At 66.7% G+C, this 56,077-nt stretch carries 52 protein-coding genes and 1 pseudogene (1 of these 53 cut by a window edge); 24 read left to right on the top strand and 29 right to left on the bottom strand.

Annotated elements, in window-relative coordinates:
- The 3 genes in view from NX780_RS08900 to rsmB are tightly spaced (at most 42 nt apart) and all read right to left on the bottom strand, a layout consistent with a single transcriptional unit that may run on beyond the window.
- On the bottom strand, positions 1–493 hold the beginning of the coding sequence (locus NX780_RS08900) for a sensor histidine kinase (RefSeq protein WP_258827511.1). Its footprint begins 1,808 nt before the window's first position; 493 of the gene's 2,301 nt are visible here — the first part of the coding sequence; it begins with the start codon at positions 491–493; its stop codon lies off the left edge, out of view.
- Entirely contained in the window at positions 483–1,058 is a 576-nt protein-coding gene (locus NX780_RS08895; protein ID WP_258827510.1) for a DUF4390 domain-containing protein, read from the bottom strand. The genes NX780_RS08900 and NX780_RS08895 overlap by 11 nt, the downstream gene beginning before the upstream one ends.
- Before the next feature lie 42 nt (positions 1,059–1,100).
- Entirely contained in the window at positions 1,101–2,672 is a 1,572-nt protein-coding gene (gene rsmB, locus NX780_RS08890; RefSeq protein ID WP_258827509.1) for a 16S rRNA (cytosine(967)-C(5))-methyltransferase RsmB, read from the bottom strand.
- Between the two features lie 176 nt (positions 2,673–2,848).
- On the opposite strand from rsmB, the gene argS reads away from it, so the two are divergent.
- From argS to NX780_RS08855, 7 genes are read left to right on the top strand one after another with little or no spacing between them, the layout of a single operon-like run.
- Entirely contained in the window at positions 2,849–4,588 is a 1,740-nt protein-coding gene (gene argS / locus NX780_RS08885) for an arginine--tRNA ligase (RefSeq protein WP_258827508.1), read from the top strand.
- Between the two features lie 7 nt (positions 4,589–4,595).
- Positions 4,596–5,270: an SPOR domain-containing protein gene (locus NX780_RS08880; protein WP_258827507.1), complete on the top strand. Its 675-nt coding sequence runs from the start codon at positions 4,596–4,598 to the stop codon at positions 5,268–5,270.
- A gap of 7 nt (positions 5,271–5,277) precedes the next feature.
- Positions 5,278–5,943, top strand: a complete 666-nt coding sequence (locus NX780_RS08875; RefSeq protein ID WP_258827506.1) for a thiol:disulfide interchange protein DsbA/DsbL — start codon at positions 5,278–5,280, stop codon at positions 5,941–5,943.
- The gene (locus NX780_RS08870) at positions 5,940–6,743 is read left to right on the top strand and encodes an SDR family oxidoreductase (RefSeq protein ID WP_258827505.1); all 804 of its coding nucleotides are present in this window, start codon (positions 5,940–5,942) and stop codon (positions 6,741–6,743) included. Before NX780_RS08875 ends, NX780_RS08870 begins: the two co-directional genes overlap by 4 nt.
- Positions 6,740–7,504, top strand: coding sequence for a biotin--[acetyl-CoA-carboxylase] ligase (locus NX780_RS08865; protein WP_258827504.1), 765 nt, complete (start codon positions 6,740–6,742; stop codon positions 7,502–7,504). Before NX780_RS08870 ends, NX780_RS08865 begins: the two co-directional genes overlap by 4 nt.
- A complete protein-coding gene (locus NX780_RS08860; RefSeq protein ID WP_258827503.1) occupies positions 7,501–8,229 on the top strand; it encodes a type III pantothenate kinase in 729 nt (242 codons plus the stop codon). Before NX780_RS08865 ends, NX780_RS08860 begins: the two co-directional genes overlap by 4 nt.
- Before the next feature lie 16 nt (positions 8,230–8,245).
- A complete protein-coding gene (locus NX780_RS08855) occupies positions 8,246–8,956 on the top strand; it encodes an SPOR domain-containing protein (protein WP_258827502.1) in 711 nt (236 codons plus the stop codon).
- 24 nt (positions 8,957–8,980) lie between these two features.
- On the opposite strand, the gene NX780_RS08850 is transcribed toward NX780_RS08855, so the two are convergent.
- The 6 genes from NX780_RS08850 to NX780_RS08825 all read right to left on the bottom strand — a co-directional run bounded on the left by NX780_RS08850 (position 8,981) and on the right by NX780_RS08825 (position 15,989).
- Entirely contained in the window at positions 8,981–9,991 is a 1,011-nt protein-coding gene (locus NX780_RS08850) for a septal ring lytic transglycosylase RlpA family protein (RefSeq protein ID WP_258827501.1), read from the bottom strand.
- An 18-nt stretch (positions 9,992–10,009) separates the two neighbouring features.
- Complete coding sequence (gene rodA, locus NX780_RS08845; RefSeq protein WP_258827500.1) at positions 10,010–11,125, bottom strand: rod shape-determining protein RodA; 1,116 nt, start codon at positions 11,123–11,125, stop codon at positions 10,010–10,012.
- A gap of 4 nt (positions 11,126–11,129) precedes the next feature.
- Positions 11,130–13,115 (bottom strand): penicillin-binding protein 2, encoded by a 1,986-nt coding sequence (gene mrdA, locus NX780_RS08840; RefSeq protein ID WP_258827499.1) that lies wholly within the window; start codon positions 13,113–13,115, stop codon positions 11,130–11,132.
- Between the two features lie 37 nt (positions 13,116–13,152).
- Complete coding sequence (gene mreD, locus NX780_RS08835; RefSeq protein ID WP_258827498.1) at positions 13,153–13,671, bottom strand: rod shape-determining protein MreD; 519 nt, start codon at positions 13,669–13,671, stop codon at positions 13,153–13,155.
- Positions 13,661–14,827: a rod shape-determining protein MreC gene (mreC, locus tag NX780_RS08830; RefSeq protein ID WP_258827497.1), complete on the bottom strand. Its 1,167-nt coding sequence runs from the start codon at positions 14,825–14,827 to the stop codon at positions 13,661–13,663. Before mreC ends, mreD begins: the two co-directional genes overlap by 11 nt.
- A gap of 118 nt (positions 14,828–14,945) precedes the next feature.
- Positions 14,946–15,989, bottom strand: a complete 1,044-nt coding sequence (locus NX780_RS08825; RefSeq protein ID WP_036247668.1) for a rod shape-determining protein — start codon at positions 15,987–15,989, stop codon at positions 14,946–14,948.
- Between the two features lie 321 nt (positions 15,990–16,310).
- On the opposite strand from NX780_RS08825, the gene gatC reads away from it, so the two are divergent.
- The 3 genes from gatC to gatB are packed head-to-tail and all read left to right on the top strand — an operon-like array spanning position 16,311 to position 19,610.
- Positions 16,311–16,610 carry an Asp-tRNA(Asn)/Glu-tRNA(Gln) amidotransferase subunit GatC gene (gatC, locus tag NX780_RS08820; protein ID WP_258827496.1) on the top strand — a complete coding sequence of 100 codons (300 nt, stop codon included), beginning with the start codon at positions 16,311–16,313 and terminating at the stop codon, positions 16,608–16,610.
- 34 nt (positions 16,611–16,644) lie between these two features.
- Positions 16,645–18,120, top strand: coding sequence for an Asp-tRNA(Asn)/Glu-tRNA(Gln) amidotransferase subunit GatA (gatA, locus tag NX780_RS08815; protein ID WP_258827495.1), 1,476 nt, complete (start codon positions 16,645–16,647; stop codon positions 18,118–18,120).
- A gap of 29 nt (positions 18,121–18,149) precedes the next feature.
- Positions 18,150–19,610 (top strand): Asp-tRNA(Asn)/Glu-tRNA(Gln) amidotransferase subunit GatB, encoded by a 1,461-nt coding sequence (gatB, locus tag NX780_RS08810; RefSeq protein WP_258827494.1) that lies wholly within the window; start codon positions 18,150–18,152, stop codon positions 19,608–19,610.
- A gap of 65 nt (positions 19,611–19,675) precedes the next feature.
- On the opposite strand, the gene NX780_RS08805 is transcribed toward gatB, so the two are convergent.
- Positions 19,676–19,954: a hypothetical protein gene (locus NX780_RS08805; protein WP_258827493.1), complete on the bottom strand. Its 279-nt coding sequence runs from the start codon at positions 19,952–19,954 to the stop codon at positions 19,676–19,678.
- A gap of 53 nt (positions 19,955–20,007) precedes the next feature.
- On the opposite strand from NX780_RS08805, the gene NX780_RS08800 reads away from it, so the two are divergent.
- Both NX780_RS08800 and NX780_RS08795 read left to right on the top strand, forming a co-directional pair.
- Positions 20,008–20,658 carry a glutathione S-transferase family protein gene (locus tag NX780_RS08800; RefSeq protein WP_258827492.1) on the top strand — a complete coding sequence of 217 codons (651 nt, stop codon included), beginning with the start codon at positions 20,008–20,010 and terminating at the stop codon, positions 20,656–20,658.
- Positions 20,659–20,733: 75 nt separating this feature from the next.
- Positions 20,734–21,453, top strand: coding sequence for a hypothetical protein (locus NX780_RS08795; protein ID WP_258827491.1), 720 nt, complete (start codon positions 20,734–20,736; stop codon positions 21,451–21,453).
- On the opposite strand, the gene pyrE is transcribed toward NX780_RS08795, so the two are convergent.
- Together pyrE and NX780_RS08785 are read right to left on the bottom strand one after the other, a co-directional pair.
- Positions 21,454–22,116: an orotate phosphoribosyltransferase gene (gene pyrE, locus NX780_RS08790; RefSeq protein ID WP_258827490.1), complete on the bottom strand. Its 663-nt coding sequence runs from the start codon at positions 22,114–22,116 to the stop codon at positions 21,454–21,456. It lies immediately after the preceding gene.
- A gap of 164 nt (positions 22,117–22,280) precedes the next feature.
- The gene (locus NX780_RS08785; RefSeq protein WP_258827489.1) at positions 22,281–23,672 is read right to left on the bottom strand and encodes a PAS domain-containing protein; all 1,392 of its coding nucleotides are present in this window, start codon (positions 23,670–23,672) and stop codon (positions 22,281–22,283) included.
- A gap of 214 nt (positions 23,673–23,886) precedes the next feature.
- Between NX780_RS08785 and NX780_RS08780 the strand changes: the two genes are divergently transcribed.
- Together NX780_RS08780 and NX780_RS08775 are read left to right on the top strand one after the other, a co-directional pair.
- Positions 23,887–24,657 carry an exodeoxyribonuclease III gene (locus NX780_RS08780; RefSeq protein ID WP_258827488.1) on the top strand — a complete coding sequence of 257 codons (771 nt, stop codon included), beginning with the start codon at positions 23,887–23,889 and terminating at the stop codon, positions 24,655–24,657.
- Positions 24,658–24,865: 208 nt separating this feature from the next.
- Positions 24,866–27,802, top strand: coding sequence for an Ig-like domain-containing protein (locus NX780_RS08775; RefSeq protein WP_258827487.1), 2,937 nt, complete (start codon positions 24,866–24,868; stop codon positions 27,800–27,802).
- On the opposite strand, the gene NX780_RS08770 is transcribed toward NX780_RS08775, so the two are convergent.
- The 8 genes from NX780_RS08770 to gshB all read right to left on the bottom strand — a co-directional run bounded on the left by NX780_RS08770 (position 27,799) and on the right by gshB (position 35,089).
- On the bottom strand, positions 27,799–28,749 hold the full coding sequence (locus NX780_RS08770) for a pseudouridine synthase (protein WP_258827486.1): 951 nt from the start codon (positions 28,747–28,749) through the stop codon (positions 27,799–27,801). The two genes, NX780_RS08775 and NX780_RS08770, sit on opposite strands and share 4 nt — an antisense overlap.
- Positions 28,749–29,645 carry a M48 family metallopeptidase gene (locus NX780_RS08765; RefSeq protein WP_307732729.1) on the bottom strand — a complete coding sequence of 299 codons (897 nt, stop codon included), beginning with the start codon at positions 29,643–29,645 and terminating at the stop codon, positions 28,749–28,751. Before NX780_RS08765 ends, NX780_RS08770 begins: the two co-directional genes overlap by 1 nt.
- 136 nt (positions 29,646–29,781) lie before the next feature.
- Complete coding sequence (gene metW / locus NX780_RS08760; RefSeq protein ID WP_258827484.1) at positions 29,782–30,399, bottom strand: methionine biosynthesis protein MetW; 618 nt, start codon at positions 30,397–30,399, stop codon at positions 29,782–29,784.
- On the bottom strand, positions 30,396–31,559 hold the full coding sequence (metX, locus tag NX780_RS08755; RefSeq protein ID WP_258827483.1) for a homoserine O-succinyltransferase MetX: 1,164 nt from the start codon (positions 31,557–31,559) through the stop codon (positions 30,396–30,398). Before metX ends, metW begins: the two co-directional genes overlap by 4 nt.
- 53 nt (positions 31,560–31,612) lie before the next feature.
- Positions 31,613–33,367 (bottom strand): phosphoenolpyruvate--protein phosphotransferase, encoded by a 1,755-nt coding sequence (ptsP, locus tag NX780_RS08750; RefSeq protein ID WP_258827482.1) that lies wholly within the window; start codon positions 33,365–33,367, stop codon positions 31,613–31,615.
- Between the two features lie 41 nt (positions 33,368–33,408).
- Positions 33,409–33,678 (bottom strand): HPr family phosphocarrier protein, encoded by a 270-nt coding sequence (locus NX780_RS08745; protein ID WP_258827481.1) that lies wholly within the window; start codon positions 33,676–33,678, stop codon positions 33,409–33,411.
- A 51-nt stretch (positions 33,679–33,729) separates the two neighbouring features.
- Positions 33,730–34,137, bottom strand: a complete 408-nt coding sequence (locus tag NX780_RS08740) for a PTS sugar transporter subunit IIA (protein WP_258827480.1) — start codon at positions 34,135–34,137, stop codon at positions 33,730–33,732.
- Positions 34,138–34,141: 4 nt separating this feature from the next.
- Positions 34,142–35,089: a glutathione synthase gene (gene gshB, locus NX780_RS08735; RefSeq protein WP_258827479.1), complete on the bottom strand. Its 948-nt coding sequence runs from the start codon at positions 35,087–35,089 to the stop codon at positions 34,142–34,144.
- Between the two features lie 115 nt (positions 35,090–35,204).
- On the opposite strand from gshB, the gene NX780_RS08730 reads away from it, so the two are divergent.
- Positions 35,205–35,852 carry a DUF4272 domain-containing protein gene (locus NX780_RS08730; RefSeq protein WP_258827478.1) on the top strand — a complete coding sequence of 216 codons (648 nt, stop codon included), beginning with the start codon at positions 35,205–35,207 and terminating at the stop codon, positions 35,850–35,852.
- Here NX780_RS08730 and gshA read toward each other — a convergent pair whose 3' ends face one another.
- The 5 genes from gshA to NX780_RS08705 form a co-directional block, all read right to left on the bottom strand.
- Positions 35,853–37,154, bottom strand: coding sequence for a glutamate--cysteine ligase (gene gshA, locus NX780_RS08725; RefSeq protein WP_258827477.1), 1,302 nt, complete (start codon positions 37,152–37,154; stop codon positions 35,853–35,855). It abuts the gene before it with no gap.
- Between the two features lie 138 nt (positions 37,155–37,292).
- The gene (locus NX780_RS08720) at positions 37,293–40,487 is read right to left on the bottom strand and encodes a di-heme oxidoredictase family protein (RefSeq protein WP_258827476.1); all 3,195 of its coding nucleotides are present in this window, start codon (positions 40,485–40,487) and stop codon (positions 37,293–37,295) included.
- Between the two features lie 278 nt (positions 40,488–40,765).
- Positions 40,766–42,169: an ammonium transporter gene (locus tag NX780_RS08715; RefSeq protein ID WP_258827475.1), complete on the bottom strand. Its 1,404-nt coding sequence runs from the start codon at positions 42,167–42,169 to the stop codon at positions 40,766–40,768.
- A 10-nt stretch (positions 42,170–42,179) separates the two neighbouring features.
- Complete coding sequence (gene glnK, locus NX780_RS08710; RefSeq protein ID WP_231059620.1) at positions 42,180–42,518, bottom strand: P-II family nitrogen regulator; 339 nt, start codon at positions 42,516–42,518, stop codon at positions 42,180–42,182.
- Positions 42,519–42,537: 19 nt separating this feature from the next.
- Positions 42,538–43,272 carry a TorF family putative porin gene (locus NX780_RS08705; RefSeq protein ID WP_258827474.1) on the bottom strand — a complete coding sequence of 245 codons (735 nt, stop codon included), beginning with the start codon at positions 43,270–43,272 and terminating at the stop codon, positions 42,538–42,540.
- Positions 43,273–43,542: 270 nt separating this feature from the next.
- Between NX780_RS08705 and NX780_RS08700 the strand changes: the two are divergent.
- Together NX780_RS08700 and NX780_RS08695 are read left to right on the top strand one after the other, a co-directional pair.
- Positions 43,543–43,773, top strand: a pseudogene (locus tag NX780_RS08700) (accessory factor UbiK family protein); the annotation flags it as partial.
- Between the two features lie 150 nt (positions 43,774–43,923).
- Positions 43,924–46,386 (top strand): adenosylcobalamin-dependent ribonucleoside-diphosphate reductase, encoded by a 2,463-nt coding sequence (locus tag NX780_RS08695; protein ID WP_258827473.1) that lies wholly within the window; start codon positions 43,924–43,926, stop codon positions 46,384–46,386.
- A gap of 14 nt (positions 46,387–46,400) precedes the next feature.
- Here NX780_RS08695 and NX780_RS08690 read toward each other — a convergent pair whose 3' ends face one another.
- Positions 46,401–46,952 carry a hypothetical protein gene (locus tag NX780_RS08690; protein ID WP_258827472.1) on the bottom strand — a complete coding sequence of 184 codons (552 nt, stop codon included), beginning with the start codon at positions 46,950–46,952 and terminating at the stop codon, positions 46,401–46,403.
- A gap of 108 nt (positions 46,953–47,060) precedes the next feature.
- Entirely contained in the window at positions 47,061–48,032 is a 972-nt protein-coding gene (locus NX780_RS08685; RefSeq protein ID WP_258827471.1) for a GlxA family transcriptional regulator, read from the bottom strand.
- Between the two features lie 149 nt (positions 48,033–48,181).
- Between NX780_RS08685 and NX780_RS08680 the strand changes: the two genes are divergently transcribed.
- Entirely contained in the window at positions 48,182–48,943 is a 762-nt protein-coding gene (locus tag NX780_RS08680) for an SDR family oxidoreductase (protein WP_258827470.1), read from the top strand.
- A gap of 33 nt (positions 48,944–48,976) precedes the next feature.
- Here NX780_RS08680 and NX780_RS08675 read toward each other — a convergent pair whose 3' ends face one another.
- Positions 48,977–49,384 carry a GNAT family N-acetyltransferase gene (locus NX780_RS08675; RefSeq protein WP_258827469.1) on the bottom strand — a complete coding sequence of 136 codons (408 nt, stop codon included), beginning with the start codon at positions 49,382–49,384 and terminating at the stop codon, positions 48,977–48,979.
- Between the two features lie 227 nt (positions 49,385–49,611).
- On the opposite strand from NX780_RS08675, the gene NX780_RS08670 reads away from it, so the two are divergent.
- Positions 49,612–50,124, top strand: a complete 513-nt coding sequence (locus NX780_RS08670) for an adenine phosphoribosyltransferase (RefSeq protein WP_258827468.1) — start codon at positions 49,612–49,614, stop codon at positions 50,122–50,124.
- Positions 50,125–50,200: 76 nt separating this feature from the next.
- Here the strand turns inward: NX780_RS08670 and NX780_RS08665 are convergent, their stop codons facing one another.
- Complete coding sequence (locus NX780_RS08665; protein ID WP_258827467.1) at positions 50,201–50,941, bottom strand: YoaK family protein; 741 nt, start codon at positions 50,939–50,941, stop codon at positions 50,201–50,203.
- Between the two features lie 245 nt (positions 50,942–51,186).
- Between NX780_RS08665 and NX780_RS08660 the strand changes: the two genes are divergently transcribed.
- From NX780_RS08660 to NX780_RS08640, 5 genes are all read left to right on the top strand, one after another.
- A complete protein-coding gene (locus NX780_RS08660) occupies positions 51,187–52,707 on the top strand; it encodes a YifB family Mg chelatase-like AAA ATPase (RefSeq protein ID WP_258827466.1) in 1,521 nt (506 codons plus the stop codon).
- A 46-nt stretch (positions 52,708–52,753) separates the two neighbouring features.
- Complete coding sequence (locus NX780_RS08655) at positions 52,754–53,257, top strand: hypothetical protein (RefSeq protein ID WP_258827465.1); 504 nt, start codon at positions 52,754–52,756, stop codon at positions 53,255–53,257.
- Positions 53,254–53,994 (top strand): ABC transporter ATP-binding protein, encoded by a 741-nt coding sequence (locus NX780_RS08650; RefSeq protein ID WP_258827464.1) that lies wholly within the window; start codon positions 53,254–53,256, stop codon positions 53,992–53,994. Before NX780_RS08655 ends, NX780_RS08650 begins: the two co-directional genes overlap by 4 nt.
- Positions 53,991–55,541: a hypothetical protein gene (locus tag NX780_RS08645; RefSeq protein ID WP_258827463.1), complete on the top strand. Its 1,551-nt coding sequence runs from the start codon at positions 53,991–53,993 to the stop codon at positions 55,539–55,541. Before NX780_RS08650 ends, NX780_RS08645 begins: the two co-directional genes overlap by 4 nt.
- Before the next feature lie 71 nt (positions 55,542–55,612).
- The gene (locus NX780_RS08640; RefSeq protein ID WP_258827462.1) at positions 55,613–55,954 is read left to right on the top strand and encodes a DUF1840 domain-containing protein; all 342 of its coding nucleotides are present in this window, start codon (positions 55,613–55,615) and stop codon (positions 55,952–55,954) included.
- The last annotated feature ends 123 nt before the right edge of the window (positions 55,955–56,077 follow it).

Here is a 56,077-nt window from a genome sequence, read left to right as displayed (position 1 = left end):
TCAGCACCCCCTGCACCATCACCGCATCCTGGCCGGCCAGGGTGGCGGCCGCGGTCTGTCCGGTGGCGCTCAGCTCGGCGACGGCTTCGTCGAGCGCGGCGCGCCCGAGGTTCAGGCCGGATTCGATCGCGGCCTCGATCTTGACGTCGAACCAGCTTTCAATGGAATGCGAGACGAAGCGCACCGAGACCATGAAGATCAGGAGGCCCGGCAGAATGCCGATGGCGGCGAACAGCAGCACCAGCCTCGCCACCAGGCGCGAGCCGAACTTGCCGGCCTTGTAGCGCACGTACAGGCGGCCCAGCGCGACGATGACGAGCACCAGCAGCAGCACCGCCATGCCGGCGTTCACGCCCAGCAGCCAGGTGTAGTAACGGTCGAAGAAGCCCGAATTGTCCGAGGCGGACGCGAGCAGGAACAGCAGGATCGAAACGATGGCGCCGCCCACCACCAGGGCGTAGCGCAGCGCCCGGTTGATCGACCTAACCCGCACTTGGACCCGCTTTATAGGTGAAGGTCTTGCGGTTGGAGGCGAGGCGCCAGCTGGAATCGTTGATGGCGTTCACCTGCAGCGGCTTGGACAGGAAATCGCGGTCCATGAACATGCGGATCGACACCTCGTAGGTCTCGCCCGTCTTGAGGGCGCTCCTGGGTGCGATCAGCCAGCGCGCCGGGCGCCGGATCAGGGACAAGGCTTCGTCCAGCGTCGGGAAACTCTGGGGCACGGTGCCGCCGCTCGACACATTGTACTGGCGCGTCAATACGTCGTAGGAGATGCTGATGGTGCGCTTCGAGAACACCGCCTTTTCGTCACGCCACCACCAGCGCGGGCGCGTCATCTCGATCTCGGTGGTGAAGGCCAGCTTGATGCCGTTCTGGACCGCCTCCTGCAGCTCGTGATTGAGCTCGAAGGAGAAGCGGGTGTTGAGGCGGTAGCCTTCCTCGGTGAGCTGGATCTCGGCCTGCGTGATGTCGACCCCGTCGGCCGCCCGTGCCTGCGTGCACGCGAAGACCAGCAGCAGCTGGCAGGCGAGTAGGCAGAAGAATCGTAACGTCACGGGTGAGCGGGGCCTTGGTTTAAACGTGATGAGGGAAAGTCATCACGCCGCGTTTTTCTGGAACAGGGCGTAGAACAAGCCGTCATGATCCTGCGCGGCACCGCTGGCTGGCAGCAGCTGGCCCGGCGCGTCGAGGCGGAGCGCGTTGTGGCGTGCCGCGAAAGCAGCCGCCTGCGCCTCCGATTCCTGGGGCCAGAGCGAACATGTCACGAACAGCAATTTACCATTGGGCAGCAACATCTGCCAAAGGTTGTCGAGTATTTTGCTGGAAAGTGTTGCAAGTTGGAGCGTATCGGACTTGCGGCGCAGCCAGCGGATGTCCGGGTGGCGGCGCACGATGCCCGAGGCCGTGCAGGGCACGTCGGCCAGGATGCGATCGTACTGCTGCCCGTCCCACCAGCCGCTATCCTGGGCCTCGGCCGCGATCAGCTTCGCCTGCAGGCCCAGGCGCCCCAGGTTGTCGCCGACCCGCGCCAGGCGCTGGGGATCGGCATCGACCGAGGTGAGGTCGACGTCGGCCGTCTCGAGGATGTGGCCGCTCTTGCCGCCCGGGGCGGCGCAGGCGTCCAGCACCCGCATGCCATCCTGCAGCTCGAGCAGCGGCGCGGCCAGCTGGGCGCCGGCATCCTGCACCGACACCACCCCCTCGTGGAAGCCCGGGATCTGGCTGACGTTCATGGCCTGGGCCAGGCGCACGGCGCTGGGGCCTACCCTGCTTGCTTCGATGCCGGCGTCCGCCAGGGTCGCCAGGTAGGTGTCGACGTCCGTACGGCGGCGGTTGACACGCAAGGTGAGTGGCGGGTGCACGTTCCCGGCCGCGAGGATGCTTTCCCATTTGTCGGGATAGGCGGCGCGGGTGCTGTCGATCCACCACTGGGGGTAGTTCCAGCGTGCCAGCGGCTGCTTGAGCGCTTGCGCCACCAGGGCCTCGCGCTCGCGCAGGAAGCGGCGCAGCACGGCATTGACCATGGCCTTGGCATGGGCGAAATCGGGGTGGCTGGCGGCCGCGTTCACGGCCTGGTCGACCACGGTGAAGGCCTCGTAGGGCGGCTGGGTCCCCTGCGGCGGATCCAGCAGGGCCAGGGCGGCGCACAAGAGTCCGGCCAGCATCGGGGGCTCCGGCGCCTTGGACGTCATCAGGCCGAGCAGGGTATCGCTGCGGCCCAGCTGGCGCATGGTGCGGTAGGCGATGTCCTGGATCGCGCCACGCGCCTGCGGGGTGACTTCGTAGGCGGTAAACACGCCGGCCAGCGCCTGCGGCAGCGCACTGCCGCCGCGCACGCGGGCCACGGCATTGGCCGCGCCCAGCAGGGCCAGGGCGAGCGAGTCGGATTTCAGGTCGGGACGGTAGTCGCGCTGCGGGGCGACCTTGACCTGGTGGGCTTCGCGCAGGCGCGGCACCTCCCTGGTGACGGGTGCGCGGCGTTCGGGCGTGGCCGCCTCGCGCTCCGCCGAAGGGCGGTAGGTCGGCTTGGCGGCCGGCTTGGCGGAGGCGCCCCCATCCGCACTGGCCCCGGATGGCCGTACCCCGGATGGCCGTACTCCTCCCGACGTGGTGGAACGCGCCGGCTTGGCTTTCGGTTTCAGGGTGAGCGTCGGGCGCTTGTCGGTCATGGCAGGGGTCACTACAGATGCAAAAGGCCCTCATTGTAACGGTTTAGGCTTTGGCGCCGCTTAAATAACAATCAACCCGTACACTGGGGAACATGTTTCCGTACTTCGCCAAACCAGTATAATGGCCGCTGCTTGCCTGCCTGCAGGCCTCCCTCTTTTATCAGACAGACATCCCCATGCTCGCCCAACAAAAACAAGAAATCGTTGCCCTGTTCCAGGCCGCCCTCGCGCCGATCATTGCCGGCACCGATCTGACTCCTAACGTGGTGCTGGAGCGTCCGCGCGACCCCAGCCACGGCGACATCGCCTGCAATATCGCCATGCAGCTGGCCAAGCCGCTGAAAACCAATCCGCGCGACCTGGCCACCCGCCTGGTCGCCGCCCTGCTCGCCGAACCTGCTGCCTCCGGCCTGGTCGAGTCGGCCGACGTGGCCGGCCCCGGCTTCATCAACCTGCGCGTGGCTGCCGGCGCCAAGCAGTCGGTCGTGCGCACCGTGCTCGAGCAGGGTGAAGCATTTGGCCGCGGCACCTCGGGCAAGGGCCACCACGCCATCATCGAATTCGTCTCGGCCAACCCGACCGGCCCGCTGCACGTCGGCCACGGCCGCCAGGCCGCGCTGGGCGACGCCCTGTCCTCGCTGTTCGAATCGCAGGGCCATGAGGTGACCCGCGAGTTCTACTACAACGACGCCGGCGTGCAGATCGCCACCCTGGCCACCTCGGTGCAGGCGCGCGCACGCGGCTTCAAGCCGGGCGACGCCGAGTGGCCCGAGTCGGCCTACAACGGCGACTACATCGCCGAGATCGCCGCCGACTTCCTGGCGAAGAAGACCGTCTCCGCCAGCGACGGCGAGCCGGCCACCGCCTCGGGCGACGTCGACGACATCGAATCGATCCGCCGCTTCGCCGTGACCTACCTGCGCAACGAGCAGGACCAGGACCTGCAGGCCTTCGGCGTCAAGTTCGACAACTACTACCTCGAGTCTTCCCTGTACGCTGACGGCAAGGTCGAAGCGGCCGTGAAGGCGCTGGTCGATGCCGGCGTCACCTACGAGCAGGAAGGCGCGCTGTGGCTCAAGACCACCGACTACGGCGATGACAAGGACCGCGTGATGCGCAAGTCGGACGGCGGCTTCACCTACTTCGTGCCGGACGTGGCCTACCACATCCAGAAATTCCGCCGCGGCTTCGACCAGGCCATCAACATCCAGGGCAGCGACCACCACGGCACCATCGCGCGCGTGCGCGCCGGCCTGCAGGCGGTCAATATCGGCATCCCGAAGGGCTATCCCGACTACGTGCTGCACAAGATGGTCACCGTCATGAAGAACGGCGAAGAGGTCAAGATCTCCAAGCGCGCCGGTTCCTACGTCACCGTGCGCGACCTGATCGAATGGTCGGGCAACGGCGACATCACGCGCGGCCGCGACGCGGTGCGCTTCTTCCTCATCTCGCGCAAGGCCGACACCGAATTCGTGTTCGACGTCGACGTCGCGCTGAAGACCTCGGACGAGAACCCGGTCTACTACGTGCAGTACGCCCATGCGCGTATCTGCTCGGCGCTCGCGAACTGGGGCGGCATTGAATCGCAACTGGCCGGCGCGGACCTGTCGCTGCTCACCGAGCCGCACGAAGCCAGCCTGCTGGTCAAGCTGTCCGCCTATCCGGAAATGCTGGAGCGCGCCAAGGTCGAGCTGAGCCCGCACCACGTCGCCTTCTACCTGCGCGAACTGGCCGGCGAGCTGCACAGCTACTACTTTGCGCACAAGTGGCTGTTAGAGGACAACGAGCCCCTGAAGCTGGCGCGCCTGGCGCTGGCCGTGGCCACCCGCCAGGTGCTGCGCAACGGCCTGGCCCTGATCGGCGTTTCCGCCCCCGAGAAGATGGAACGCGCACCCCTCGACGCACAAGATTGATCGCAACATGACCACCCTTCGTTCCTTCTCTTCGCTGCGCCAGCGCGGCAGCACCCTGACCGGCATCATCATCGGCCTGATCATCGGCCTGGGGATCGCGGTCGTGGTCGCGCTCGTGATCACCAAGGGCCAGTCGCCCTTCACCGACCGCTCCAACAAGATGGGCCGTCCGGCCGATCTCGCGCCGAGCCAGGCGACCGATCCGAACAAGCCGCTGTACGGCAACCGCGACGCCGCGCGCGAAGCCAACCGCGAGATCGCGGAACGCGCCAACCGTCCGGAACCGGCGCCCGCACCGGCGGCTGACGCCGACCCGCTGGGCCAGGCGATCGCCGGCATGCAGGGTGGCGCGGCGCAGCCTGCCGCACCGAGCGCTCCGGCGCCGGCCGCCGCTGCCGCACCTGCCGCACCCGCGCCAGCGGCCGCACCGGCCGGCGCTGGCGACGGTTATATCTACTACCTGCAGGCGGGCGCATTCCGCGAGATGTCGGATGCCGAGAACACCCGCGCCAAGCTGGCGCTGCTCGGCTTCGAAGCCGCGATCAGCGACCGCAGCACCGACGGCGGCGTGCTGCACCGCGTGCGCGTCGGCCCCTACAACCAGGTCGAAGCCATGAACAAGGCGCGCGCCAAGCTGCTCGACAGCGGCATCGACGTCGCCATCGTCCGCAACCAGCGCTGAGGAAACCATGCAGCCACTCCGCCGCCTCGCCTGTGCCGCCGTCCTGCTCGCCGCCGCCGCGCTCGCGGGCGCTTCGCCGACCAGCCCCAGGGAAGGCGCCGAGTTCACGCTGCTGCAGGAATCGCAGCCGACGGACAGCGGCAAGAAGGTCGAGGTCATCGAGTTCTTCGCCTATTACTGCCCGCACTGCTACGCCTTCGAGCCCAGGCTGGCGGCCTGGGTAAAGAAACAGGGCGACAACATCGTGTTCCGCCGCGTGCACGTGCCGCGCGGCGAGGCGGTGGCGGCGCAGCAGCGCCTGTTCTTCACGCTGGAATCGCTCGGCATGCTCGAGCAGTACCACGACAAGGCCTTCAACGCCATGCACGTCGAGCGCCTGCCGCTGTCGCAGGACGAGCAGGTGTTCGACTGGGCCAGCCGCGCCGGCATCGACCGCGCCCGCTTCATCGACACCTACCGATCCTTCGGCGTGCAGGCCAAGGTGCGCCGCGCCCAGGCCATGATGGATGGCTACCGCATCACCCACTGGCCCATGGTTGCCATCGACGGCCGCTTCCTGACCTCGCCCGGCATGGTGTCGGAAGCGAACGGCAGCAGCGGCGAGCAGGCCCTGGCGGGCACTCTCTCGGTGATGGACGTGCTGGTCGCGCGGGCGCGAGCGGACAAGAAATGACCCTCGTGCCGGGCCGCGCGGACCGGGTGTTCATCACCGGCGCCTCGAGCGGCATCGGCGCTGCCCTTGCGCGCGAATACGCGGCGCGCGGCGCCGTGCTCGGCCTGCTGGCGCGGCGGCGCGAGGCCTTGGCCGAACTGGTCGCCAGCCTCCCCCACCCCGAACGCCACCGCATCTATGCGGTCGACGTGCTCGACCGTGAGGCGCTGGCGAGCGCCGCCGCCGATTTCATCGAGGTGAACGGCGGCGCCGACATCGTCATCGCCAGCGCCGGCATCTCGCACGGCACCCTCACCGAACGGCCTGACGACCTGCCGGTGTTCGATGCGGTGTTCGCCACCAACGTCAACGCCACCGTGTCGACCTTCGCGCCCTTCATCTTCCAGATGAAAGTGGAAGGCACCCCATGCCGCCTGGTCGGCATCGGCAGCGTGGCGGGCATCCGCGGCATGCGCGGCGCCGGCGCCTATTGCGCCTCCAAGGCGGCCGTGCACAGCTACTGCGAAGCGCTGCGCCTCGAGCTCTCTGCTTCGAACATCCGGGTGGTGACCATCGCCCCCGGCTACATCGATACTCCCATGACCCGCAACAACCGTTTTCCCATGCCTTTCCTGATGCCGGCCGGACGCTTCGCCGCCAAGGCCGCCGACGTGATCGCGCGCGGCCACAGCTACCGTGTCCTGCCCTGGCAGATGGGCGTGACCGCCAAGCTGCTGCGCCTGTTGCCCAACGTCCTCTTCGATGCCCTCTTCTCGCGCGCGCCGACCAAGAAGCGCCTGCAGGCCGGGAGGAAGGCATGAACGCTGACCGCATCGCCGCGCTGTCCACATCCGGCGTCGCCGTCGAAGTGGTGGCGCAGACCGGCTCGACCAGCGCCGACCTTCTTGCCCGCGCGGCCACCCTGACGGGGCCCGTGCTGCTGGTGGCCGAGCACCAGACCGCCGGACGCGGGCGCGCGGGACGCAGCTGGCTTTCCTCAAGCGAGAATTCGCTGACCTTCTCGCTGGCCTGGAAGTTCGCGGGCGGCCCGCAGACGCTGCTTGGCCTGCCGCTGGCAATCGGCGCCGCGCTCGGCGATGCGCTCGGTCTACTGGGCGTGCAGGTGCAGCTCAAGTGGCCGAACGACGTGCTCAAGGACGGCGACAAGCTGGCCGGCATCCTGGTCGAAACCCAGGCCGCGCCGGGCGGGGGCACCTGGTGCGTGATCGGCATCGGCCTGAACCTGCTCATGCCCGACGAGGTCGAAGCGCAGCTTGGCCGCAGCGCCGCCGGCGCCCCCTGGCTGGCGCGCATGGAGCGCGACGTCCTGATGGCCGCCCTGCTCGACGCCCTCGCGAACTGCCTGCGCCTGTTCGAACAACAAGGCTTCGCCGCCTTCTGCGCGCGCTGGAACCTGCGCCATGCCTGGCAGGGCGAGACCGTGGTCCTGCTCGACAACGGCGCGGTAGTGCACGAAGGCCGCGCAGCCGGCGTCGAAGAGACCGGCCGCCTGCTGCTCGATACGGAAGCAGGCCGCATCACCGTCATGGCCGGCGACGTGTCGCTGCGGGTGAAGGCATGAAGCTGCTCCTGGTCGATGCCGGGAACACGCGCATCAAGTGGGCCGCCGTCGGCCCGGATGCGGCGCCGGGCGAATGGGAACTGGCCGATGCGGCGCCGCATGCGGAGCTGGGCGCCATGGCCGAGGCCTGGCGCGCGGCCGGCGTGACGCGCGCCCTGGTCTCGAACGTCGCCGGACAGGAAGCGCGCGAGCGCATCGCGGCGGCGCTGCCGGACGGGATCGCGCTCGAGTGGTTCGCCTCCACGCCGGAGCGTGCGGGCCTGCGCAACGGCTACCGCAACCCCGGCCAGCTGGGCTGCGACCGCTTCGCCGCCGCCATCGGCGCGCACGCGCTGGCGCCTGGCCAGGACGTGATCGTGGCGACCTGCGGCACCGCAACCACGGTGGATGCCGTGACAAGCGACGGCCGCTTCATCGGCGGCATGATCCTGCCCGGCCTGGCGCTGATGGCCGGCTCGCTGGCCCGCGATACCGCCCAGCTGCCGCAAGTGAAGCCGGGCGCGGCCCCGCCCCCGGTCTTCGGCGACAACACGGTCGATGCCATCGTTTCCGGCTGCCTGTCGGCCCAGGCCGGCGCCATCGAGCGCGCCTGCGCCGCCCATGCGGCCACGGCCTGCATCGTCTCGGGCGGCGCGGCGCCGTATATCTCCCCTACCCTCAAGCTTGCCCACCGCCTGGTCGATAATATCGTGCTGGTCGGCCTGCACGTGGCGGCCAGGGATTGATCACGGGAGAGCGCACTTGTTGAAATTGATATTCTGGGCCCTGCTCGCCGCGAATGCGGCGCTGTTCGCCTATGGCCAGGGTTATCTCGGCAAGGTCGAAGGCGGCGAGCGCGAGCCGCAGCGCCTGAAAAGCCAGCTGGCGAGCGAACGCATGGTGATGCTGAGCGCGGCCGAGGCACGCGCCGCCGCGGAAACCGCAGCCGCCGAGCCGGCGTCCGCAGCCACGGAGACGCCGCCGGAGCCGGTACCCGCGCCGGTGGCCACCATCGCCTGCACCCAGGCGGGCAGCTTCGCGGCGCCGGACGCGCGCCGCTTCGAAACCCGCATCGATCGCCTCGGCCTTGGCGAACGCCAGTCACGCATCAGCGTGCCCTTCCAGGAAGTCAGCAGCCACCTGGTCTACCTGCCGCCGAACGGCGGCAAGGAAGGCGCCGACCGCCGCGTGGCCGAGCTGAAGGAAAAAGGCGTGACGAACTACTTCGTGATGCAGGGCGAAGGACCGATGAAATGGGCGGTGTCGCTGGGCGTATTCAAGACCGAGACGGCGGCCCAGAGCCTGGTGAACGCCCTGGGCAAGCAGGGCGTGCGCGGCGCGCGCGTGCTGCCGCGCGGTCCGCAGTCCACGCGCGCGGCGTGGCAGTTCCGCGATATCACCAATGAGGAGCGCACGCGCCTGGCCGGCATCGCCGACGATTTCGCGGGCGTCCAGCTCAGCCAGTGCAAATAAGGAGGGCCGGCGAGGCCGTCCTTATTACCGTTTGACGACGATCGGCTTGAGCCCGAAGGAGGACGGCACCGCACGCGCGGCGTCCTGTGCCGCCTCGCGGGTCTCGAAGGGTCCGCCGTACAGGCGGTTCACCGATCCCACCTTCACCACTTCCAGCTTGCCGACTTCGACGCCGGCCTGGCTCAGCTTCTCGCCCATGGCCTCGGCGGTGCCGGCGCGGCCGTAGGCGCCGAGCTGCACGTAGTAGCCGTTGCGCGGCACGAGTTTGGCGACCGGTGGCGCGACCTGCGCCACCGCGGCGCTGTCGGTCCGTACACGGTCTTCCAGCATCAGCGCCGTGATTTCCGGCGGCGCCGACTGCGCTTCCGAGGCGATGGCGCGGCGCACGGTGGCGATGCGGGTCGGGTCGTTCGGGAACAGGCGCTCGACCTCGACCTGGTGGCTGCCCTTGCCCAGCAGGCCCAGCTTCAGGGCCGCCGTGTAGGAGACGTCGATGACGCGGCTGGCGTGGAAGGGGCCGCGGTCGTTGATGCGCACCACCACCGATTTGCCGCTCTCGACGCTGGTCACGCGGGCATAGGAGGGGATCGGCAGCGTCGGGTGCGCGGCCGTCATCTTGTACATGTCGTAGAGCTCGCCCGACGAGGTCTTCTGGCCGTGGAATTTCACCCCATACCAGCTGGCAATACCAGTCTGGACGAAGGGATCATCGTGCAGGATCGGGGTGTAGGTGGTGCCGAACACGGTATAGGGGCGGTTGGCCCACTTGGCGTAGGGCTCGGCCTTGACCTCCGCATCTGGCAGGTCCAGCAGGCCGGGCGGCGGGTTGGCGCCGGGGCCGTCGTCCTTGTAGTAGCCGCCGCGGCCGGAGTTGGCCGGCGGCAGCTTGGGCGCATCCGAATGCTTCGCCGTGGGACGGTGCTTCCAGGGAAGTGGGATGAGACTCTTGTGTTCGCCGGTTTCGGTGGTGCTGCACCCGGCGAGGAATGTGGCCAGTGTAATGACCGTGGCAAGTTGTTTTCTTGGAACGGCCATCGACAGCGTCCTCCTTCTTTACGTCTGCACCAGTTTACGATGTCTTTGAATACTCATCAATATACCAGCTCCGAGGCCCAGGGTAATGAACGCAGTTCCGCCATAGCTCATGAATGGTAGCGGAACTCCCACGACCGGCAGGATGCCGATGACCATGCCCATGTTGACGAAAGCATAAGTGAAGAACATCATCGTGATGGCCCCGGCCAGCAGGCGCGAGAAGGTGTTCGGGGCGTTGGCCGCGATCATCATTCCGCGTCCCAGCAGGAGCAGGTAGACGAAGAGCAGGAACAGGTTGCCGACCAGGCCGAATTCCTCCGAATACACGGCGAACACGAAGTCGGTGGTCTGTTCAGGAACGAATTCCAGCGCGCCCTGCGTGCCCTGGCCGTAGCCCTTGCCGAACACGCCGCCGGAACCGATCGCGATCTCCGACTGGATGATGTGGAAGCCCTTGCCCAGAGGATCGGAAGTCGGATCGATCAGGGTCATCACCCGCTCGCGCTGGTAATCGTGCAGCATCGACCAGGCGATCGGCAGCGCGGCGGCGCCGGATATGGCCAGCGCCCCCAGCGCCTTCCACGGCAGGCCGGCCAGGAAGATCACGTAGAAACCCGAGGCGAACACCATCAGGCCTGTACCCAGGTCGGGCTGCTTGGCGATCAGGGTGAAGGGAATCAGGAGGATCACGGCGGCCACGATGTAGTTCTTCCAGGTGCCGGCATTGGCGCGCTGCTGGAAATACCAGGCCAGCATCAGCGGTGTCGCGATCTTGAGGATCTCGGAAGGCTGGATGTCGACGCCCACGTGCAGCCAGCGCCGCGCGCCCTTCTTGATGATGCCGAACATGGCCACCGCGATCAGGAGCGCCACCCCGAAGGTATAGATCGGCACGGCGAGCCGCATCAGGGTCTGGGGCGGCACGTTGGCAGCGACCCACATGATGCCGAAGGCCAGCAGGAAGTTGCGGATCTGGTGCTCGACGCGGTCCGGGAACTCGGCGCCGGCCGACGTCATGGTGATCACGCTGGTCATCATCAGCATGAACAGCACCAGGCCGAGCGGCCAGTCGAAGACCGCGAAATAGGGACGCAGGCGGCGCCGCAGCGAGCGGCGTTCTGGAATGTGCGCCATGGGCTTATTCCTTCATGGTGGCTGGGACGGCGGCCGGCGCCGCGGCCTGGACTACCGGGGCGGCCGCTTGCGCGGCAGGCTTGGGCGCGGCCGGGGCTGCGCCGGGGGCCGGCTCTTTCGGCTTGGGCGGCGCCGGGCGCTTGCCCAGCAGGTAGTAGTCGAGCGCCTTGCGCGCGATCGGCGCGGCGAAGGAGGCGCCGAAGCCGACGTTCTCCACGATCAGGGCCAGCGCGATCTTCGGGTTGTCGGCCGGGGCAAAGGCGACGTAAAGCGCGTTGTCGCGGTGGCGTTCGTCGATGGCGTTGGCATTGTACTTCTGGCCCTTCAGGCCGATCACCTGGGCGGTGCCGGTCTTGCCCGCCGAGATGTAGCCGGCGCCCGCGAAGGCGCGGTGGCCGGTGCCGTAGGATTCCTGGGTCACGCCCACCATGGTGTGCTTGATGAAATCGATGTTCTCCTGCTTGAGCGGGATGCGCCGGGTTTCCTTGGGCACGGTCAGGGTGCGCTGGCGGGTGGCGCCGTCCTCGATGATCTTGACCAGGTGGGGCTTCATCACGACGCCGTTGTTGGCCAGGGTCGAGACCGCGTGCGCCAGCTGGATCATCGAATAGGTGTTGAAGCCCTGCCCGATCGAGATCGAGATGGTGTCGCCGCCGACCCACTTGCCCGCGCGCGGGTTCTTGCGGAAGCGCTGCGCCTTCCATTCCTTGGACGGGCGCACGCCGGCCTTCTCGTGTTCGAGGTCGATGCCGGTCAGTTCGCCGAAGCCGAACTCCTTCATGAAGTTCGAGATGTTGTCGATGCCCATCTCGTTGCCGAGCTGGTAGTAATAGGTGTCGCAGGACTCCACCACCGACTTGTACATGTCGACGTAGCCGTGTCCGCCCGGCTTGTCGTCGTTGAAGCGGTGTCCGCCCAGCATGTAGAAGCCGGGGTCGCGGATGCCGTCCGAGGGCTTGCGAAAGCCCAGCTCGAGGGCGGCGAGGGCCATGAAGGGCTTGAAGGTCGAACCCGGCGGATAGCCGCCCTGCAGCGGACGGTTCATCAGCGGCCGGTCGAGCGAGGTGTTCAGCTCGTTCCAGTTCTGGGTGTCGATGCCGTCCACGAACAGGTTGGGGTCGTAGCCGGGGCGCGAGACGTAGGCCAGCACGTCGCCGGTGGCCGGCTCGATCGCCACCAGGGCGCCGCGGTTCTCGCCGAAGGCTTCCTCGACCACCTTCTGCAGCTCGATGTCGATCGACAGGATCAGGTTGCTGCCCGGAGTGGGCGGCGTGCGCGACAGGGTACGGATCGCGCGCCCGCCGGCGGTGCGCTCGACCTGCTCGTAGCCGGTGGTGCCGTGCAGGTATTCCTCGTACTTCTTCTCGACGCCTTCCTTGCCGATATGCTCGGTGCCGTTGTAGTTGGCGTCGACGCCGTCCTTCTCGAGCTGGTCGGCTTCCCGCTGGTTGATGCGGCCGATGTAGCCGATCACGTGCGAGGCGGTCTCACCCAGCGGGTACTGGCGGAACAGGCGCGCCTGCACCTCGACGCCGGGGAAGCGGAAGCGCTGCGCGGTAAAGCGCGCCACTTCGTCGTCGGTGAGGCGGGTGCGCAGCGGCACGCTGGCGAAGCTGCGCGACTCTTCCAGCAGGCGCTTGAAGCGGCGCCGGTCGCGCTGCTCGATGGTGACCAGCTTGGACAGCTCGTCGATCACCGATTCCAGGTTCGCCTCCAGCTTGGAGGGCGTGATCTCGAGCGTGTAGCCGGACTCGTTGCGCGCCAGGACCACGCCGTTGCGGTCGACGATGAGACCGCGGTTGGGCACGATCGGCACCAGGGCGATGCGGTTGCCCTCGGCCTGCAGCGCGAATTTGTCGTGTTGCAGCACCTGCAGCCACACGAAGCGCGCGACCAGCAGGCCGAAGCAGATGAAGACGAGGCCCACCAGCGCCGTCAGGCGCAGGCGGAACTGGTGGATCTCGCGGTCGTTGTCCTTGAATTCGGTCACAGCGGAGAACTCGGTATGGGCGGAAGGATCGGATCGATCAGATCGGACGGGTATGGTCGCGGTCGACGGCGCGGCGTTGCGGCGCCAGCAGCAGCCAGGTGATCACCGGCCACAGGCTTACTGCGACCACGCTCTCGGCGAAGTGCAGCAGGCCGGGAAAACGCCCCGATGCCGTGAAATGCACGAAGGCCTGCACGGCCTGGGCAAGCAGCAGCAGCGGGAACACATGCATGGCCTGGGTCATCAGGCGGAACCACAGCACGCGGCGGTGGATCATGATGGCGAGGTAGGACAGCAGCGTGTAGGCCAGCGCGTTCTCGCCCAGCAGGCTGGCGTCGTGCACGTCCATCAGGAGGCCCATCAGGAAGGCCACGCCGATGCCGACCTTGCGCGGCTGGTGGATGCCCCAGAAGACCAGCACCAGGGCGACGAAGTCGGGGGCGCCGACCCAGCGGCCCATCGGCAGCAGGTTGAGCATGAAGGCGCACACCAGGCTGAAGGTGATGAACAGCGGGCTGACGGGCAGCAGGATGTAATGGGGACGGTTACCGGGCATTGGCCGGTCCTCCTGGTTGCGGGTTTGCCGGCTGCGTCGCAGGCGGCGTCGTGGCTGGCGCGACCGGGGTGGCCTGGGCCGGCGCCTGGCGGGCCGGGGCGGCCGCGGCTGCGGCCGGACGGGCGGCGGCGCCGGTCGCCGGCGCGGCGCCATTCGCCGGAGCGGTCCCCGGCGCGGCAGCGCCCTGCCCTGCGGCGGTCTGCCCCTGCGGCGGCAGCGGCGACGGCGGCAGCGGCGGCAGCGGGATCGGCGCCATGTCCGGCAGCTTGCGGCGCGCGGTGGTGGCCGGCGGCGTGACCTCGGCGGCCGGGCGCGGCGGCAAATCGGACTGCGACATGATGATCAGGAGCTGGCGGTTGCGGTCGATGCCGGCCAGCGGCTGGCACACCACGCGCCCGAAGGCGCCGGCGGCGACGTTCTCGACCTGCACCACCTTGGCCACGGCCAGGCCCGCCGGGTACATGCCGTCCAGGCCCGAGGTCACGAGCACGTCGCCGACCTGGATGTCGGCATTGGCGACCACGAAGCGCAGGTCCAGCAGGCCCGACTGGCCGCGGCCGTAGGCGATGCTGCGCAGGCCGCTCCTGAGCACCTGTACGGGAATGGCCTGGTCGCGGTCGGTCAGCAGGGTGACTTCCGAGGTGAAGGGGAACACGCGGGTGATCTGGCCGACCACGCCGGCGTGGTCGATCACCGGCAGGCCGGGCACGACCTTGTCGCGCGAGCCGCGGTCGATCACGATGCGGCGGGTGGAGGGGTCGCGCGCGTCGTAGAGGATCTCGGTCAGCTGGGCCCTGAGCGGCAGGTGCTGGCGCGCGTCCATCAGGCGGCGCAGCTGCGCGTTCTCGGCCATCTGGTACTGGGCCTGCTGCAGCACCCTGGCCTGCGCCAGCTGCTGGGTCTTGAGTTCGCGGACTTCCTTCTGCAGCGAAGAGATCGAGGAGAAGTAGCCGGCCATGTTGCCGAGCGCCTCGCGCGGCAGCAGGGCCGCCATCTGCAGGGGATACAGGACGGTGGCGGCGACCTGGCGCACGGCGCCGAGGGTGTGGTAGCGGGCGTCGACGACCAGCAGCACGATGGAAATCAGGGCGAAGACGATCGCCTTGACCCGCGCCGGGGCACCCTGTTTGAAAAGCGGCGGAGGACTGTATTCCATGTCCTGGTTGGCGTCCTGTCTGGCGTCTGGTTCAGGTAAATGCGGCGCGCGCCCATATCACTGCGGGCAGACGCGCACTCGTGCGCTCTGCCCGCGGTGAGATCGGCGCGCTACAGGCTTATTCGTAGGAGAAGATCGAACCCAGCTTGTCCATGCGCTCGAGCGCCATGCCCGAACCGCGCACCACGCAGGTCAGCGGGTCTTCGGCCACCAGCACCGGCAGGCCGGTCTCTTCCATCAGCAGGCGGTCCAGGTCGCGCAGCAGCGCGCCGCCGCCGGTCAGCATCATGCCCTTCTCGGCGATGTCGGCGCCCAGTTCCGGCGGCGCCTGCTCCAGCGCGTTCTTGACGGCCGAGACGATGTTGTTGAGCGGGTCGGTCAGCGCTTCCAGGATCTCGTTCGACGAGATCGTGAACGAGCGCGGGATGCCTTCGGACAGGTTGCGGCCCTTGACTTCCATTTCCTTGACTTCCGAACCCGGGAAGGCCGAACCGATGGCCTTCTTGATCGCTTCGGCGGTCTGTTCGCCGATCAGCATGCCGTAGTTGCGGCGGATGTAGTTGACGATGGCTTCGTCGAACTTGTCGCCGCCCACGCGCACCGAGCCCTTGTAGACCATGCCGCCCAGCGAGATGATGCCGACTTCGGTGGTGCCGCCGCCGATGTCGACCACCATCGAGCCGGTCGCGTCCGAGACCGGCAGGCCGGCGCCGATCGCGGCCGCCATCGGCTCTTCGATCAGGTAGACCTGCGAGGCGCCGGCGCCGAGGGCCGATTCGCGGATCGCGCGGCGCTCGACCTGGGTCGAACCGCAGGGCACGCAGATGATGATGCGCGGCGACGGGCGGAAGAATTTCGAGTCGTGGACCATGCGGATGAACTGCTTGAGCATCTGCTCGGTCACGGTGAAGTCGGCGATCACGCCGTCCTTCATCGGACGGATCGCTTCGATATTGCCCGGCACCTTGCCCAGCATCTGCTTGGCTTCCTTGCCGACTGCCTGGATGGTCTTCTTGCCGTTCGGGCCGCCTTCCTGGCGGATTGCCACCACCGAGGGTTCATCCAGCACGATGCCCAGGCCGCGCACGTAAATCAGGGTGTTGGCGGTGCCGAGGTCGATCGCCAGGTCATTCGAGAAGTAGCTGCGTAAAAAACCAAACATGGGTGTCCTGATTGCGCACCGGGTGCGCGTGAAAATTGATCGGGTTGTCTTCGCCGCGCCTGCACCTGCCGTGAATCATGCATCGCGGTCTTTCCTGCGGCGGGCGAGCTTTCAGCCCGACAGCGCATTAGCCCGCCATTCTACCTTATAATTTGTCGATTAAATGCTGAAAACGGGTGGTTTTACCCCCCATTTCCGAGGCGAGATCGACGGTGTTACCAAGGTTTTATCAGCCATAGCGCGCCGTTGGCTGACCTCTTGCCAACTTTCATTATTAGCCCAACCACATTTTTGCACGCGGCCCGCGCCGCGCCCCCAGCCATGTCCCTGACACTTTCAGACGTAAAACGCATCGCCAACCTGGCCCAGCTCGAGATGGATGAGGCCCACGCGGAAACCGCGCTGGCCGAGCTGAACGGCATCTTCGCCCTGGCCGAGCAGATGCAGGCGGTGGACACGAGCGGTGTCGCGCCGCTGTCACAGCCGCTGGCCGCCATCATGGCCCTGCCGCTGCGCCTGCGCGACGACGTGGTGACCGAGGAGAACCGCCGCGAAGACTACCAGGCGCCGGCGCCGAAGGCGCAGGACGGCCTCTACCTGGTCCCGAAGGTCATTGAATAACCAGCGCCGCACCGCTTAAAACAGAAGAACGCACATGCACAACAAGACCCTCAAAGAGCTGTCCGCGCTCCTGCAATCGAAGCAGGTCTCGAGCGTCGAACTCGCCAGCCACTACCTCGGCCGCATCGAAGCGAGCAGCCATAACGCCTTCCTGCACCTGGACCGCGAACGCACCCTGGCGCAAGCCGCCAGCGCCGACGCCCGCATCGCCGCCGGCACCGCCGGCCCGCTGACCGGCGTGCCGATCGCGCACAAGGACATTTTTGTTACCCGCGGCTGGCGCACCACCGTCGGCTCGAAGATGCTGGCCAACTACGAGAGCCCCTTCGACGCGACCGTGGTCGACCGCTTCAGCAAGGCCGGCATGGTCACCCTGGGCAAGGTCAACCTCGACGAATTCGCGATGGGCTCGGCCAACGAGAACTCGGCCTTCGGCCCGGTGAAGAACCCCTGGGATCCGCTGGCGGTGCCGGGCGGCTCCTCGGGCGGCTCGGCCGCCGCGGTCGCCGCGCGCCTGGCGCCGGCCGCCACGGCCACCGACACCGGCGGCTCGATCCGCCAGCCGGCCGCTTTCTGCGGCGTCACCGGCATCAAGCCGACCTACGGCCGCGTCTCGCGCTTCGGCATGATCGCCTTTGCCTCCTCGCTGGACCAGGGCGGCCCGATCGCCCAGACCGCCGAGGACTGCGCGTTGCTGCTGAACGACATGATCGGTTTCGACGAGCGCGACTCGACCAGCCTGACTGTCGAACAGGGCAACGTGGCGGAAGACTATACCCGCGACCTGAACAAGCCGCTGAACGGCCTGCGCATCGGCGTGCCGAAGGAATACTTCGGCGAAGGCCTGGCCTCCGACGTGGAAAGCGCCGTGCGCGCCGCGCTGGAGCAGTTCGTGAAACTGGGCGCCACCCTGGTGGACATCTCGCTGCCGAAGACCGCCCTGTCGATCCCGACCTACTACATCATCGCCCCGGCCGAAGCGTCGTCGAACCTGTCGCGCTTCGACGGCGTGCGCTACGGCCACCGCGCCAGCGAGTACAAGGATCTGCAAGACATGTACCGCAAAACCCGCGCCGAAGGCTTCGGCCGCGAGGTGCAGCGCCGCATCATGGTCGGCACCTATGTGCTCTGCCACGGCTACTACGACGCCTACTACGTGCAGGCCCAGAAGATCCGCCGCCTGATCGCGGACGACTTCCAGGCGGCGTTTGCCGACAAGTGCGACGTCATCATGGGCCCGGTGGCCCCGACCGTGGCCTGGGACCTGGGCAGCAAGGCCAACGACCCGGTGGCGAACTACCTGGCCGACATCTTCACGCTGTCGACCAGCCTGGCCGGCCTGCCGGGCATGTCGATCCCATGCGGCTTCGGCGCCGGCGAGAAGAACGCCAAGCGCCCGGTCGGCCTGCAGATCATCGGCAACTACTTCGCCGAAGCGAAGCTGCTGAACATCGCGCACCAGTACCAGCAGGTCACCGACTGGCATACCCGCGCGCCGGAAGGCGTCTGAGCCCCGCACAGAAAAAGAGAGAACACATCATGCAATGGGAAGTCGTCATCGGTCTTGAGAACCACGTGCAGCTCACGACCAATTCGAAAATCTTCAGCGGCAGCTCGATCCGCTTCGGCGCCGAGCCCAACACCCAGGCCAGCCCGGTCGACCTGGCGCTGCCGGGCGTGCTGCCGGTCCTGAACCGCGGCGCCGTCGAGCGCGCGATCCGCTTCGGCCTGGCCGTGGGCGCGAAAATCGCGCCGCAGTCGGTCTTCGCCCGCAAGAACTACTTCTACCCCGACCTGCCGAAGGGCTACCAGATCAGCCAGTTCGAAGACCCGGTGGTCCAGGGCGGCACCATCAGCTTCGCCTACGAGAAGGACGGCAAGCTGGAGACGAAAACCGTCAACCTGACCCGCGCCCACCTCGAGGAAGACGCCGGCAAATCGCTGCACGAGGACTACGCCGGCATGAGCGGCATCGACCTGAACCGCGCCGGCACGCCGCTGCTCGAGATCGTATCCGAGCCCGAGATGCGCAGCGCTGCGGAAGCCGTGGCCTATGCCAAGGCCCTGCACTCGCTGGTCGTGTGGCTGGGCGTCTGCGACGGCAACATGCAGGAAGGCTCCTTCCGCTGCGACGTCAACGTCTCGGTGCGTCCGATGGGCCAGAAGGAATTCGGCACCCGCTGCGAGATCAAGAACCTGAACTCCTTCCGCTTCATGGAAGAAGCCATCCACTACGAAGTGCGGCGCCAGATCGAGCTGATCGAAGACGGCGGCAAGGTGATCCAGGCGACCCGCCTGTGGGATCCGGATAAAAAAGAAACCCGCTCCATGCGCACCAAGGAAGACGCGCAGGACTACCGCTACTTCCCCGACCCGGACCTGCCGCCGCTCGTCATTGGCCAGGACTGGATCGAGCGCATCCGGGGCGAGATGCCGGAACTGCCGGGCGCCCTGCGCGCGCGCTTCACCGGAGAGTATGGCCTGCCGGAGTACGACAGCCTGGTGCTGACCTCCTCCAAGGCCATGGCGACCTACTACGAAGCCGTGGTGGCCGCAGCCGGCAAGGAAAACGCCAAGGCCGCCGCGAACTGGATGATGGGCGACGTGTCGTCGACCCTGAACCGCGAAGGCGTGGAGCTGGATGACTCGCCGGTATCCGCCGCCCAGTTGGCCCTGCTGCTCAAGCGCATCGCCGACGGGACGATTTCGAACAAGGCAGGCAAGGAAGTGTTCGCGGCCATGTGGGAAGCAAGGTCGGATGATGCCAACCTGGCGGACACCGTGATCGAGCAGAAAGGCCTGAAGCAGATCTCGGACACGGGCGCGCTGGAAGCCATCGTCGACGAAGTCCTGGCCGCCAATGCCAAGTCGGTCGAGCAGTACCGCGCCGGCAAGGAAGCCGCGATCAATGCGCTGATCGGCCAGGCCATGAAGGCCTCGAAGGGCAAGGCCAACCCGGCCCAGGTGACCGAGCTGCTGAAGAAGAAGCTGGCAGGCTAATCCGCCCGCCCAATAAAAAAACCGGAGCATGCTCCGGTTTTTTTTTCGCCTGGCGTCTCAGCGCATCACAGGCTCAGGGCCGAGATCTTCTGCAGGCCGGTGGCGATGTTCTTGCGGATCGCGCCCGCGATCGACATCTTGAGGCGCTCGGCGCCCACGAAGGCCTCGGTGCCGCCGGTGGTGTGCTCGGTGGTGATCGCTTCCTGCCACACGACGGCGCCGTTATCGGCGCGCTTCAGGGTCCAGCCGATCTCGATCTTCGAGGTCATCGACACGCCGAACATCGGATACTGCAGATTGAAGATCTGGACCGCCAGCTGGTAGTCGCCGCCATCCTTCTTCACGTCCGCGAAGGTCTTCGAGGCGAGCCTTCATCACACCACAAGGAGGAGACGAGATGCTTACCCTGACTACTTTCCGCAGCGTGCCGTCGTTTGCCGCCGGCTATGTGCGCGACCTGCGGGTGCGCTGGGCCCTGGAGGAAGCGGGCCTGCCCTATCAGCTGCGCTTGCTTGCATTCGAGGAGGCGGCGCTGCCCGCCTACCGCAAGGAACAGCCCTTCAGCCAGGTCCCGATGCTGCAGGATGGCGAGCTGACGCTGTTCGAATCCGGCGCGATCCTGCTGCACCTGGGCGAGCGCTGCCCTCTTCTGCTGCCGCAGGATGCGCACGCCCGCGCGCAGGTGACGGTGTGGATGTTTGCGGCCCTCAGTTCGGTGGAACCCTACCTGGCCGAACTCGTGACCCTGGACCTGTTCCACGCCGGCGAGGACTGGGTGGCCGGCGCCCGCCCTTCGGCGGAAGCGATGGCGCTCAAGCGCCTGCGCGACCTGGACGAGTGGCTCGCGGGCCGCGACTGGCTGGCGGGCGAATTCAGCGCGGCCGACATCCTCATGTGCACCGTGCTGCGCCTGCTGGACGGCATGGACCTGGTCGAGCGCTTCGGCAGGCTGAGCGCCTACCGGGATCGCTGCATGGAACGTCCAGCCTTCAGGAAGGCACTGGCCGACCAGCTGGCGTTGTATGCGCAGACGTCACAGGCGGCATGACGTGGTGGTGGACATCGGTGACATTTCCGGGGGCGGCGGCTGTCTATAATCGTCAGATCCCTTTTTCGAAAGCCCTTGATGCGCCACGCTGCTTTTCTCGTCCTGCTTTCCCTGCTCGCCAGTCCGCATGCACGATCCGCCCCCGAAACGACCCAGGTCTTTCTCGACAATGGCGAACTGAATTACGTCGGCGGCATGGACGCGGATGCGAACAAGCGCCTGTTCGCGCTCTACGACAGCCTGGCGATCAAGCCGACGGTGCTGTCGATCCGCAGCAAGGGCGGCGAGCCGAACCTCGGCATGGCGCTCGGGCGCTGGGTGCGCGAGCGCCAGCTCGACATCAAGGTGCTGGAATTCTGCCTGTCCTCCTGCGCTAACTATGTCTTCCCCGCAGGGCGGCAAAAGGTAGTCAGTAATTTCGCGGTGATCGGCTACCACGGCGGCACCAGCAGCGGGCAATACCAGTTCGACCCGGACATGCAGAAGATGGTCGACGCGATGCCGCCCGCGCAGCGCAAGTCTTTCGTAGACGACCTCGAGCATTCCATGAAGGCCACCGGCGAAAAGGAGGTCGCCTACCTGCGCTGGCTGGGCGTGCGCGAAGACCTGGCGACGCTGGGCCAGCAGGAGCGCTACCAGGCGCGCTACCTGGCCGATCCCAATGTGCTCGGCTGGACCTATTCGCTCGACGGGTTTGCGCGCTTCAATGTGCGCAACATCAGCGTGATCAATCCTCCCTGGAAGCCGGACGGCATCAAGCGCGCACGGTCTTTCGTGGTGATCGAACCCGACTGATCAGACCCCGTAGCGCGTGCGGTAGGCAGCGACGGCGTCCTTGTGGGCGCCGAGGTCGGCGCTGGCCGCGCCGTTCGAGAGGTAAGTAAACAGGTCATCCAGGTTGGCGATCGCGATCACGGGGATGCCGAATTCCTGCGACACCTGCTGCACCGCCGAGTGTTCGGACAGGGCGCCGTCCTTGCCGGAGCGCTCCATGCGGTCCAGCGCGATCAGCACGGCGGCCGGTTCGGCGCCCGCTGCGCGGATCATGTCGACGGACTCGCGCACCGAGGTGCCGGCCGAGATCACGTCGTCGATGATGACGACCTTGCCTGCCAGTTTCGCGCCGACGATGGTGCCGCCCTCGCCATGGTCCTTGGCTTCCTTGCGGTTGTAGGCAAACGAGGTATTGCGGCCCTTGGCGGCCAGGGCCACGGCGGTCGCACTGGCGAGCGTGATGCCCTTGTAGGCCGGCCCGAACAGCATGTCGAAGGCCACGCCCGAATCGAGCAGGGTCTGGGCATAGAACTGGGCCAGCTTGCCGAGCGTGGCGCCGTCGTGGAACAGGCCGGCGTTGAAGAAGTAGGGCGACAGGCGGCCAGCCTTGGTCGTGAACTCGCCGAACCTCAATACCTCGGCCTCGACCGAAAATGCAATAAATTCCTGGCGCAGATCGCTCACGTGCTTCTCCTGTTGGTTCGAAAAACGCCTATTGTAAACCGGCCGCCACCCGCGCCGCCTCGTCCGGGCTGGTCGGCTTGACCAGGTGGCGTTCGAAGCCGGCCGCCCGGCTGCGCGCCCGGTCCGCCTGACGCGGCAATACGCCGGGTCCGCGGCCCCACGGATCATTGCGCGCCGGCCCCGGGGCGCCCGCCCTGGCAGGCGGCGGTCCGCACGGGCGGCGCCTGCCTCCCGCCCGCGCGGCGCCTGCGCGCCTGCGTCACGTCGACGGCCACGGCCATCACGCCATGGCGCTCGCCGCCGTCGTTGTACACGGCCTCGAGGTTGATCTTGAAGAAGCGCTCGAGCGGCATGCCGCCGGCATCGGGCAGGACGAGGGCCAGCGCTTCATCGCAATACGAGTGGCCGCTTTCGAACACATGCTCGAGCGCCGCTTCGAGCGTGCCATGCCGCAGCTGCGGCAGCGCCTCGACCAGGCGCTTGCCCACCAGTTCGCGCTGGCCGAACAGTTCGCAGAAGTGCCGGTTCGCGAGGCGAAAGCGCAGGTCCGGCGCCATCAGGAGGGCCACGGCCACCGGGGCCTCGAGCAGCAAGCTGTCGCGCTGCGCCGATGCGGCGGCGCTTTCGTTGCGCTCGGTGTCGTCACGCGTGATGCAAACGCTGTAACGCAGTTTGCCATCCTCGAAAAAGTTGCTCGACCTCATCTGCACGTGGCGGATGGCGCCGTTCTTGCAGCGCAGCCGCGCCGGCTGGTCGGCCAGCACGCCGCCCGACAGCATGGTGTCGAGGATCAGGTCGACCAGCTCGGCGTCGGCGTGGAAATTGGCGATGTGGCGGCCGACGTATTCCTCCCAGCGGTAGCCGAGCATCTGCAGCTCGGCCCGGTTGGCCCACAGGATGGTGCCGTCGGGGGCCACGTGGTGCAGGCCCTCGGCGGCGGCCCCGGCGCCGACCGGCGCCACCGTCTTCTGTTCGCGGCGCGCCCCTGCGAGCGAGCGCCCTGTGAGGTCGTGGTCCGCGCCGTGCACCGTGCTGCCGCAGGCGCGCCCGTGCTCGGCGCAGATATCCTCGAAGACCTGGGCCTGGGCCGCGTCCGGGAACAGGCGCCAGGGATAGGCGCAGAACTGCGCGAAGCGGTAGTCCGCACCCAGGCCGTTCAACAGCTGCTCGAGCCGCAGCGCCGCCTGGTAGCGCCCCTGGCCGCACAGCAGCGCGGCCATCTCGCCGAACACATGCACGGGACCTCTGCCTGCGGCGGACTCCAGCAGAGGCGCGAACACCGCGCGAAAGCGCGCCTCGTCGGGCCAGCCGTCCAGCAGCAGGTCCGCGAGGGTCTGCTCGGCGTCGAGAAAGCGCACGCGGCCGGGGTTGGCCAGCAGGCGCCAGACATCGGCGCAATGGGCCGGCGTGGCGATCACGATGCCGGCGCCGCCGGCGGCCAGCGCCGTGTCGACGAATCCGGCGACTTCGGCCATCAAGGCGGCCTCGTCGGCATAGAACCGGACGGTGTGGGAAACATCGCCGTCAGGGAGTGCGCTTCGGTTATCGATATCCATGGCCTGTGGAATGGGGTGCGTGTTGCGGCGCCCATCCAGCGTACAGGCAACCGGGAATTGTTAAAATGATGAGGAGGTAAGCGTAACATATTGCACGTCAGAATTTTCTTAACGATTTTCGACCGGCATCAACGTTCCTGGAGGATACAAAACCGGCTACACTGCTGGATGCACCGGGCCGCAAGCCGGCCGCCATCTTCACTTCACACGATCCATGCCACGAATTATTTCCGCCAACCTGAACGGCATCCGTTCGGCCCACAAGAAGGGCTTCTTCAACTGGCTCGCCACCCAGTCCGCCGACTACATCTGCGTGCAGGAACTGAAGGCGCAGGAAGCCGACATGACCGAGGAATTCCTGTCCCCGCACGGCTACCACGGCCATTTCCACTACGCCGAAAAGAAGGGCTACTCGGGCACCGGCGTGTATAGCCGCAGCGCGCCCGACAACAAGCGCATCGGCTTCGGCTGCCTCGAGTTCGATGCCGAGGGCCGCTACACCCGCTGCGATTTCGGCAACCTCACCATCATCTCCGTCTACTGCCCCTCCGGCTCGTCCTCGCCGGAGCGCCAGGAGGCCAAGTTCCGCTTCATGGAGGTCTTCCTGCCGCACCTCCAGGAGCTCAAGGCCGAGGGCCGCGAGGTGGTGATCTGCGGCGACTGGAACATCGCCCACAAGGAAATCGACCTCAAGAACTGGAAAGGCAACCTGAAGAATTCGGGCTTCCTGCCGGAAGAGCGCGCCTGGATGACGCGCATTTTCGACGAGATCGGCCTGGTCGACGTGCACCGAAAGGTGCATCCGGACGCCGAGCACTACACTTGGTGGAGCAACCGCGGCCAGGCCTACGCGAAGAACGTCGGCTGGCGCATCGACTACCACGTCGCCACCCCGGGTATCGCGGCGACCGCCAAAACGGTGTCGATCTATAAAGACGAAAAATTCAGCGATCACGCGCCGCTGATCATCGACTACGATCTCTGATCGGTCCATAAGCTAAGCTAATAGATATATCGTCATCTATTAGCTTTGCTTCTGAAACCTGCCCCCCATGCCGGGGGGATTCGCCCGTGAAATGATGCGAAATTGCAGCATTCCCCTTTGTTTGGCGAAATGCTAAATGGGTTTCTTGATACTATCCGTCTGGTAAGTTTCTAATCAGAATGTTCAATTGACAGAATATTAAGAAACCATGACTGCCTCCTCTTCGTCCCCTACCCTGCTCGCCAAGACGGTGTCGACCACCGCAGGCGTGACCCACATCGACCTGAATTTCTCGGCAACGATGGCCAAGGGACGCGGCAGCATTTTCGTCACCGACGGGGCCGTCCAGACCGTCATCGACCGCGCTACCGGCGAACCCAAGCTGCGCGTGGTCGGCGCTACCTTTACCAAGGAAATCCCGCTCAGCCAGGTCACGGTCAACGGCAGCCACGTCAGCTTCGACGCCGCCGGCCTGGCAGGGGGCAAGCACTACAGCATCTTCATGGGCGCCGGCACCCTCACCAGCGGAGGCAGTCCCTTCGCCGGCTATACCGTTCCGAACCAGGTCGCCTTCGACGTCGCCGCCGCGCCATCCGGCCTGAGCGCGAGCTTCGCCTTCGAGAACACCAGCCTCAAGGCCGGCCAGGACATCGAGGTCTACGTCACCCTGTCGCAGTCGGTGGCGAGCCTGGACGCCAGCGCCTTCAGCGCCGAGAACGCGTCGGTGCTGAGCGTCACCGGCACCGATGATCCCCGGATCTGGAAAGTCGTGCTGACCAGGAGCACCAGCGTGGCCGACGCCGAGAACGTGCTGCGCCTGGACCTGACGAAAGTCGAGACCGCGCCCGGCGTGCACGGCAGCGGCACGGCCACCTCGCCGTCCTATGCCGTCGATACGCTCGTCAATCCCTGGATCTCGCTGGCCGGTCCCGCGTGGGATTCCGGCGTCTCGCGCGAGGACAATCTCATCAATAGCACGACACCCTATCTCCAGGGCGAGCTGCACGGCGGCCTGGACGACGGCGACGTCATCGAGCTCTTCATCAACGGGACCAGGGTGGATTCGGCACACATCGACGTCGTGCGCGAGAGCTCGCCCTGGACCTGGTCCTACTCGCCGGGCGACGGCGAGGAAGGCCCCTACTTCGACGAAGGCGCGAACACCGTCACGGTCCATGTGAAGAATGGCGATCACACCAGCGCCGCCTACAGCACCACCGTCACCGTGGACACGGTGGCGCCGGAAATCGACGCCAGGCCGAGCGAGACCGCTGCGCTGCCGCTCACCGAGGACATCGTCATCACGTTCACGGAAACGCTGTACTGGGCGAACATGGAAAGCGACATGATGTCCGTTTCGGTGTATTGCCCGGAAGACGGCACCGTGCGCGACGTCTGGATCGACGCCTCGGCCTTCATCGGCGGCGGCGACGTCCTGACCCTCGACCCGTCCGAGCTCGAGCTCGAGACAGGCAAGCATTACGAACTCAGGCTGCCGGACGGCCTGACCGACTACGCCGGCAACAGCCTGGCCGACCCGCTCATCGGCTTCCACACCGGCGCGGTTGACCTTACCGGCCCCTCCGCCACCCATGTACTGGTGGCCGGCGAACGGATCGACGACCGCTTCTTCTTCAAGGCCAACGACACGATCACCTTCCGAGTGAAGTTCGACGAGGCCATCCGCCAGGCTTCGGACGCCATCCTGTCGGTCGAACTGAGCAACGGCGGCCGCGCCGAGGTCGATACCATCGAGGGCGACGAGGTGACCTTCACCTATACGGTCGAGGGCGAAGACACGGACATCGGCAACCTGACCATCACCGATGCCTCGATGCTGATCGAGAACATCGAAGACCTCGCCGGCAACCCGCTGACAGGCGCGCATATCGTCTTCGACGGCCTCCACGAGTACATGGGCTTTGGCTACGGCTACCTGCCGGTCGGCGTCACGGTCGACACCGAGGCGCCCGACGCGCCGGCGACGCCCTCGCTCGCCGCCGGCAGCGATTCCGGCATCGCCGACGACGACATCACCAACGATCGCACCCCGACCCTGAAGGGCATCGCCGAAGCACGGGCCTGGGTCAGCATCTATGAAGGCAGCACCTGCCTTGGCGGCATCAGGGCGGACGAGTCGGGCAAGTGGGAGATCGGTATCGACAGCGAACTCGGGGCAGGCACGCACAACCTGAGGATCGTGCAGACCGATCGCGCCGGCAACGAGAGCAGCGACACTTCCTATGCGCTCACCATCGACTACAGCGCGGATGCGCTGGAGGCGCCCGTGCTGACCGGCGGCACGACACTGACCGGCAGCGGCGCCGAAGCCCATGCCGATATCAAAATCATCTCCGGCGAGACCGTCGTCGGCGTCGGCAGCGCCGATGCCGATGGAAACTGGACCGCCCTGTTTGGTGCGCCCCTGGAGCAAGGAAGCCATACGTACACCGTTCGCCAGATCGACCAGGCCGGCAACGTCAGCGGGGATTCCGCGCCAATCACGTTCACGGTCGACCACAGCGCGCCGCCTGTTTCAATGGACACGCCGGACCTGGACGCCGCCAGCGACAGCGGCCTGTCCGACCACGACGACATCACCAACACCGACACCCCGACGTTCACCGGCGGCGGCGCCGTGCCTGGCCGGGTCGTCGTGCTGTACGCAAACGGGGTCGAGAAAGGCCGCATCGAGGCCGACGCGTCGGGCAACTGGCGCATCACCAGCAGCAGGCTAGCGGACGGCGACTACAGCATTGCGATCCGGGAATTGGACGCGGACGGGCATGCAGTCGGCTCTTCCGAATCGCTCGGCGTGCGCATCGACACCATGGCGCCCGAACTGCTCAGCGCACTGGCAAACCAGTCGCGCAAGGAGTTCGAACTGAGCTTTGATGAGGATGTCGACTTCACGCCGGCTGGCTTCTTCCAGCTCAAGCAAAACGACGCTAACGTGGGACACTTCGACGCCGACAGCTTCAATTGGGCGCTCGGGGGTGGCGCCGGTGGCGCTGCATCGGTCCTGAGCCTGGACGTCGCCGCAAGCGGCCGCTTCAAGCTGGAAATGAACAGCAGCGCCATCGCGGACTTGGCGGGCAACGTGGCCGTCTTCGTCGGCACGCCGGAATGGACCTTCGATCTCTAAGCGCCTGACCCGTCCGGCCAGTCGAGCCGGAAGCCGCTGTCGAAGCGGCGCGCGTCCCCACTCAGGGGATCGATGAAGGAAATCGAGCGCGCCAGCAGCTGCAGAGGCGCGCTGAAGTCGTCGCCTTTGCAAGGCAGCGCCACCGGATAGAAAGCATCGTTCAGGATCGGCGCGCCGAGGCTCGCGAGGTGCAGGCGCAGCTGGTGCTTGCGTCCGGTATGCGGATGCAGGCGGTAGTGAGCGACGTCGCCGCGCCGCGCGATCAGCTCCACCACGGTCTCCGAATTCGGCTCGCCCGGCACTTCTTCGCTGACAAAGAACTGCTCCGCATCCTGCATGCGGCTGCGGTAGGTGAAGGGGAATTCCCGTCCCTCGATGGGGCCCGCCAGGGCCTCGTAGACTTTCTTCACCACCCGCTTCTGGAACATCGACTGGTAGGCGCCGCGCGAGGCGGGATTGTGCGAGAAGATCAGCACGCCGGCCGTCTCGCGGTCGAGGCGGTGGATCGGGGTCAGGTGCGGCAGGTCGAACTGTTTCTTGAGGCGCACGAGCAGGGTCTCGTGCAGGAAGCGGCCGGTCGGGATGGTCGGCAGGAAGTGCGGCTTGTCGGCGACCAGCAGGTGCTCGTCCAGGTGCAGCACGCTTTCCTTGAAGGGAATCGGCGTCTCGGGCGCTTCCAGTTCGCGGTAGTACCAGATGCGCATGCCCTGGCGCACGTGGCTGTCGGCGTTCAGGGGCACGCCCTTGGCGTCGACGATCTCGCCGCGCGCCAGGCGCTGGGCCCAGGCGGCCTCGGAAACGTCGGGAAAACGCTCCACCAGGAAGCGCAGCATGCCGCCGGCGCGGGTTTCGGTCAGCCACAGATAGCTGGGCGCGACGCCCTCGCGGGTCGGCAAGGGCACGTAGGCATTGGCTTCGGCCTGGTGGCCCTTCCTGCTACCCCCCATTAACGCAATGCGACGTTGGTCCGGTAAGGCGGCAGCTTGGCGGCCGTGGTGCCCTTGGCGCGCGCGTAGACCGGCAGCAGCAGGTTCATGTGCGATTCCATGTCGGCGATGCGGGACTCGCCGCCCGGGTGGGTCGAGAACACCTCGATCGGCGCACGCTTGTCGAGCGCCGCCATCTTGCGCCAGAGCGCGATGCCGGCGCGCGGGTCGTAGCCGGCGCGAGCCGCGATGTCCAGGCCGACGAGGTCGGCCTCGCGCTCGTCGTCGCGGGAGAACTTCAGGCCGGCGAACTGGGCGGTGTAGCCGGCGATCGTGCCGGTGATGCCCGGATCGACCCCGAAGATACCCGACACCAGGGCGCCGCCCAGGCGGGCCAGCCCGTTGGTCGCCATCTGCTTGCCCATCTTCTCGCGGCTGTGCTCACGCAGTGCGTGGGCGATCTCATGCCCCATCACGGCGGCCACCTCGTCGTCGGTCAGCTTCAGCGAGGTCAGGATGCCGGTGAAGAAACCGATGCGGCCGCCCGGCATGCAAAAGGCGTTGACGTCCTTCGAGTCGATGACATTGACCTGCCATTGCCACTGGGTCGCCTCCTGGTTCCAGCGTGCGGTTTGCGGAATGATGCGCCTGGCGATGTTGCGCAGGCGCTGCACCTCGGGATGCGAAGGCGGCAGCAGCACGCCTTTCTGCTGCGCCTGGCTCATCATTTGCGTGTATTGCTGGGCGGCCGCTTCGTTGAGCTGTTCCGTCGGCACGAGCTTGCGCAGGCGCGACAGGGGCCTGACCTCGATGCCATCCTGGACCGTCGTATTGCGGTCATTCTGCGCGACGGCATCGCCGACGCTCACCGTTCCAAATGCGGCAAGCAGGGAAAGGCTGACTGCCAGATGCTTCATTTTTTTCATGTCGTCAACGATAGCCTGTTCTTAGCAGCACTATCTCCAAAGAAAGTGGCGGCAAGTGTATGCACAATAGCGCAGATGATCGTGGATGGCGGACGACTCGACAAGCCGCCACCGCACATAAGCGCGCTTAGTCCGTCACCCCGACGCGCTTGCGCAAACGAAACACCGCCAGGCTACCGCGCAGGTTGGGCAGGAATGTCACCACCTTGCCCTCGGCCAGCGCCACGAATTCCAGTACTTCCAGCCCGCATTTCTCGGCCAGGTCCTTGAAGTCGTGGATGGTCGCATAGCGCACGTTCGGCGTATCGAACCACTGGTAGGGCAGCGAGCGCGAGACCGGCATGCGGCCGCGGATCAGGGCCACGCGGTGCGGCCAGTAGGCGAAGTTGGGGAAGGACACGATGGCTTCCTGCCCCACGCGCACGATGTCGCGCAGGCGCGCCTCGACGTGCTGCATCATCTGCAGCGAGGACAGGCAGAGCACCATGTCGAAGGCGTTGTCGCGGAACAGGTCCAGGCCCTCTTCCATATCGTGCTGGATCACGCTGATGCCGCGCTGGGTGCTCTCGAGCACCTTGTCGTCGGCGATCTCGACGCCGTAGCCGGTGCATCCCTTGCCCAGCTCCAGGTAGCGCAGCATGGCGCCGTCGCCGCAGCCGACGTCGAGCACGTGGGAACCCTCGCGCACCCAGTGCGCGATGAAGGCCAGGTCGGGCCGCAGGGAGTTCAGGTCGTCGAAATTCATGCCGCAGCTCCGGTCAGTTCACCGCTCAGTTCCTCCGCCATCCGGTCGTAGTAAGCGCGCACCACGGCCATGTAGCGCGGGTCTTCCAGCAGGAAGGCGTCGTGCCCGTGCGGCGCGTCGATCTCGGCGTAGCTCACCTTGCGGCGGTTCGACACCAGGGCCTCGACGATCTCGCGGCTGCGCTCCGGAGAGAAGCGCCAGTCGGTGGTGAAGGAAGCGATCAGGAACTGCGCCTGCGTGCCGGACAGGGCCTTGGTCAGGTCGCCGCCGTGGGCGCGCGCCGGGTCGAAGTAGTCGAGCGCCTTGGTGATCAGGAGGTAGGTGTTGGCGTCGAAGTATTCCGAGAACTTGTCGCCCTGGTAGCGCAGGTAGGACTCGATCTCGAAGTCGACGCCGAAGTCGAAGGCGTAGTCGTCTTTCTCCGCCGCGTTGCGCAGCTTGCGGCCGAACTTTTCCGCCATGTCGTCGTTGGACAGGTAGGTGATGTGGCCGACCATGCGCGCCACCTTCAGGCCGTTCTTCGGCACCACGCCGTGTTCGTAGAAGTCGCCGCCGTGGTAGTCCGGGTCGGTCAGGATGGCCTGGCGCGCGACGTCGTTGAAGGCGATGTTCTGGGCCGAGAGCTTCGGGGTCGAGGCGATCACGATGCAGTGGCGCAGGCGCTCGGGGAACATGATGCTCCAGGACAGCGCCTGCATGCCGCCGAGCGAACCGCCCATCACGGCGGCGAATTGTTCGATGCCCAGGCGATCGGCCAGGCGGGCCTGGGCGCTCACCCAGTCTTCCACCGTCAGCAGCGGGAAGGCCGCGCCGTAGGGCTTGCCGGTGGCCGGATTCGTGTGCATCGGCCCGGTCGAGCCGAAGCAGGAACCCAGGTTGTTCACGCCGATCACGAAGAAGCGGTCGGTGTCGACCGGTTTGCCCGGGCCGACCATATTGTCCCACCAGCCCTGGCTCTTGGGCTTGTCGGCATAGGTGCCGGCCACGTGGTGGGAGGCGTTCAGCGCGTGGCAGACCAGGACCGCGTTCGACTTGTCGGCGTTGAGGGTCCCGTAGGTTTCATACATCAGCGTGTAGTCGCCGATGCTGGCGCCGCTTTGCAGGCGCAGCGGCTCGGCGAAGTGCATCGCCTGCGGTGTGACTGTTCCAATCGATCCCATGGATGGTGTTCGCGTGTTCTTGTATGGCGCGGCGACGTGCCGCGCCGGGTAAATCAGAGGGATTGCAGCTGCTCCACGGCGGCGGCGATCTCGTTCGGTTCGATCGAGCGCAGGATGCGGCGCGTGCGGCTGGTGATGGCGGCCAGGTCGCTGTTCAGGATTTCCTGCTTCACCGCCAGCAGCTGCGCCGGATGCATCGAGAATTCGCGCAGGCCCATGCCGAGCAGCAGGCGGGTGAGCTTGGCGTCGCCCGCCATCTCGCCGCAGACGGCGACGTCGAGGCCCGCCTTCTGGCCCGTGGCGATGGTCTGGGCAATCAGCATCAGGACCGCCGGGTGCAGCGGATTGTACAGGTGCGCCACTTCGTAGTCGACCCGGTCGATCGCAAGCAGGTACTGGATCAGGTCATTGGTCCCGATCGACAGGAAATCCATGCGCTTGACGAACATCGGCAGCGCCAGCGCGGCGGCCGGGATCTCGATCATGGCGCCCACTTCCACCGCCGGGTCGTACTTGATCCCCTCCTCGCGAAGCTGGGCCTTGGCCTGCTCGATCATGGAAAGCGTCTGGTCGATCTCGAAGGCGTGCGCCAGCATCGGAATGAGGATGCGCACCTTGCCGAAGGCGGAGGCACGCAGGATCGCGCGCAGCTGGGTCAGGAAGAGCTGGGGCTCGGCCAGGCAGTAGCGGATCGCGCGCAGGCCCAGCGCCGGGTTCAGCGCCGTGTGCTCGGTCGGGTCGAGCGGCTTGTCGGCGCCCACATCCAGGGTGCGGATCGTCACCGGCCTGCCCTTCATCGCCACCACGGCCTTGCGGTACTGCTCGAACTGCTCGTCTTCGCTCGGGACTTTCAGCACGGTCGCGCCGCGGCCCATGAACAGGAATTCGGAACGGAACAGGCCCACCCCACTGGCGCCGGCGTCCAGCGCGGCCGGGCAGTCGTCGGGCAGTTCGATATTGGCCAGCAGGGTGATCGGGGTGCCGTCCCTGGTCACCGCCGGGGTCTTCTTGAGCTTCAGCAGGCGCTTGCGGGCCTTGGTGAGGGCGGCCTGGCGCGCGCGGTACTGCTCCAGCACCAGCTGGCTCGGATTGCAGATCACCACGCCGGCATCGCCGTCGATGATGACCCAGTCGTCCTGCTCGATCAGGCGCGAAGCCTGGCTCATGCCGACCGCGGCCGGGATGTCGAGCGAGCGCGCGACGATGGCCGTGTGCGAGTTCTGGCCGCCGACGTCGGTGACGAAACCGGCGAAGGAACGGTCGCGGAAGGCCAGCATGTCGGCCGGCGAGATGTCGTGGGCCACCACGATCATCGAGGGCGGCGCCTGGTCTTCGCCTTCGTACACCGGCGGGATGGCGAGCGCGGTGCCCATCAGGACCTTCAGCACCCGCTCGGCGACCTGCTGGATATCGTGCTTGCGCTCGCGCAGGTACTCGTCCTCGATCTCGTCGAACTGGGAAGACAGCTCGTCGATCTGGGTCACCAGCGCCCATTCGGCGTTGTAGTGGCGCGAACGGATGATGTCGAGCGGCGCTTCCGAGATCATCGGGTCCGACAGGATCAGGGCATGCACGTCGATGAAGGCGCCCAGCTCCGTCGGCGCGTCCTTGGGCAGCTCGGTCCACAGGGCCTGCAGGCCGCGGTGGACTTCGGCGATGGCATCCTGCAGGCGCTTGACTTCCGCCTCGACCTGCTCTTCCGGGACGAGGTAGTGCTTGACGTCGAGCGCGGCCGGCGTGAGCAGGTGGGCGCGGCCGATCGAGATGCCGCGCGAAACCGGAATGCCGTGGAGCGTGAACGATGCCATCGAGGGTCCCGTGTGGCGGGGCGTTGCCGCTTCGCGCGGCATTACTCGCCTTCGCCGAACTTGTCGTTGACCAGGCCGCTCAATGCGGCGATGCATGCCTCTTCATCCTCGCCGTCGGCTTCGAGCAGCACTTTCGCGCCCTTGCCGGCGGCAAGCATCATGACGCCCATGATGGACTTGGCATTGATGCGGCGGCCGTTGCGGGTGAGCCAGACGTCGCTCTTGAACTTGGCGGCCAGCTGGGTGAATTTGGCGGAGGCGCGGGCGTGGAGGCCCAGCTTGTTGATGATCTCGAGTTCCTGTTGAATCATATTGTCGTGGTCTATGCCTTGGCCAAATGTCGTTATCAGTATGCGTTGTGTTCAGCTCGATCCGACGCGGATCCGGTTGTCGACCCGCACCGCACCGTTCTGGGCGCCGGCCAGGGCCATCTCGACCACCACGTCGAGGGTGTCGCGGCGGTAGGTGATCGCGCGCAGCAGCATGGGCAGGCTGATGCCGGCGATGACTTCCACATGGCCGGCGTCGTGCAGCGAATTGCAGCAGTTCGAGGGGGTGCCGCCCTTGATGTCGGTGATGACCAGCACGCCGTCGCCTTCGTCCAGGCGCGCGATCGCCTCCTTGGCCAGGCAGTTCACCTGGGCCAGGTCCTGGTCGGCGCTCACGTCGATCGCCTCGAAACGCTCCGTCGGGCCACGGAATACGTGGGCCACCGCGGAGATGAAAGCCTGGCCCAGCGGTGCGTGGGTCAGGAGCAGGATGCCTACCATGTCATTACTTCTCGTTTGCTTTCAGTTCGACCGCGTCGATGAACATCGCGGCCACGTCGAAACCGGTCTGGTCGGTGATCTCCTGGAAGCAGGTCGGGCTGGTGACGTTCACTTCGGTCAGGAAATCGCCGATCACATCCAATCCTACCAGCAACAGGCCTCGGGCCGCCAGTTCCGGGCCGATGGCCTCGGCGATCGCCCGCTCGCGCTCGGTAATGGGCATGGCCACGCCCTTGCCGCCGGCCGCCAGGTTGCCGCGCACCTCATTGCCCTGCGGAATGCGCGCCAGGGTGAAGGGCACGGGCTTGCCATTGATCACCAGCACGCGTTTATCTCCCTGCTTGATCGCCGGAATGTATTTCTGGGCCATGATGGTGTGCTTGCCGTTGTCGGTCAGCGACTCGATCACGGAGCCCAGGTTCATGCCGTCGTCCTTCACGCGGAAGATGCCGGCGCCGCCCATGCCGTCCAGGGGCTTGAAGATCACGTCGCCGTGCTTTTCGTGGAAGGCGCGCAGGCGGGAAGGATTCGAGCTCACGAGGGTCGGCGAGGTGAACTGGCTGAACTGGCCGATGGTCAGTTTCTCGTTATGGTCGCGGATCGCCCCGGCGCGGTTGAACACGCGCGCGCCCTGGCGCTCCGCCAGCTCCAGCAGATAGGTGCCGTAGACATATTCCATGTCGAAGGGCGGGTCCTTGCGCTCGATGATGGCGTCGAACACGTTCAGCTCCACGATTTCCGGGGCGTCGGCGCGGTACCAGGGGTCTTGCTCGCCCGTCAGGTGCAGGCGCGTGACTTCGGCGGTGACGACGCCCTCTTCCAGCACCATGTCGCGCTGCTCGAAGGCGTACACGGCATGGCCGCGCTTCGCCGCTTCGCGCATCATGGCGAACGTGGAATCCTTGTAGATCTTGAAGGTGGAGAGCGGGTCGGCGAGGAAGGCGATTTTCATGGGCTGTCCAATGCGGGGAATGCCTTGATTTTAGCCGGAAACGCGATTTCTCGCGGCTGAGGCCCTGGTTTTGCGTTCGATGGTATTGTCCTGCCAAACCACTTCGGAGGACGGCATGACACCTGAAGCACGTCGGGAAGCGAACGAACAACTCTTGCAGAAGCACGGGATTCCGATCAACCCGCATCTGCCGATGATCGAGGACGCGGACGCGGTCATCCTGCGCACGGAAGAGGAACTCTGGGGACGGCTGGTGGCCCTGTGGGGCGTGGTCGGCAGGGCCATGCTGCGCGAGAACGCCTGGTTCAAGGAGTATTTCTCGCCCCTGGCGCGGCGTACCCTGCTGACGGCCGACGAAGCGACCTTCCTGTTCGACGACGCCCCGAAGGAAGAAGACCTGGTCCGCTTTTCCTGGCGCCTGGAAGCGATGATGTTCCTGGCCTGGTGCGCGGGGCTGGTCGACGACCCCGGCATGCCGTCGGCTCCCTCGAGCGCCGAAGCCATCCTGCCGCTGTATCCGCACGACCTGGGTGACGCCACGATGCTGCGCGAGGCCATCCGGATGCGGCCGAAAGAAGAGATCCTGGACTGGGCCGACCGCCTGTACCGCCTGCACTGGGCGGTGCGCGACGCCCACCTCAACCGGCGCGAGCCGCCGCCCGGCCTGAACCCGGGCGTGGTGCTGGAATGGCACCACGCGGTGAACTGGATGACGCGCTACGGTGAGGAGGACGACTGGGACGCCGTCGGCACCGACACCTGATCAGTACACTTCGGGGTTGGGGTCGGTGCGCTCGAGCTCGAGCGATGCCGCCAGCAGCCCCAGGCGCGCCACCACGCCGTAGACGTAGAAGCGGTTCGGCGCGGCGGTGCCCGGCTTGGCCTTCAGGTCCGGCACGGCATGTTGCTGGGCAAACGCCAGCGGCACGTACTGGGAACCCGGCGCGTTCAGGTTCTGGTCGATGCCGCGCTCGGCGTGCACGCGGTAGAAGCCGCCCACCACGTAGCGGTCGATCATGTACACCACCGGCTCGGCCACCGCATCGTTGATGGACTCGAAGGTCGGCACGCCCTCCTGCACGATCATGTCGTTGACGGCCACGCCATCCTTGATGACGGTCATCTTGGCGCGCTGGGCGCGGCTCAGGTCCTTCACCTCGCTGGCGTCCTTCACGCTCAATACGCCCATGCCGTAGGTGCCGGCGTCCGGCTTGACGATCACGAAGGGCTTCTGCTCCTTCATGCCGTATTCCTTGTACTTCTTCTTGATCTTCGAGAGCAGGGCCGAGACCGCGTCGGCCAATTGTTCGGTGCCCACGTCTTCCTGCAGGTCGACCTCGCCCACCTTGCTGTGCAGGGGGTTGACCAGCCAGGGATCGATCTCGATCAGCTTGCCGAACTTCTTGGCGACTTCGTCGAAGGCCTTGAGGTGATTGCTCTTGCGGCGCAGCGCCCAGCCGGCATGGACCGGCGGCAGCAGCGACTGCTCGTGGATGTTTTCCAGGATCGAGGGGATGCCGGCCGACAGGTCGTTGTTCAGCAGGATGGTGCAGGGGTCGAAATCGGCCAGGCCGACGCGGCGCCCGTTCGGCGAACGCACCAGGGGCTCGACCACCAGCATATTGCCGTCAGGCAGCGCCAGCGGAGTCGGCTGGGTGACCTCCGGCGACAGCGAACCCAGGCGAACGTGCAGGCCCGTCTGGCGGAAGATCTGCATCAGGCGCGCCACGTTCTGCAGGTACATCGGGTTGCGCGTATGGGTTTCCGGGATCATCAGGAGGTTGCGCGCATCCGGGCAATACTTGTCGATCGCGGCCATGGCGGCCTGCACCGTCAGCGGCAGCATCTCGGTGGAGAGGTTGTTGAAGCCGCCCGGGAACAGGTTGGTGTCCACCGGCGCCAGCTTGTAGCCGGCATTGCGCAGGTCCACCGAGCAATAAAACGGCGGCGTGTGCTCCTGCCACTCGAGACGGAACCAGCGCTCGATCGCGGGCGTGGCTTCGAGGATTTTTTTTTCCAGGTCGAGAAGGGGACCGGTCAGGGCGGTGGCGAGGTGCGGAACCATGGGTGGACGTCCTAGTATGAGCTTATTCGAATTATATCGGTAGCATCATATAGGGACGACCTGGCCGTTTTAAAGGTGCTGGGTTGCCAGGAAAATGGCCCTGCATGCAGCAGGGCCATTCACGGCCTCCGGGCCAGCCTAAAGGGAGCGCAGGAAGGCCAGCAGGGCGTCGCGGTCGCTGCGGCTGAGCTGCTCGAAGCGCTGGCGCGAGCGCTCCGCCTCGCCGCCATGCCACAGGATGGCTTCGCTCAGGCTGCGGGCGCGGCCATCGTGCAGGTAGCCCACCTTGCCGGCGCCGCCCATGACCTTCTCGGTATAACCGATGCCCCACAGCGGCGCGGTGCGCCACATGCTGCCGCTCGCCTGGCCTTCCACGTAGCCGTCGGCCAGGTCCGGGCCCATGTCATGCAGCAGCAGGTCGGTGTAGGGACGGATGGTCTGGTTGCGCAGTTCCGCGAACAGGTGGTTCGCGCCGGTCTTCATCTCCGCCGTGTGGCAGGCGGCGCAGCGCATCGCCTGGAACAGCTTCGCGCCCGCGCCCACCTGCACGGCGTCGACCTTGTGCTCGTCCAGCACCGACACGCCTTTCGGGAAGCCGCTCGGGATGCTGCGCTGGGCCGGCACCGCCACCAGCGCCAGGTAGTGCGAGATCGATTTCAGGTCGGCCTCGCTGATGCCGCGCTCGGCGCCCAGCCCGGCGCAGTTGGCCGGGTCGCTGGCGCAGCGCCGGTTCGGGTAGACCGGCGAGGTCACGGCCATGTCCAGCAGCAGGGCTTCGGCGCTCTGGTGACGCAGCGAGGCCTTGCCCGCCTTCCACCCGAAGCGGCCCAGGCGCACCGCCCTCGTTTCCGGATCGAAGACGAAGTTGGCGCGGCCCTTGATCCCGTCCTGGTCGGGCGCCGGGCGCACCCGCGCCAGGATGTCGGCTTCCGGCACCGCTTCGAGCAGGCCGGCGCCGATCATGGGCTGGGCGGCGCGCAGCGACGCGACAGACGGCGTGGCGCCTTCGAAGGCCAGGGTCGGCTTGCGCAGCTGGACCACGCTGCCGTCCGCCAGTGTCACGTTGCGCGTCTCGAAGCCCCCTACCCGCACGCCCATGCCCCAGTTCTGGCTGGCGCCCGCGGCGAGCGCATTCATCTGCACCGCGCTGCCGTACTGCGGGTGCGGAACCTGCCGGCCGGCGCCGTCGAGCGAGGCCACCCGCACCGACATGCTGTCGAGGCGCTGGCGCAGGGCCGCCGGCGCGGGGCTACGGCCATTGTTGACATGGCAGGCCACGCAGCTCGACGCGTTGAAGCGCTGGCCCTGCAGGCCCGCCGCGTCGAGGTAGGGATCGTTGCCCGGCTCGTTGTGGGCGCCCGTGGTGAAGTTGGTGTGCAGCAGGCGCCGGCCTTCGACGAAGCGCTGCATGTTCTGCATGCCGATGTGGTTGTGCGGCTGCTGGAACATCAGGGCGCCTTCGTCCGTGTAGTTGTACGGCACGGAGCCCAGGCCGCCGGACAGGGTGGCTTCCGGCAGCGGCACCGAATTCAGGCGCGGCTGCACGCCATACCAGGGCCGCAGGCCGGCGCCGACCACGTACGTCCACTCATAGGAATAGTAGCGGATGCCGCCGTTATCGCCCTTGCCGGCCAGTGACTCGGTGGTGGTGAACATGGAGGGCGAGACCTCGATCACGTCGCCGACCGTGAGCGCCCGCGAAGGAACCGAGGTGCCGTTCGGGAATCCTGCGGCGTCGAGGCCGCCATGACCCGGATAATTCTTGATCAGGAGAGTGCAGCCGTTGTTGATGCCCTTGCTTGATACCAGGCGGGGACCCGACGGGTACGGCACCGGCTGGCACAGCTTGATGTTCCCATCCACCAGTTCGCCCGGCGCCATCCAGCCGTAGCCGGTGACGCCCGGGCGGTCGAAGGCGCGGAAGAAGGCAATGCCGCCGGAGAGGAAATCGACCGTGGTGTACTGGTTCACGGTCAGGGTCGGCCTGGTCACGCCGGGCACGCGGCTGTTGTCGATGATCTCCACGCCCCAGGTGCGGTTCTTGAAGTACTGCGGCACGAAGCTGAGGTAGTTGCCCGGCCCCTTGTCGCGCGGCAGGCCGGTGGCCAGGTCGACGGTCTCGTTGGGGCCGTAGCCGATCTCGTTCCAGTCCTCGCCGCGCTCGCGCCCGTGGCGCGCCAGCCCGCGCGCGCCGAAGCGGGTGACCAGCGTGCCGTCGGGGAGCGTGAACTGCAGGGTCTCGATCGGCGCGTCGGCGCCCGGCAGCGGCGCCATGCCTGCGCCGCCGGCCGGCCAGGCCTGGGGCGAAGTCGCCAGCGCCGGCAGGGTGTTGTCGCTGCCCGGCGTCTTGAACTGCACCTCGTAGAGCGAATAGCCGTACTGGGTGGCGCGGCTGACGCCCTGCAGGCGCAGGTAGCGCGCGTGCATGCCGAGGTTGAAGAACTCTTCCACGCCGCCCTTGCCCCCGCTGACGTAGCGCAGCTCGCGCCACACCTGCCCGTCGTCCGAGACCTGCAGCGCGTATTCGCGACCGTACGAGTTCTCCCATTGCAGCTTCATGTAGCCGACCTGGGTCTTGCTGCCGAAATCGAACTGGATCCAGGCGCCGTCCTCGAAGCGGCTGGCCCAGCGCGTGCCAGGGTTGCCGTCGATGGCCTGCCCCGCCGCCATGCCGGGATTCTCGACCGCGGACGAGGTGGCCTGGACCGGCTTGATGATGACGCCGGGCTGGCCGGGGTCGAGCGGCGGTTGCTGCGGGTCCGGATCCGGCCGAGGCGTGGCGAGGCTGCCGGAGAACGCCTGTATCTCGAAGATCGAATAGCCATACTGGCCGGCGCGGCGCACGCCCTGCACGCGCAGGTAGCGGCCCTGGCCATCCAGGCCGGTGAGGTCCTCGGTGCCGCCCTGGCTGTTCGTCACGTGCCGGATCGTGGTCCAGGTCGACAGGTCGTTCGAGACCTGCAGCAGGTACTCGCTGGCGTGCGCGTTCTCCCAGTCGATGCGCACCCGGTTGATCGCGACCGGAGCGCCGTAGTCGAGCGTCAGCTGCTCGCCGTCGCTGAAGGCGCTGCCCCAGCGCGTGGCGGGATTGCGGTCGATCGCGGCCGTCGCGCCCAGGTCGCCGCGCTCGACTGAACTGGCGCTGGCGCCGGTCGGCGTGAGCGGCACTTCCGCGCTGATGCTGGCCGAGGTCCTGGACATCGATTGCGTCTTCTGCTCGCCGGACGCCGGGGTGTCGCCTCCACCGCATGCGGCCAGCAGGAGCGCCAGGGTGAGCGCCACTCCCCTGCCCACAGCCTCGCCGGGCCGGAGTCGAACCGGTCGTACTTTCATGCTATCTCCCTCGTTCTGGTGTGATCGGCCCTGCCTGGCTCACGGAGTACAGATGACATCAATGCATGTCACATTCCCGGCAAGACAAGATACAAAGTTTCCATATGGAAATGTTAACGATAACATAGAGTTGAGGTATGTACGATTGGCTCTACCAAACGGTAGAGTTGCGAGGGAGGGACAAGGAGCAGAGGAATGAAAACGCCCCACTGCGCAATGCAGCGGGGCGTCTTAGGATGGAACACAGTCACCGGCGGCAACCGCCGCCCGGCAGTCAATCAGGAGTGGTACGCCGATTCGCCATGGCTGGTGATGTCCAGCCCTTCGCGCTCCTGCTCCACCGGCACGCGCAGTCCGATCACCACGTCCACCAGCTTGAAGGCGATGAAGGCGACGACGGCCGACCACACGATGGTGATGCCGACGGCCTGCGCCTGCACCCAGACCTGGCCGGCGATCGAGTAGTCCGGCGAACCTTTATTGGCGATGTAGTCCCAGATGCCCTGCCCGCCCAGCTGCGGCGAAGCGAAGACGCCGGTCAGCAGCGCGCCCAGGATGCCGCCCACGCCGTGCACGCCGAACACGTCCAGCGAGTCGTCGGCGCCCAGCAGGCGTTTCAGGCCGGTCACGCCCCACAGGCAGACCACGCCGGCCAGCAGGCCGATGACCAGGCCGCCCATCGGGCCGACGAAACCGGCGGCCGGGGTGATCGCCACCAGGCCGGAGACCGCGCCCGACACCGCGCCCAGCAGCGAAGGCTTGCGCTTGAAGATCCACTCGCCGAACATCCACGACACGGCCGAGGCGGCGGTCGCCAGCAGGGTGTTGATGAAGGCCAGCGCGGCCACGTCGCCCGCTTCCAGCGCCGAGCCGGCGTTGAAGCCGAACCAGCCCACCCACAGGAGCGAGGCGCCGATCATGGTCATCGTCAAGGAGTGCGGAGCCATCGATTCGCGCCCCAAACCCGTGCGCTTGCCGATCACGTAGGCGCCGACCAGGCCGGCCACCGCCGCATTGATGTGCACCACGGTGCCGCCCGCGAAGTCGAGGGCGCCCTTCTGCCACAGGAAACCGGCGTCGGCGGTGACCTTGGCCAGCGAGGCGGCGTCGGTGATCGCGTCGGGGCCGGCCCAGAACCAGACCATGTGGGCCACCGGCAGGTAGCCGAAGGTGAACCAGATCACCATGAAGGCCAGCACCGCCGAGAAGCGCACGCGCTCGGCGAACGCGCCGACGATCAGGCCGCAGGTAATCGCCGCGAAAGTGCCCTGGAAGGCGACGAAGATGAACTCGGGGATCATCGTCTCCTTGCTGAAGGTCGCGGCCTGGCTGAAGGTGCCGGCGGCGGCGTCGTAGATGCCGTTCAGGAACAGGCGGTCGCCGCCGCCGATGAAGGCGGTGCCGCCCTGGGTGAAGGCCAGCGAGTAGCCGTACAGGCACCACAGGACGATGATCAGGGAGAACACCATGAAGACCTGCATCAGCACCGACAGCATGTTCTTGGCGCGCACCAGGCCGCCGTAGAACAGGGCCAGGCCGGGGATCGACATCATGATGACGAGCAGGGTCGCCACAAACATCCAGGCGGTGTCGCCCTTGTTGATGGTGGGCGCGGCCAGGGCCGGCAGCGCCAGGCTGGCGGCGGTGAGACCGGCCAGGACTTTGGTGAGGGTGGATTTCATCGGGTTCCTCTTACAGTGCGTCGTTGCCGGTCTCGCCGGTACGGATACGGATGACCTGGTTCAGGTCGGCCACGAAGATCTTGCCGTCGCCGATCTTGCCGGTGCGGGCGGCGCCGGAGATGGCGTCGATCACCTGCTCGGCCACGGCGTCGTCGACGGCGGCCTCGATCTTGATCTTCGGAAGAAAGTCGACCACGTACTCCGCGCCGCGGTACAGCTCGGTGTGGCCCTTCTGGCGGCCGAAACCCTTCACTTCGGTGACCGTCATGCCTTGCACATTGATCTCCGACAGCGCTTCACGGACTTCGTCCAGTTTGAAGGGCTTGATGATGGCGGTAATCATTTTCATGGTGATACCTCTTTGACTATCAGAAAGTTTTGGACAGGCTCAGCACGACCATCGACCGGCCCAGGTCCTTGCCTTCGGGGCTCAGGTAGGCTTTGGTACTGGCCTTGACCCAGGCCATCGACAGGCTGGCGACGCCGAAGTCCTTGGTGATGCCGGCCTTGTAGTCGGTATACGAATACATGCCGTTGTTGTTCACTTCCTGGCGGCCCGCATGCAGGTTCAGGAGCATCTTGTCGCCGATGTCGATGTCCGCGCCGAGGTCCAGGTAGCCGCTGCGCTTGCTGTTCGCGGTGCCGAACAGGTTGGTGGTCGAGTGCGAGTACTTCACGTAGGCCGGGCCGAAGCCGAGGCGCGCGTAGAGTTCGAAGGTGTTGGCGCTCGGATTCAGGTCGTTCGACGGGTAGTAGTAATACAGGCCGCCGACGTCGTACGTCAGGTTTTCACTGATGTTGCCGCGCTTGCCTCCGTAGAGATCCCATTCGATGTTGCCGTCGCCGCCGAGATCCTTGGTCCACTTGATGGTGGACAGCCAGGTGCCCACGTACAGGCCGGTCGGGCTGTGCGTGTAGTCGACGCCGCCTTGCAGCGCCCCATTCAGGCGGGTTTGCGACAGGCCGCGGTAACGGTAGTCGCTGGTGATCGAGGCGTTGTAGCTGACCTGGTGTTCAGGAGTCGCTTCTTGCGCGAAGGCGGGAACGCTGGAAAGGGCCAGGATGGCCCAGCTCACTGCTGCTGCACTTGCTTTGCACTTCATGACATTCCCCTTATAGTCAACTTGGCTCCAGGCGGAGCTGTTGCGGTTTACAATCCTGTCTGCTGCACGCCTGATAACTCTTTAGCAGGATGCGTGCCAGCGCAAAAACCGCTGCCTGGGGTGGTTTCGGGTGCTTGTTTTCTCAGCCATCCGCCCCATTTGCGATAAGAACAAGCCCGTCAACCGGCGCAAAGGGTTGCCAACCCCGCGCCACGCACCAAAGCGGATGGCGCTGCACTGTCGTGGTGCAGCCCACTGCCTGACCAGGAAATGGATATGAACAACTTCTTCAACGACATCCAAGGCAAGATCAACCAGGCGCTGGAAAGCACGCCGGCCAAGGACATCGAGCGCAACGTCAAGGCCATGATGACCCAGGGTTTCTCCAAGCTCGACCTCGTCACCCGCGAAGAATTCGACATCCAGGCCCAGGTGCTGGCCAAGACCCGCGCCCGCCTCGAAGCGCTGGAGCTGCGCGTGGTGGAACTGGAAGCCCGCCTGGCCGGCCAGTCCGGCGCGAGCGCTTCGGCCACCCCTTCGGCCGCCGCGTCCGGCGCCGGCCCGCTCCCTGGCGCCACCGATCCGGCCGCGCCCCATGTGATCCTCGACAAGCCCTGACCCTGCGGCGGCATTCAGGCAGCGGAGTGCACCATGAATGCAGTCGATACGGGGCCGGGCGGCCTGCCCCCGCAGGAAGTCTCGCTCGACGTCCTGCGCGAGAAATACGCCAAGGGCACTGAGACCAGCGTCTTCGACGTGCGTTTGCGCGTGGCGCGCGCCCTGGCCGCGCTCGAAGCCGAAGACCAGCGGGAAGAGCGCGAGGCGCACTTCCTCTGGGCCCAGGAACAGGGCTTCGTGCCCGCCGGACGCATCAACTCGGCCGCCGGCCTCGGCCTGCAGGCCACCCTCATCAACTGTTTCGTGCAGCCGGTCGGCGATTCGATCTCCGGCAACGACGGCCCGCTGCCCGGCATCTATACGGCCCTGGCCGAGGCCGCCGAGACCATGCGCCGCGGCGGCGGGGTCGGCTACGACTTCAGCGCCATCCGCCCCATGGGCAGCAAGGTCCACGGCACCCGCTCGCGCGCCTCCGGGCCGGTCTCCTATATGGAAGTGTTCGACGCCTCCTGCCGCACGGTCGAATCGGCCGGCGCGCGGCGCGGCGCCCAGATGGGCGTGCTGCGCATCGACCACCCCGACATCGAACGCTTCATCGCCGCCAAGGACGCGGGCGGACTCACGAACTTCAATATCTCGGTCGGCGTCAGCGACGACTTCATGCGCGCCGTGGAAAGCGACGCCATGTTCGACCTGGTCCACCGCGCCGAACCGGGCGAGGAAGACATGGCCAGCGCGCGCCGCTTGCCGGATGGCCGCTGGTCATATCGCCAGGTGCGCGCGCGCGAACTGTGGGACCGCATCATTGCCTCGACCTACGACCACGCCGAGCCGGGCGTGCTCTTCATCGACCGCATGAACGCGGAAAACAACCTCTGGTACGCCGAACAGCTGCACGCCACCAATCCCTGCGGCGAGCAGCCCCTGCCCGCCTACGGCTGCTGCGACCTCGGTTCGGTGAACCTCACGGCATTTGTGGACGACCCTTTCGGCGCCAGCCCCTCCTTCGACTTCGAGCGCATGTGCGAAGTCGCCGCAGTCGGCGTGCGCATGCTCGACCTGGTGCTGGACGCGACCGCATGGCCGCTGCCACAGCAGCTGGCGGAATCACAGGCCAAGCGCCGCATCGGCCTCGGCTTCCTGGGCCTGGGCAGCGCCCTCGTCATGCTGGGGCTGCGCTACGATTCCGACCAAGGGCGGGCGATGGCCGCGCGCATCGCCGAGACCCTGCGCGATGCGGCCTATGCCACCTCGGTGGCGCTGGCGCGCGAGGAAGGTCCCTTCCCGCTGTTCGACGCGGACAAGTACCTCGGCGGCCAGTTCGTGCAACGCCTGCCCGAGTGGCTGCGCGAGGCGATCCGCATGTACGGCATCCGCAATTCGCACTTGCTGTCGATCGCGCCCACCGGCACCATCTCGCTGGCCTTCGCCGACAATGCCTCGAACGGCATCGAACCGCCCTACTCCTGGACCTACCAGCGCAGGAAGCGCATGGCGGACGGTTCCATGCGCAGCTACGAGGTCGAGGACCATGCCTGGCGCCTGTACCGCCGCATGGGTTACGACGTGGACGCGCTGCCGCCCGCTTTCGTGACCGCGCTCGAGATGCGCGCGATCGAACACTTGCGCATGGTGGAGGCGGTGCAGCCCTTCATCGACACGGCGATCTCGAAGACCGTCAACGTGCCGGAAGACTATCCCTTTGATGACTTCCGCGATCTCTACAGCCAGGCCTGGCAGGCGGGCCTGAAGGGCCTGGCGACCTACCGCCCGAACACGGTGCTGGGCAGCGTGCTGTCGACCTCGGACGCGGCCCCGCAGGCCGCCCCGCCCGATGAAGACCCGCTGCGCAAGCGCTTCGAGCGCCGGCCGCTGGGCGAACTGGAATCGGTGACGTCGAAGATCGAATACTCGACCCAGGAGGGCCGCAAGACCGCCTACCTGACCGTGAGCTTCATCCGCGCCGACGGCGTTCACGAAGGCAGGCCGGTGACCATCGAGCGTCCCTTCGAGTTCTTCATGCCCTCCAACCAGCGCACCGACGGCCAGCAGTGGATCACCGCCTCGATGCGCCTGCTGTCGATGGTGGCGCGCGCCGGCGGCCCGATCGCGCGGGCGCTGGCGGACATGCGCGACGTGGTGTGGGAAAAGGGCCCGGTGCGCTGCGGTTACCTCACCCGCGAGGATGGCACCCAGGTGCCGGTCTACCACGATTCGGAAGTGGCGGCGATCGCCTTCATGCTGCAGCGGGTCCTGATACGCCGCGGCTTCCTCGACGCCTGGGGCAACCAGCTGGCAGTGCCGGAACTGGCGTGCCGCTTCGCCGCGCGCTGCGACGGCGTAGCACTCGAAACCGAACCACAGCCGGCGACCGCTTCCGGCGCCCTGCCCACGGTCAGCGGGGCCAAGTGCCCGGAATGCGGCGCGCGGGCGCTGCGCAAGGTGGATGGCTGCACCCGCTGCGGCGAGTGCCATTACGTGGGCGAATGCGGCTGAGCGCCGCGGCCTGGCTAGCGCACCGGCAGGCCTGCCGCAACCTGGCGCTGCAGCGACTCGGACTCCCTCTCGTTGCTGACAAACCGTTCGGTCCATGCCACGGCGCGGGCGCCCGGCGACACGCTGTTCTGGCCGGCGACATAGGCCAGCGTCGCATCGCGCCATGCGTCGTGGCGCGCGATGACCGGGACCGCCTCGCGCCCGATGGCCTCGGCCAGCTGCGCATGGACTGCCGCCACGTGGCGCGTCGCCGCTTCGCGCTCGAGCGGCGTCATCGCCGCCAGCGCCTCCGCTGGAATGTGTTCGGCAGCCCGGCTCGGGGCGAGCGCGGCCAGCACGCCGCGGTGGCAGTTCTGCCATTGCCGGACGGCCCTGGTGACGGTGCGGATGCGCTGGTTGAACTGCGATATCACGGGCACCTGCGGCGCCACGCAGCGCAGGGCGTTGAGGGTCGGCCCGGCGTAGGTTTCGGTCCAGTATCCGCCTGGGGCGCTTGGCGCCGCCTGTTCGGCCGCACCCGCGCCGCCTGCCGCCGCCAACACCAAAATGCCCACCAGTTTCTTCATGACGCCCCCGCAATGAATGGATGTGAGGTCATCCTATACCCGGAAAATGCACGCCGCAATGCGCGACGCATACGGACACAGTGCGTTACACGGTGATTGATACGCGCTTCAGGCGGCCCCGAACTCGGGCACGTCGTAGCCCGTGCGCTGGCGCGCCTCACGCAGCACGGCCTGGGGCGGCTTGCCCAGGGTGCGGACAAAGGCCCGCCGCATCCTCTCCTCGTCGCCGAAGCCGGTCTGCGCCGCGATGCGGCCGATCGAGGCGCGCCCGTCTTCCAGCAGCGAGCGCGCCGCTTCCAGGCGCAGCTTTTCGACGGCCTTGGCCGGCGAATGGCCGGTCTGCTCGCGAAAAGCCCGGCTGAAGTGGCGCGGGCTCCAGTTGACGTGTTCTGCCAGCTGCTCGACCGAGAGCGGCGTGTGCAGGTTCTCCTTCGCGTAGCGCAGCGCCACCCGGATACGGTCGGAGCCGCCATCCATTTCGGCCAGCGAGGAAAACTGCGACTGCCCGCCGGTACGGCGGTGGTAGACCACCATCTTGCGCGCCACCGCCTTGGCGACGTCGGGTCCGAGGTCGGCCTCCACCAGGCCGATGGCCAGGTCGATGCAGGCCGTCATGCCGGCCGAGGTCCAGAGCGGGCCGTCGTTCACGAAGATCTTGTCGTCGTCGAGCAGCACGTCGGGGTACTGCTGCCTGAGTTCATGCCCGAGCGCCCAGTGGGTGGTGACGCGGCGCCCCGACAACAGGCCGGCCTGCGCCGCGATGAAGGCCCCGGTGCACAGGCAGGCCGTGCGCCGCGCACGCGGGCTGGCGCGGCGCAGCGCCGCCAGCAGCGCCGGTTCGGCCGGCGTGACGACCAGCGGGCCGGCGATGAGCAGCGTGTCGAAGGCGCGCCGGCCGAAAGGCTGGGTCTCGACGGGCACGCCGGCCGAGCTGCGCACGGTGCCGCCGCTGTGCGAGATGGTCTCGAGGCTGTAGTAGCCGCTGCCATGCACCTGGTTGGCGAGCTCGAAGGCGGTCAGGGCCGCAAAGTCGAGGATCTGGAAACCGGGGAAGACGACGAGGGCGATGCGCTTGGACATGGTGCGATCCGGTCGGGTGGGTGATGGCACGATTGTACACAGCTTGTCCGAAACTGAGGGAATCATGTCATTTCGGACTTCAGGCGCCGGACCGATAATTCTTCTGCGGCACCAACAAACCCCTCAACGACAAGCAGAAGGAGCACACCATGCAACTCACCGACAACACCATCTTCATCACCGGCGGCACCTCGGGCATCGGCCGCGCACTCGCCGAAGCCTTCCACAAGCTGGGCAACCGCGTCATCATCAGCGGCCGCCGCAAAGCCCTGCTGGAAGAAGTCACGGCGCTGAACCCCGGCATGCGCTGGGTCGAGCTGGACATCACCAGCCCGGACAGCATCCGCGCCGCCGCAGAACACCTGACACGCGAATACCCGGACCTGAACGTCCTGGTCAACAACGCCGGCATCATGCCCTTCGACGACGCGGCCGGCGCCATCGACGAGGAAACCATGCTGAACTCGGTCAACACCAACCTGCTCGGCCCGATCCGCATGACGGCGGCCCTCATCGAACACCTCAAGAAGCAGCCGCGCGCCCACGTCGTCAACAACAGCTCGGTGCTGGCCTTCGTTCCGCTCGCCACCAATGCCGTGTACTCGGCGCTCAAGGCCGGCCTGCACTCGTACACGCTGTCGCAGCGCTTCGCCCTGCGCCATACCAGCGTGCGCGTCCAGGAGATTGCTCCGCCCTGGGTCAACACGGACCTGATCTACAAGGGTGACGACCCGCGCGCCATGCCGCTGGACGCCTTCATCGAGCAGACCATGGCGGCCCTGGCCACGGATGCCGAGGAAGTGCTGGTGGATGTCGTCAAGCCGCTGCGCGACAATCCGGGCGCGAACGAGCACGCACTCGTCAACGGCTTCAACGAAGCGATCGCCGCCAATCCGATTCCGGTGGGCTGAGCTTCGGACAGGACCGGGCCGGCCCGGACCGGCTCAGTGTTCGCTGCCGCCGTAGATCCACATCGGCTCGGTCCTGCCGGCCCGCTCGAAACCGAGCGCCTTGTAGAAGTCGATGGCCCCGCCGTCGGCGGTCAGCATCATCTGGTGAAAGCCGGCATATTTTTCGAGCATGGACCGCATCATCAGGCGGCCCACGCCCTTGCCCTGGTGCGCCGGGTCGACCAGCATGTGGGGGAAGTAGACGACAAGGTGGCCGTCCGAAATGGCGTTGCCCAGTCCGACCAGTTGCCTGTCGATGCGGGCCGTCACCAGCGCGTGCGAATTGCGCAGCGCCGCCATGAGCTGCACCGGCTTCTCGCTCGAGGACCAGCCGTTGGCGCGGTACAGGTGGAGCACCTCGTCCTGGTCGATGCTGTCCGCGAGCGATATGTCGATATTCAATTGAGTGCTTTCGGTTGGATGAATCAGGCGCAGAGGCTGCCGGCGTCGCGCCGGACGATCTCGCGGTCGTTCTGGTCCACGACATCCTCCGGCGGAAAAGGACAGCCTAGCACGGCGATGCCCTTGGAAAAGTCTCCAAATCTCGCAGCAAGATCGCGCAGCCTTTGCGCAGACCGGCGATAATCGCCCTTCCCTCTCCATTCGCTTCACCATCCACTTTACTGCACATGAACGATTTCAACAGCGTTCCCCTGGAGTTCTTCCAGGACTATCCGGAACCGGGCGTCAATTTCATCGACGTCGGCTGCATTTTCGACAACCCCGAGCATTGGCGCCTTGCCGTCGACACCCTGCACGCGAAGACCGATGAATTGCACTTCGACTTCATCCTGGCCATGGACGCGCGCGGATTCATGATTGCCGGCGCCCTGGCCTTGGAGCACAAGGTCGGCTTCGCCATGGCACGTAAAGCCGGGAAATTGCCCGGCAAATCGATCAGCATCGACTACAAGCGTGAATATGGCAGCGCGACCATCGAGATCCAGCCCGAGCGCATCAAGGGCCAGCGCGTCTTGATCGTCGACGACGTACTCGCCACCGGCGGCACCATCGAAGCGGCCGCAAGCCTGTTGCGCCAGCTCGGCAAGGAGGTGGTCGGCGCCGCAGCCCTGTTCGATATCGCCTTCTTCAAGGACAAGCGCGCGTTGACGATGCCGATCGTCACCTTGCGCGACGTTTGATGCCCTGCCCCGCTGCCCCGGGGCCTGCCCGCGATGCATGCGGAGCAAGAAGCGAGCTCCTCAGCGGCGACGGAACTCAAGCGCGCCTGCCGCCGAAGGCCGGCGCGATCGCTATGGCAGCCAATGCCAGCGAGAGGGGAACTGTGGAAATGAAGCCTGCATAACTGAATCCGAGCGCCCCCGCGATGGCGCCGACCAGGAACGATCCGATCAGCGTCGTATGAATACGCAGCTTGTTCCGGTTGGCCTTCACCGGAACACGTCTGTCACCTGGACGGCTGCCATTCCAATACAACAGTTTTCCTATTTCGATACCCAAGTCGGTCGTCAAGCCGGTCAAATGGGTCGTACGAATTTCCGCCCGCGAAATCTTGGTAATCAGTGCGTTTTGCAGGCCCATGGTGAAACACAGCGCGATCACGGCCAGGGACACATCCACCGGTTCACGCTTCCCGAGCATGTCCCCAAACGCGCCGAACAGCAAAATCAGGGCAGCCTCGAGCAGCAGCGGCACAGCATATGGGTTGCGCACGCTGGTACGACGCAAGTAGTTCACCATCAGGGCGGTCGTGGCCGCCCCCGCGACGAATGCGATCCAGGAGATCGCAGCGATGCCCGCGAGAGCGAAATTCCGCAGCGCCAGCTGATCAGCGAATGTAGAAACAATCCCTGTCATGTGCGATGTGTACTGGCCGACTGCGAGGAAACCGCCGGCGTTGAGCGCACCGGCCACCATCGTCAGGATAATTCCAATGTGCAAATCCGCTTGCCCCGTGCGCGGCTTGGCGGTCAGGCCTGACAAGTATTGAATTGGCATGCGGGTCCTCTCCCCCGGCGAATCAAACCATCGCGCATACGTCTTGCGCCCGACCTGGATGATACTCCCGTCGTTGCGTCTGGGAAAAGCCGGCAGGCGGGCCACCGCGTTCGCATGCGGTGCTTCGTCCAGGCCGCAAGCTGACGCATTGCCTTTGGCATAACGCGCTCGCCTGTCCGCTCTCAAGCGACGACAGCCCAGCCGCCCTAAGATGTGGCGTTCTCGCACGATGCGAAAGGTATAAGATGAGCCTGGCTGTTCTGAGAAGCCGCGCCCTGGCCGGCATGGCGGCGCCCGCCGTCAATGTCGAAGTCCACCTGGCCAACGGGCTGCCCGCCTTCACCATCGTCGGCCTGCCCGACGCCGAAGTGCGCGAAGCGAAGGACCGCGTGCGCGCGGCCCTGCAGAACTCCGGCTTCACCATCCCGCCGCGCCGCATCACCGTCAACCTGGCGCCGGCCGACCTGCCGAAGGAATCCGGCCGTTTCGACCTGCCGATCGCGCTCGGAATCCTGGCGGCTGCGCAGATGATTCCTTCCGAAGGGCTGGCGCGCTACGAGTTCGCAGGCGAGCTCTCGCTCTCGGGCGAATTGCGGCCCATCCGCGGCGCCCTGGCCATGACCTTCGCCATGCACCAACACAGCGATGGCGGCCGAAGCCGCGCCTTCATCCTGCCGCTCGCGAACGCGGATGAGGCCGCGCTGGTGAGCGACGCCGCCATCTATCCGGCGCGCACCCTGCTCGAGGTGTGCGCCCACTTCGCCCACGGGGCCGAGAACGCGCGCCTGGCCCGCCACCAGGGCAGCGCGTCCATTCTCCCTTCCGACTACCCGGATTTCGCCGACGTCAAAGGGCAGCAGACGGCCAAGCGTGCCCTCGAGGTGGCGGCGGCGGGTACGCATTCGGTGCTGCTCATCGGGCCTCCCGGCGCGGGCAAGAGCATGCTGGCCTCGCGCTTTCCCGGCCTGCTGCCGCCGATGAGCGAGGACGAGGCGCTGGAGTCGGCCGCGGTGCAATCGATCGCTGGCACATTTACGCCGGAGCGCTGGCGCCGCCGGCCCTTCCGTAGTCCGCACCATACGAGTTCCGGGGTGGCCCTGGTCGGCGGCGGCAACCTGCCGCGGCCCGGCGAAGTCTCGCTGGCGCACCACGGCGTGCTGTTCCTGGACGAGCTGCCGGAATTCGACCGGCGCGTGCTCGAGGTGCTGCGCGAGCCGCTCGAGTCCGGCCACATCACGATTTCGCGCGCCGCGCACCAGGCCGATTTCCCGGCCCGCTTCCAGCTAATCGCCGCGATGAATCCCTGCCCCTGCGGCTGGCTCGGGCACGCGTCCGGCAAATGCCGCTGCACGCCGGAGGCGGCGCAGCGCTACCAGGACCGCGTCTCCGGTCCCCTGCTCGACCGCATCGACATCCAGCTGGCGGTGGCCGCCATGCCGGCCGAGAGCATCGGCGCCCAGGCCGACGGTGAGGCGAGCCGCCAGGTCGCAGAGCGTGTCGCGCGCGCGCATGCGATCCAGCTCGCGCGCCAGGGCAAGCCCAACCAGCAGCTGGCGCCACGCGACATCGACCGCCATTGCCGGCCAGACGCTACCGGCGAACGGCTGCTGCGCGCGGCCATGCAGCAACTGCACTGGTCGGCGCGCGCCTACCACCGCGTGCTCAAGGTGGCGTGCACCATCGCCGACCTCGCCGGCGCGGAGCACGTCGCGGCCGGTCACATCGCGGAAGCGATCCAGTACCGGCGCGCGCTGCGCGAGCAGTGAAACGCGAACGGTGTACGGACGAAGTGCTGCCTGCTACCATCGGGGCATGCACATCAAACAACTGTTTCTCGCATCCCTGGCCGCCGCCCTGCTGGGCGGCTGCTCGCCGACCTATAACTGGCGCGACTACACCAGCAGCGACGGCATGTTCCGCGTCCTGTTCCCGGCCAAGCCGTCCACGCACACGCGCAGCGTCGACCTGGGCGGCATCCGCGTCGACATGACGATGACGGCGGCAGAGGTCGAAGGCAATACCTTCGCAGTCGGCACCGCGGTGGCGCCGGATGCCGCCATGGCGCAGGCGACCCTGCCGGCGATGCGCCAGGCCCTGCTGCGCAATATCGGCGCCGCCGACACGGCTGCCGCGCCGGCGCCGGGCGCGCCGCTGGAGGTCGACGCGACCGGCAAGGGCAACGGCGGACCGGTCCGGCTGGTAGGGCGCTTCGTGGCGAAAGGGACGCGCGTCTACCAGGTCATCGTGGTCGGTAAACCAACCGCGATGAAGCTAGAAGAAACCAGGCAGTTCCTTTCTTCCTTCGCGCCACAATGACGACGAACGATACCGCTCCCGCACTGCGCATCACGGCACTGCACAAGGCCTACGGCCGTCCCGCCGTCGATGGGCTCGACCTGCAGGTGGAACGCGGCGAGCTGTACGCCCTGCTCGGCCCCAACGGCGCCGGCAAGACCACCACGCTGCGCATGGTCTCCGGCCTGGTCGCGCCGGATGCGGGACGCATCGAGGTGCTCGGCATCGACCTGGGAGAGGCCCCCGGTGACGCCAAGCGCAGGCTGGCCTACCTGCCGGACGATCCCATGTTGTACGGGAAGCTCAAGCCCTTCGAATACCTCGAATTCGTCGCCGGCCTGTGGGGCGTGGGCGCCACGGAGGCCGAGGAACGTGCCCGCGCCCTGCTCGACTGGCTCGACCTGAGCCAGCATGCGCACGAGCTGACCGAAGGTTTTTCGCGCGGGATGAAGCAGAAGCTGGCGCTGGCGGGTGCGCTGATCCACGATCCGGAACTGCTCATCCTCGACGAGCCGCTGACCGGACTGGATGCGGCCGCGGCCCGCCAGGTGAAGGACCTGCTGCTCTCCCACGTCGCCAGGGGCGGCACCGTGATCCTGACCACCCACATCCTCGAAGTGGCGGAGCGCCTGGCCCAGCGCATCGGCATCATCCGCCAGGGCCGCCTGATCGCCGAAGGCACGCTCGAAGAGCTGCGCGAGCGCACCAGCGGCGCCAGTCTGGAAGAGGTGTTCCTGCAGCTGACCGCGCAGCCATGATGGGCACGCCCGGCAGCATCGGCTGGCTGCTGCGTCACGAGCTCAAGCTGGCCTGGTATAACGCGGCGCCGGGAAAAACGAACACCGCGCGGCGCCCGGGCGCTGCGGGCCTGGCTACGGTCGGCCTGGTGTGGCTGGCCCTGCACGGCATCGCTTTCTTCATCGTCGGACGTACGGGGGCCATCGACACGAGCGATCCGCGGGTGCTGGTCGCGGTGACGGCGCTGCTGTATGGCTGTATGACCTTCATGCTCTCGAGCGCCCTGCACACCAGTGTGCTGGTGTTGTTCGAACGCGGCGACCTGGATCTGCTGCTGTCCTCTCCCCTGTCCTCGCGCAGCATCTTCACCGTGCGCCTCGGCGTCGTGGTCGCGGGCACTGCGGCCCTCTACCTGTTCTTCCTGACTCCGTTCGCACATGCCGGCGCGGCGCTCGGGCATGTGCGCTGGCTGGCGGTGTATCCGGTGGTGCTGGGCTGCGCGACGGTGCTTGCCTGCGCCGCGATGCTGCTGACGCTGGCGCTCGTGCGCCTCATCGGCGCGCGCCGCACGCGCGTGGTCGCCCAGGTCATCGGTGCGCTGGCCGGGGCGCTGCTGTTCATCCTGGCGCAGCTCTTCAACTACCTGTCGGGCTCGCGCGAAGCGCAAGCGATGGAGGCATTCTCGCGCGCCTTCTCTTCCAGCGGTGCGCTGGGCGCAGGCAGTCCCCTCTGGCTGCCGGGCCGCGCGCTGCTGGGCGAACCAATGCCGATCCTTGGCCTGGTGCTGCTGGCCGGCGCGGCGTTTGCGCTCACGGCGGCGCGGACGCACCGCTTCTTTGTCCATGGCTTGCAACAGGTGGCGTCTTCCTCCAGGGTGACGCCGCGTCTGGCGCGCGGGGTGCGCTACCGCTTCGGCGCCGGCCTCTTCGACACCGTGGTGCGCAAGGAATGGCGCCTGATCCGGCGTGATCCGCACCTGATTTCGCAGGTGGCGCTGCAGCTGATCTACCTGCTGCCGATCTTCCTGGTCGTGTTCGGAGAGAGAGACATCCGGTATCCGGCCATCACGGCCGGCCTCACCCTGCTGTGCTCCTCCCTGACCGCGTCGCTGGCGTGGATCGTCGTGTCGGCGGAAGACGCGCCAGACCTGCTGGCGATGGCGCCTGCCTCCTCACGGCTGGTCCGCCTCGCAAAGCTGGCGGCGGGAGCCATGCCGGCGCTGGCAATCGCCTCCGTTCCCCTGGTCTGGTTGGTCCTACGCGAACCGCTTGCAGGGTTGCTTGCCTGCTTCACGGTGAGTGGCGCGACGTGTACCGCGGCCGTGATCGTGCACTGGTGCGGCAAGCCCGCAATGCGCAGCGACTACACGCGCCGCGGCAAGAGCGACACCCTGACCTCCCTGCTGGAGGGGGCGAACAGCCTGGCCTGGGGCGGGCTGGGGTTCTGCATGAGCTCGATCGTTGGTGGAAACGGCACGGAGGGCTATCTGGCCGGCGTCGCGCTGACCGCGATGGCGACCGTGGTGGTCCTGGCTCTCGCGTGGCTGCTGCGGCAGCCTGGCGCATAAGTGCGTGCGCGGGGTGACCTGTTTTTCAAGACGTGTTATCGTTTAATCACTAACAGAAGAACGGAATAGCTATGCTGATCACTTTCAAATGCAAATCCTATCCTGAGGTCCTGATGTACCAGGAACATGCCAAGCGCATCCTCGACCTGCTGCATAAGGATCTGGAACGCGGCGTCATCACCGCCGAGGAAGCGCCGCGCGCCGTCGCGCTGCTCGAGGGCGAAATCGAGGAAAGCCGCAAGCACCAGATCTCGGAACAGGTGGAACGCGATGTACAGGCCCACCATGGCGAGACCGAAGACAACGAGCACGAACCGATCGAGGTCGTCACCTTCTCCACGCGTGCCTACCCGCTGCTGGAAATGCTGCGCTCGGCGCGTGATAACAAGACCGACGTGCTGTGGGGTGTCTGATCCGATTCGATTCCTGCTTGGCAGACTGAAGAGAAAGCCCGCTCGATACAGAGCGGGCTTTTTTCATTGCGCGAAGGTAGGCGGGAATGGACGCCAGTGAAGATCCGCAATACGGATCTGAAC

It is taken from the genome of Massilia agri (genome assembly GCF_024753255.1).
Lineage (GTDB): Bacteria > Pseudomonadota > Gammaproteobacteria > Burkholderiales > Burkholderiaceae_D > Telluria > Telluria agri.
The sequence above is the reverse complement of the archived record's forward strand: the minus strand, read 5'-3'. Positions and strand labels throughout refer to the sequence as shown.

What these genes read in the sequence shown, in the direction of transcription:
- NX780_RS08860 (WP_258827503.1), top strand. Translation starts at nt 7,501, where the DNA reads ATGAAGCTGCTCCTGGTCGATGCCGGGAACACGCGCATCAAGTGGGCC.
- NX780_RS08645 (WP_258827463.1), top strand. Translation starts at nt 53,991, where the DNA reads ATGATGGGCACGCCCGGCAGCATCGGCTGGCTGCTGCGTCACGAGCTC.
- NX780_RS08865 (WP_258827504.1), top strand. Translation starts at nt 6,740, where the DNA reads ATGAACGCTGACCGCATCGCCGCGCTGTCCACATCCGGCGTCGCCGTC.
- gshA (WP_258827477.1), bottom strand. Translation starts at nt 37,154, where the DNA reads ATGGTTCCGCACCTCGCCACCGCCCTGACCGGTCCCCTTCTCGACCTG.
- NX780_RS08850 (WP_258827501.1), bottom strand. Translation starts at nt 9,991, where the DNA reads ATGGCCGTTCCAAGAAAACAACTTGCCACGGTCATTACACTGGCCACA.
- rodA (WP_258827500.1), bottom strand. Translation starts at nt 11,125, where the DNA reads ATGGCGCACATTCCAGAACGCCGCTCGCTGCGGCGCCGCCTGCGTCCC.
- NX780_RS08875 (WP_258827506.1), top strand. Translation starts at nt 5,278, where the DNA reads ATGCAGCCACTCCGCCGCCTCGCCTGTGCCGCCGTCCTGCTCGCCGCC.
- metW (WP_258827484.1), bottom strand. Translation starts at nt 30,399, where the DNA reads ATGAATTTCGACGACCTGAACTCCCTGCGGCCCGACCTGGCCTTCATC.
- NX780_RS08870 (WP_258827505.1), top strand. Translation starts at nt 5,940, where the DNA reads ATGACCCTCGTGCCGGGCCGCGCGGACCGGGTGTTCATCACCGGCGCC.
- NX780_RS08765 (WP_307732729.1), bottom strand. Translation starts at nt 29,645, where the DNA reads ATGAAGCATCTGGCAGTCAGCCTTTCCCTGCTTGCCGCATTTGGAACG.
- NX780_RS08880 (WP_258827507.1), top strand. Translation starts at nt 4,596, where the DNA reads ATGACCACCCTTCGTTCCTTCTCTTCGCTGCGCCAGCGCGGCAGCACC.
- NX780_RS08690 (WP_258827472.1), bottom strand. Translation starts at nt 46,952, where the DNA reads ATGAAGAAACTGGTGGGCATTTTGGTGTTGGCGGCGGCAGGCGGCGCG.
- NX780_RS08825 (WP_036247668.1), bottom strand. Translation starts at nt 15,989, where the DNA reads ATGTTTGGTTTTTTACGCAGCTACTTCTCGAATGACCTGGCGATCGAC.
- rsmB (WP_258827509.1), bottom strand. Translation starts at nt 2,672, where the DNA reads ATGACCGACAAGCGCCCGACGCTCACCCTGAAACCGAAAGCCAAGCCG.
- NX780_RS08780 (WP_258827488.1), top strand. Translation starts at nt 23,887, where the DNA reads ATGCCACGAATTATTTCCGCCAACCTGAACGGCATCCGTTCGGCCCAC.
- gatB (WP_258827494.1), top strand. Translation starts at nt 18,150, where the DNA reads ATGCAATGGGAAGTCGTCATCGGTCTTGAGAACCACGTGCAGCTCACG.
- NX780_RS08800 (WP_258827492.1), top strand. Translation starts at nt 20,008, where the DNA reads ATGCTTACCCTGACTACTTTCCGCAGCGTGCCGTCGTTTGCCGCCGGC.
- NX780_RS08745 (WP_258827481.1), bottom strand. Translation starts at nt 33,678, where the DNA reads ATGATTCAACAGGAACTCGAGATCATCAACAAGCTGGGCCTCCACGCC.
- NX780_RS08770 (WP_258827486.1), bottom strand. Translation starts at nt 28,749, where the DNA reads ATGGGGGGTAGCAGGAAGGGCCACCAGGCCGAAGCCAATGCCTACGTG.
- NX780_RS08685 (WP_258827471.1), bottom strand. Translation starts at nt 48,032, where the DNA reads ATGTCCAAGCGCATCGCCCTCGTCGTCTTCCCCGGTTTCCAGATCCTC.
- gshB (WP_258827479.1), bottom strand. Translation starts at nt 35,089, where the DNA reads ATGAAAATCGCCTTCCTCGCCGACCCGCTCTCCACCTTCAAGATCTAC.
- NX780_RS08665 (WP_258827467.1), bottom strand. Translation starts at nt 50,941, where the DNA reads ATGCCAATTCAATACTTGTCAGGCCTGACCGCCAAGCCGCGCACGGGG.
- NX780_RS08695 (WP_258827473.1), top strand. Translation starts at nt 43,924, where the DNA reads ATGAATGCAGTCGATACGGGGCCGGGCGGCCTGCCCCCGCAGGAAGTC.
- NX780_RS08680 (WP_258827470.1), top strand. Translation starts at nt 48,182, where the DNA reads ATGCAACTCACCGACAACACCATCTTCATCACCGGCGGCACCTCGGGC.
- gatC (WP_258827496.1), top strand. Translation starts at nt 16,311, where the DNA reads ATGTCCCTGACACTTTCAGACGTAAAACGCATCGCCAACCTGGCCCAG.
- mreD (WP_258827498.1), bottom strand. Translation starts at nt 13,671, where the DNA reads ATGCCCGGTAACCGTCCCCATTACATCCTGCTGCCCGTCAGCCCGCTG.
- argS (WP_258827508.1), top strand. Translation starts at nt 2,849, where the DNA reads ATGCTCGCCCAACAAAAACAAGAAATCGTTGCCCTGTTCCAGGCCGCC.
- NX780_RS08640 (WP_258827462.1), top strand. Translation starts at nt 55,613, where the DNA reads ATGCTGATCACTTTCAAATGCAAATCCTATCCTGAGGTCCTGATGTAC.
- NX780_RS08670 (WP_258827468.1), top strand. Translation starts at nt 49,612, where the DNA reads ATGAACGATTTCAACAGCGTTCCCCTGGAGTTCTTCCAGGACTATCCG.
- NX780_RS08740 (WP_258827480.1), bottom strand. Translation starts at nt 34,137, where the DNA reads ATGGTAGGCATCCTGCTCCTGACCCACGCACCGCTGGGCCAGGCTTTC.
- NX780_RS08705 (WP_258827474.1), bottom strand. Translation starts at nt 43,272, where the DNA reads ATGAAGTGCAAAGCAAGTGCAGCAGCAGTGAGCTGGGCCATCCTGGCC.
- NX780_RS08775 (WP_258827487.1), top strand. Translation starts at nt 24,866, where the DNA reads ATGACTGCCTCCTCTTCGTCCCCTACCCTGCTCGCCAAGACGGTGTCG.
- NX780_RS08660 (WP_258827466.1), top strand. Translation starts at nt 51,187, where the DNA reads ATGAGCCTGGCTGTTCTGAGAAGCCGCGCCCTGGCCGGCATGGCGGCG.
- NX780_RS08720 (WP_258827476.1), bottom strand. Translation starts at nt 40,487, where the DNA reads ATGAAAGTACGACCGGTTCGACTCCGGCCCGGCGAGGCTGTGGGCAGG.
- NX780_RS08785 (WP_258827489.1), bottom strand. Translation starts at nt 23,672, where the DNA reads ATGGATATCGATAACCGAAGCGCACTCCCTGACGGCGATGTTTCCCAC.
- NX780_RS08655 (WP_258827465.1), top strand. Translation starts at nt 52,754, where the DNA reads ATGCACATCAAACAACTGTTTCTCGCATCCCTGGCCGCCGCCCTGCTG.
- NX780_RS08730 (WP_258827478.1), top strand. Translation starts at nt 35,205, where the DNA reads ATGACACCTGAAGCACGTCGGGAAGCGAACGAACAACTCTTGCAGAAG.
- mreC (WP_258827497.1), bottom strand. Translation starts at nt 14,827, where the DNA reads ATGGAATACAGTCCTCCGCCGCTTTTCAAACAGGGTGCCCCGGCGCGG.
- NX780_RS08715 (WP_258827475.1), bottom strand. Translation starts at nt 42,169, where the DNA reads ATGAAATCCACCCTCACCAAAGTCCTGGCCGGTCTCACCGCCGCCAGC.
- NX780_RS08650 (WP_258827464.1), top strand. Translation starts at nt 53,254, where the DNA reads ATGACGACGAACGATACCGCTCCCGCACTGCGCATCACGGCACTGCAC.
- metX (WP_258827483.1), bottom strand. Translation starts at nt 31,559, where the DNA reads ATGGGATCGATTGGAACAGTCACACCGCAGGCGATGCACTTCGCCGAG.
- ptsP (WP_258827482.1), bottom strand. Translation starts at nt 33,367, where the DNA reads ATGGCATCGTTCACGCTCCACGGCATTCCGGTTTCGCGCGGCATCTCG.
- glnK (WP_231059620.1), bottom strand. Translation starts at nt 42,518, where the DNA reads ATGAAAATGATTACCGCCATCATCAAGCCCTTCAAACTGGACGAAGTC.
- gatA (WP_258827495.1), top strand. Translation starts at nt 16,645, where the DNA reads ATGCACAACAAGACCCTCAAAGAGCTGTCCGCGCTCCTGCAATCGAAG.